The organism is Dolichospermum sp. UHCC 0406 (genome assembly GCF_009712025.1).
In the GTDB taxonomy this organism is placed as follows: Bacteria; Cyanobacteriota; Cyanobacteriia; order Cyanobacteriales; family Nostocaceae; genus Dolichospermum; species Dolichospermum lemmermannii.
This window is the reverse complement of the sequence record NZ_VILA01000010.1, coordinates 224920-282590: the sequence shown is the minus strand read 5'-3', so window position 1 is coordinate 282590 and position 57671 is coordinate 224920. Positions and strand designations below refer to the sequence as shown.

The 57671-nt window shown below is 37.4% G+C and carries 59 protein-coding genes, 1 other RNA gene and 3 pseudogenes (2 of these 63 only partly in view); 18 read left to right on the top strand and 45 right to left on the bottom strand.

Annotation, left to right across the window (positions count from 1 at the left end; translation table 11 throughout):
• A protein-coding gene (hypB, locus tag FJR09_RS10130; protein WP_168650984.1) for a hydrogenase nickel incorporation protein HypB crosses the window boundary here: on the top strand, nt 1-590 show its 3' portion. 235 nt of this gene lie to the left of the window's left edge; only the last 590 of its 825 coding nucleotides appear in the window; its start codon lies off the left edge, out of view; it ends in the stop codon at nt 588-590.
• 167 nt (nt 591-757) lie between these two features.
• Here hypB and FJR09_RS10125 read toward each other — a convergent pair whose 3' ends face one another.
• The 7 genes from FJR09_RS10125 to FJR09_RS10095 form a co-directional block, all read right to left on the bottom strand.
• On the bottom strand, nt 758-1366 hold the full coding sequence (locus FJR09_RS10125) for a class I SAM-dependent methyltransferase (protein ID WP_168653089.1): 609 nt from the start codon (nt 1364-1366) through the stop codon (nt 758-760).
• A gap of 106 nt (nt 1367-1472) precedes the next feature.
• On the bottom strand, nt 1473-1844 hold the full coding sequence (locus FJR09_RS10120; protein WP_168653088.1) for a hypothetical protein: 372 nt from the start codon (nt 1842-1844) through the stop codon (nt 1473-1475).
• The gene (locus FJR09_RS10115; RefSeq protein ID WP_168653087.1) at nt 1837-2835 is read right to left on the bottom strand and encodes an LLM class flavin-dependent oxidoreductase; all 999 of its coding nucleotides are present in this window, start codon (nt 2833-2835) and stop codon (nt 1837-1839) included. The genes FJR09_RS10120 and FJR09_RS10115 overlap by 8 nt, the downstream gene beginning before the upstream one ends.
• 18 nt (nt 2836-2853) lie before the next feature.
• A complete protein-coding gene (locus FJR09_RS10110; RefSeq protein ID WP_015079391.1) occupies nt 2854-3189 on the bottom strand; it encodes a hypothetical protein in 336 nt (111 codons plus the stop codon).
• A gap of 136 nt (nt 3190-3325) precedes the next feature.
• Nucleotides 3326-3637, bottom strand: a complete 312-nt coding sequence (locus FJR09_RS10105) for a hypothetical protein (protein WP_015079390.1) — start codon at nt 3635-3637, stop codon at nt 3326-3328.
• A gap of 2 nt (nt 3638-3639) precedes the next feature.
• Nucleotides 3640-3903 (bottom strand): hypothetical protein, encoded by a 264-nt coding sequence (locus FJR09_RS10100; protein WP_015079389.1) that lies wholly within the window; start codon nt 3901-3903, stop codon nt 3640-3642.
• Nucleotides 3904-3940: 37 nt separating this feature from the next.
• Complete coding sequence (locus tag FJR09_RS10095) at nt 3941-4369, bottom strand: hypothetical protein (protein ID WP_015079388.1); 429 nt, start codon at nt 4367-4369, stop codon at nt 3941-3943.
• 756 nt (nt 4370-5125) lie between these two features.
• On the opposite strand from FJR09_RS10095, the gene cysK reads away from it, so the two are divergent.
• Nucleotides 5126-6067 (top strand): cysteine synthase A, encoded by a 942-nt coding sequence (gene cysK, locus FJR09_RS10090; RefSeq protein WP_168653086.1) that lies wholly within the window; start codon nt 5126-5128, stop codon nt 6065-6067.
• Nucleotides 6068-6242: 175 nt separating this feature from the next.
• On the opposite strand, the gene FJR09_RS10085 is transcribed toward cysK, so the two are convergent.
• The 8 genes from FJR09_RS10085 to FJR09_RS10050 form a co-directional block, all read right to left on the bottom strand.
• Nucleotides 6243-6548 carry a hypothetical protein gene (locus FJR09_RS10085; protein ID WP_168653085.1) on the bottom strand — a complete coding sequence of 102 codons (306 nt, stop codon included), beginning with the start codon at nt 6546-6548 and terminating at the stop codon, nt 6243-6245.
• Between the two features lie 83 nt (nt 6549-6631).
• Entirely contained in the window at nt 6632-9871 is a 3240-nt protein-coding gene (locus FJR09_RS10080; RefSeq protein WP_168653084.1) for a type ISP restriction/modification enzyme, read from the bottom strand.
• A gap of 267 nt (nt 9872-10138) precedes the next feature.
• A complete protein-coding gene (locus FJR09_RS10075) occupies nt 10139-10363 on the bottom strand; it encodes a hypothetical protein (protein WP_015079383.1) in 225 nt (74 codons plus the stop codon).
• Between the two features lie 8 nt (nt 10364-10371).
• On the bottom strand, nt 10372-10635 hold the full coding sequence (locus FJR09_RS10070) for a hypothetical protein (protein WP_015079382.1): 264 nt from the start codon (nt 10633-10635) through the stop codon (nt 10372-10374).
• Nucleotides 10636-10656: 21 nt separating this feature from the next.
• Nucleotides 10657-11637: a hypothetical protein gene (locus FJR09_RS10065; protein WP_015079381.1), complete on the bottom strand. Its 981-nt coding sequence runs from the start codon at nt 11635-11637 to the stop codon at nt 10657-10659.
• Between the two features lie 590 nt (nt 11638-12227).
• Nucleotides 12228-13796, bottom strand: a complete 1569-nt coding sequence (locus tag FJR09_RS10060; protein ID WP_254433080.1) for an archaeosortase/exosortase family protein — start codon at nt 13794-13796, stop codon at nt 12228-12230.
• Between the two features lie 34 nt (nt 13797-13830).
• Nucleotides 13831-14610, bottom strand: coding sequence for an HpsJ family protein (locus tag FJR09_RS10055; protein ID WP_168650990.1), 780 nt, complete (start codon nt 14608-14610; stop codon nt 13831-13833).
• Between the two features lie 477 nt (nt 14611-15087).
• On the bottom strand, nt 15088-15693 hold the full coding sequence (locus tag FJR09_RS10050; protein ID WP_015079378.1) for a molybdenum cofactor guanylyltransferase: 606 nt from the start codon (nt 15691-15693) through the stop codon (nt 15088-15090).
• 97 nt (nt 15694-15790) lie between these two features.
• Between FJR09_RS10050 and FJR09_RS10045 the strand changes: the two genes are divergently transcribed.
• From FJR09_RS10045 to FJR09_RS10030, 4 genes and pseudogenes are all read left to right on the top strand, one after another.
• Complete coding sequence (locus FJR09_RS10045) at nt 15791-16252, top strand: nitrate reductase associated protein (protein WP_015079377.1); 462 nt, start codon at nt 15791-15793, stop codon at nt 16250-16252.
• A 51-nt stretch (nt 16253-16303) separates the two neighbouring features.
• Nucleotides 16304-16507, top strand: a complete 204-nt coding sequence (locus FJR09_RS10040) for an RNA-binding S4 domain-containing protein (RefSeq protein WP_015079376.1) — start codon at nt 16304-16306, stop codon at nt 16505-16507.
• A gap of 233 nt (nt 16508-16740) precedes the next feature.
• On the top strand, nt 16741-17703 hold the full coding sequence (locus FJR09_RS10035) for a hydrogenase small subunit (protein ID WP_168632519.1): 963 nt from the start codon (nt 16741-16743) through the stop codon (nt 17701-17703).
• A gap of 247 nt (nt 17704-17950) precedes the next feature.
• Nucleotides 17951-18460 (top strand): annotated as a pseudogene (locus tag FJR09_RS10030) (nickel-dependent hydrogenase large subunit); the annotation flags it as partial.
• A gap of 876 nt (nt 18461-19336) precedes the next feature.
• Here FJR09_RS10030 and FJR09_RS10025 read toward each other — a convergent pair.
• The 7 genes from FJR09_RS10025 to FJR09_RS09995 form a co-directional block, all read right to left on the bottom strand.
• The gene (locus FJR09_RS10025; RefSeq protein ID WP_168650996.1) at nt 19337-20500 is read right to left on the bottom strand and encodes a DUF262 domain-containing protein; all 1164 of its coding nucleotides are present in this window, start codon (nt 20498-20500) and stop codon (nt 19337-19339) included.
• 913 nt (nt 20501-21413) lie between these two features.
• Nucleotides 21414-21695: a hypothetical protein gene (locus tag FJR09_RS10020; RefSeq protein ID WP_015079373.1), complete on the bottom strand. Its 282-nt coding sequence runs from the start codon at nt 21693-21695 to the stop codon at nt 21414-21416.
• A complete protein-coding gene (locus FJR09_RS10015; RefSeq protein WP_168652483.1) occupies nt 21695-21916 on the bottom strand; it encodes a hypothetical protein in 222 nt (73 codons plus the stop codon). Before FJR09_RS10015 ends, FJR09_RS10020 begins: the two co-directional genes overlap by 1 nt.
• A gap of 781 nt (nt 21917-22697) precedes the next feature.
• A complete protein-coding gene (locus FJR09_RS10010) occupies nt 22698-23081 on the bottom strand; it encodes a DUF6516 family protein (RefSeq protein WP_015079370.1) in 384 nt (127 codons plus the stop codon).
• A complete protein-coding gene (locus FJR09_RS10005) occupies nt 23071-23361 on the bottom strand; it encodes a hypothetical protein (RefSeq protein ID WP_015079369.1) in 291 nt (96 codons plus the stop codon). The genes FJR09_RS10010 and FJR09_RS10005 overlap by 11 nt, the downstream gene beginning before the upstream one ends.
• A gap of 366 nt (nt 23362-23727) precedes the next feature.
• Nucleotides 23728-24075 (bottom strand): type II toxin-antitoxin system PemK/MazF family toxin, encoded by a 348-nt coding sequence (locus tag FJR09_RS10000; RefSeq protein WP_168651916.1) that lies wholly within the window; start codon nt 24073-24075, stop codon nt 23728-23730.
• A complete protein-coding gene (locus tag FJR09_RS09995) occupies nt 24072-24389 on the bottom strand; it encodes a hypothetical protein (RefSeq protein ID WP_015079366.1) in 318 nt (105 codons plus the stop codon). Before FJR09_RS09995 ends, FJR09_RS10000 begins: the two co-directional genes overlap by 4 nt.
• A 271-nt stretch (nt 24390-24660) precedes the next feature.
• On the opposite strand from FJR09_RS09995, the gene FJR09_RS09990 reads away from it, so the two are divergent.
• The 3 genes from FJR09_RS09990 (at nt 24661) to FJR09_RS09980 (ending at nt 26343) form a co-directional block, all read left to right on the top strand.
• Nucleotides 24661-24882, top strand: a complete 222-nt coding sequence (locus FJR09_RS09990; protein WP_015079365.1) for a hypothetical protein — start codon at nt 24661-24663, stop codon at nt 24880-24882.
• A complete protein-coding gene (locus FJR09_RS09985; protein ID WP_015079364.1) occupies nt 24875-25288 on the top strand; it encodes a hypothetical protein in 414 nt (137 codons plus the stop codon). The genes FJR09_RS09990 and FJR09_RS09985 overlap by 8 nt, the downstream gene beginning before the upstream one ends.
• A 503-nt stretch (nt 25289-25791) precedes the next feature.
• The gene (locus FJR09_RS09980) at nt 25792-26343 is read left to right on the top strand and encodes a transposase (RefSeq protein ID WP_168653387.1); all 552 of its coding nucleotides are present in this window, start codon (nt 25792-25794) and stop codon (nt 26341-26343) included.
• Between the two features lie 1719 nt (nt 26344-28062).
• Here FJR09_RS09980 and FJR09_RS09975 read toward each other — a convergent pair.
• Nucleotides 28063-28977 carry a leucine rich repeat variant-containing protein gene (locus FJR09_RS09975; RefSeq protein ID WP_015079362.1) on the bottom strand — a complete coding sequence of 305 codons (915 nt, stop codon included), beginning with the start codon at nt 28975-28977 and terminating at the stop codon, nt 28063-28065.
• A 264-nt stretch (nt 28978-29241) separates the two neighbouring features.
• Nucleotides 29242-30597, bottom strand: coding sequence for a site-specific integrase (locus FJR09_RS09970; protein WP_371260401.1), 1356 nt, complete (start codon nt 30595-30597; stop codon nt 29242-29244).
• Between the two features lie 996 nt (nt 30598-31593).
• Here FJR09_RS09970 and FJR09_RS09965 point away from each other — a divergent pair.
• Together FJR09_RS09965 and FJR09_RS09960 are read left to right on the top strand one after the other, a co-directional pair.
• Nucleotides 31594-32694, top strand: a pseudogene (locus tag FJR09_RS09965) (nickel-dependent hydrogenase large subunit); the annotation flags it as partial.
• A 207-nt stretch (nt 32695-32901) separates the two neighbouring features.
• On the top strand, nt 32902-33324 hold the full coding sequence (locus tag FJR09_RS09960) for a hypothetical protein (RefSeq protein ID WP_015079359.1): 423 nt from the start codon (nt 32902-32904) through the stop codon (nt 33322-33324).
• A 411-nt stretch (nt 33325-33735) separates the two neighbouring features.
• Here the strand turns inward: FJR09_RS09960 and FJR09_RS09955 are convergent, their stop codons facing one another.
• A complete protein-coding gene (locus FJR09_RS09955; protein ID WP_148761884.1) occupies nt 33736-34104 on the bottom strand; it encodes an SET domain-containing protein in 369 nt (122 codons plus the stop codon).
• A gap of 249 nt (nt 34105-34353) precedes the next feature.
• Here FJR09_RS09955 and FJR09_RS09950 point away from each other — a divergent pair, with 249 nt between their 5' ends.
• Complete coding sequence (locus FJR09_RS09950) at nt 34354-34827, top strand: hydrogenase maturation protease (RefSeq protein ID WP_168653283.1); 474 nt, start codon at nt 34354-34356, stop codon at nt 34825-34827.
• A 26-nt stretch (nt 34828-34853) separates the two neighbouring features.
• Here FJR09_RS09950 and FJR09_RS09945 read toward each other — a convergent pair whose 3' ends face one another.
• Nucleotides 34854-35228, bottom strand: coding sequence for a hypothetical protein (locus FJR09_RS09945; RefSeq protein WP_168653282.1), 375 nt, complete (start codon nt 35226-35228; stop codon nt 34854-34856).
• An 18-nt stretch (nt 35229-35246) separates the two neighbouring features.
• Nucleotides 35247-36200, bottom strand: a pseudogene (locus FJR09_RS09940) (SagB/ThcOx family dehydrogenase); the annotation flags it as partial.
• A gap of 115 nt (nt 36201-36315) precedes the next feature.
• Here FJR09_RS09940 and ssrA point away from each other — a divergent pair.
• Nucleotides 36316-36707, top strand: a transfer-messenger RNA (tmRNA) gene (gene ssrA / locus FJR09_RS09935).
• A gap of 128 nt (nt 36708-36835) precedes the next feature.
• On the opposite strand, the gene psb29 is transcribed toward ssrA, so the two are convergent.
• The 3 genes from psb29 to hemF form a co-directional block, all read right to left on the bottom strand.
• Nucleotides 36836-37507: a photosystem II biogenesis protein Psp29 gene (psb29, locus tag FJR09_RS09930; protein WP_015079355.1), complete on the bottom strand. Its 672-nt coding sequence runs from the start codon at nt 37505-37507 to the stop codon at nt 36836-36838.
• Between the two features lie 94 nt (nt 37508-37601).
• The gene (locus FJR09_RS09925; protein ID WP_015079354.1) at nt 37602-37973 is read right to left on the bottom strand and encodes an STAS domain-containing protein; all 372 of its coding nucleotides are present in this window, start codon (nt 37971-37973) and stop codon (nt 37602-37604) included.
• Nucleotides 37974-38173: 200 nt separating this feature from the next.
• Nucleotides 38174-39220, bottom strand: coding sequence for an oxygen-dependent coproporphyrinogen oxidase (hemF, locus tag FJR09_RS09920; protein WP_168653281.1), 1047 nt, complete (start codon nt 39218-39220; stop codon nt 38174-38176).
• Nucleotides 39221-39602: 382 nt separating this feature from the next.
• Here hemF and FJR09_RS09915 point away from each other — a divergent pair, with 382 nt between their 5' ends.
• Nucleotides 39603-40049, top strand: coding sequence for a DUF6636 domain-containing protein (locus FJR09_RS09915; protein WP_168653280.1), 447 nt, complete (start codon nt 39603-39605; stop codon nt 40047-40049).
• Here the strand turns inward: FJR09_RS09915 and FJR09_RS09910 are convergent.
• The 9 genes from FJR09_RS09910 to FJR09_RS09870 form a co-directional block, all read right to left on the bottom strand.
• A complete protein-coding gene (locus FJR09_RS09910; protein WP_041457798.1) occupies nt 40046-40789 on the bottom strand; it encodes a hypothetical protein in 744 nt (247 codons plus the stop codon). The two genes, FJR09_RS09915 and FJR09_RS09910, sit on opposite strands and share 4 nt — an antisense overlap.
• Before the next feature lie 37 nt (nt 40790-40826).
• Nucleotides 40827-41636 (bottom strand): metallophosphoesterase, encoded by an 810-nt coding sequence (locus tag FJR09_RS09905; RefSeq protein WP_015079350.1) that lies wholly within the window; start codon nt 41634-41636, stop codon nt 40827-40829.
• A complete protein-coding gene (locus FJR09_RS09900; RefSeq protein ID WP_015079349.1) occupies nt 41633-42406 on the bottom strand; it encodes a hypothetical protein in 774 nt (257 codons plus the stop codon). Before FJR09_RS09900 ends, FJR09_RS09905 begins: the two co-directional genes overlap by 4 nt.
• A 12-nt stretch (nt 42407-42418) precedes the next feature.
• Nucleotides 42419-42754 carry a phosphoribosyl-AMP cyclohydrolase gene (gene hisI / locus FJR09_RS09895; protein WP_015079348.1) on the bottom strand — a complete coding sequence of 112 codons (336 nt, stop codon included), beginning with the start codon at nt 42752-42754 and terminating at the stop codon, nt 42419-42421.
• A 103-nt stretch (nt 42755-42857) separates the two neighbouring features.
• A complete protein-coding gene (folE, locus tag FJR09_RS09890; protein WP_015079347.1) occupies nt 42858-43505 on the bottom strand; it encodes a GTP cyclohydrolase I FolE in 648 nt (215 codons plus the stop codon).
• A gap of 119 nt (nt 43506-43624) precedes the next feature.
• Complete coding sequence (locus FJR09_RS09885) at nt 43625-44683, bottom strand: GTP-binding protein (protein WP_015079346.1); 1059 nt, start codon at nt 44681-44683, stop codon at nt 43625-43627.
• Nucleotides 44684-44883: 200 nt separating this feature from the next.
• Nucleotides 44884-45894, bottom strand: coding sequence for a porphobilinogen synthase (gene hemB, locus FJR09_RS09880; protein WP_168653279.1), 1011 nt, complete (start codon nt 45892-45894; stop codon nt 44884-44886).
• Nucleotides 45895-46120: 226 nt separating this feature from the next.
• Nucleotides 46121-48355: a glycosyl hydrolase gene (locus FJR09_RS09875; RefSeq protein ID WP_015079344.1), complete on the bottom strand. Its 2235-nt coding sequence runs from the start codon at nt 48353-48355 to the stop codon at nt 46121-46123.
• Nucleotides 48356-48555: 200 nt separating this feature from the next.
• Nucleotides 48556-48786: a NifU family protein gene (locus FJR09_RS09870; RefSeq protein ID WP_015079343.1), complete on the bottom strand. Its 231-nt coding sequence runs from the start codon at nt 48784-48786 to the stop codon at nt 48556-48558.
• 316 nt (nt 48787-49102) lie between these two features.
• Between FJR09_RS09870 and FJR09_RS09865 the strand changes: the two genes are divergently transcribed.
• Nucleotides 49103-49261: a hypothetical protein gene (locus FJR09_RS09865; protein ID WP_162471192.1), complete on the top strand. Its 159-nt coding sequence runs from the start codon at nt 49103-49105 to the stop codon at nt 49259-49261.
• Here FJR09_RS09865 and FJR09_RS09860 read toward each other — a convergent pair.
• The 3 genes from FJR09_RS09860 to cofH all read right to left on the bottom strand — a co-directional run bounded on the left by FJR09_RS09860 (nt 49246) and on the right by cofH (nt 51726).
• Complete coding sequence (locus FJR09_RS09860; protein WP_015079342.1) at nt 49246-49896, bottom strand: DUF3386 domain-containing protein; 651 nt, start codon at nt 49894-49896, stop codon at nt 49246-49248. The genes FJR09_RS09865 and FJR09_RS09860 overlap by 16 nt on opposite strands.
• Nucleotides 49897-50064: 168 nt before the next feature.
• The gene (gene psb27 / locus FJR09_RS09855; RefSeq protein WP_015079341.1) at nt 50065-50472 is read right to left on the bottom strand and encodes a photosystem II protein Psb27; all 408 of its coding nucleotides are present in this window, start codon (nt 50470-50472) and stop codon (nt 50065-50067) included.
• Nucleotides 50473-50583: 111 nt separating this feature from the next.
• Nucleotides 50584-51726 (bottom strand): 7,8-didemethyl-8-hydroxy-5-deazariboflavin synthase subunit CofH, encoded by a 1143-nt coding sequence (gene cofH, locus FJR09_RS09850; protein ID WP_168653168.1) that lies wholly within the window; start codon nt 51724-51726, stop codon nt 50584-50586.
• 398 nt (nt 51727-52124) lie between these two features.
• Here cofH and FJR09_RS09845 point away from each other — a divergent pair, with 398 nt between their 5' ends.
• Entirely contained in the window at nt 52125-52538 is a 414-nt protein-coding gene (locus FJR09_RS09845) for a hypothetical protein (protein ID WP_015079339.1), read from the top strand.
• Between the two features lie 170 nt (nt 52539-52708).
• Nucleotides 52709-53467, top strand: a complete 759-nt coding sequence (locus FJR09_RS09840) for a hypothetical protein (protein ID WP_015079338.1) — start codon at nt 52709-52711, stop codon at nt 53465-53467.
• A 43-nt stretch (nt 53468-53510) separates the two neighbouring features.
• On the opposite strand, the gene FJR09_RS09835 is transcribed toward FJR09_RS09840, so the two are convergent.
• Nucleotides 53511-54110, bottom strand: coding sequence for a hypothetical protein (locus tag FJR09_RS09835; protein WP_015079337.1), 600 nt, complete (start codon nt 54108-54110; stop codon nt 53511-53513).
• A gap of 572 nt (nt 54111-54682) precedes the next feature.
• Between FJR09_RS09835 and FJR09_RS09830 the strand changes: the two genes are divergently transcribed.
• Nucleotides 54683-55918: a glycosyltransferase family 2 protein gene (locus FJR09_RS09830; protein ID WP_015079335.1), complete on the top strand. Its 1236-nt coding sequence runs from the start codon at nt 54683-54685 to the stop codon at nt 55916-55918.
• 30 nt (nt 55919-55948) lie between these two features.
• Here the strand turns inward: FJR09_RS09830 and FJR09_RS09825 are convergent, their stop codons facing one another.
• Together FJR09_RS09825 and FJR09_RS09820 are read right to left on the bottom strand one after the other, a co-directional pair.
• Nucleotides 55949-56233 carry a peptidase gene (locus tag FJR09_RS09825; RefSeq protein ID WP_168653336.1) on the bottom strand — a complete coding sequence of 95 codons (285 nt, stop codon included), beginning with the start codon at nt 56231-56233 and terminating at the stop codon, nt 55949-55951.
• A gap of 125 nt (nt 56234-56358) precedes the next feature.
• Nucleotides 56359-57671: the 3' portion of a cation-translocating P-type ATPase gene (locus FJR09_RS09820; protein WP_168653337.1), read on the bottom strand. 1279 nt of this gene lie beyond the right edge of the window; the window shows 1313 of its 2592 coding nt (coding positions 1280-2592); its start codon lies beyond the right edge, outside the window — the gene reads right to left on this strand; the stop codon is at nt 56359-56361.

The window sequence follows — 57671 nt, the reverse complement described above, 5'->3', positions numbered from 1 at the left end:
GAAATATTCTGGCTTTGAATTTAATGAGTTCTCCAGGTGCGGGAAAAACCACATTATTAACTCGGACTATTAATGATTTAAAAGATAAATTAACCATTAGCGTCATTGAAGGTGATCAAGAAACTACTAATGATGCGGAAAAGATTAAAGCAACTGGTTGTAAAGTTGTGCAAATCAACACGGGTACAGGCTGTCATTTAGACGCATCAATGATAGAAAGGGGTTTGCAAGAACTAAATCCACCGTTAAATTCTGTGGTGATGATTGAAAATGTCGGAAATTTGGTTTGTCCGGCTTTATTTGATTTAGGAGAAGCCGCTAAGGTGGTAATTTTATCGGTGACAGAAGGGGAAGATAAACCTATTAAATATCCTCATATTTTCCGCAATAGTGAAATCATGATTTTGACAAAAATTGATTTATTACCTTATATCAATTTTGATGTTCAACGCTGTATTGAATATGCAAAACAGGTAAATCCCAAAATCCAAATTTTCCAAGTTTCTGCTACTACTGGGGAAGGGTTGGAAGATTGGTATGGGTGGTTAAGTCAAAAGGTGAATAATTCAGCTAATTTAATTTCTCTATAAATCAATATGCTTTGTGTTGAGTCTAATATTTTTTTTACCATAGCGAAGCGTGGCGTTAGCCATACCACAGAGGCACAGAGGACACAGAGAGAATAGAAAATGCTTAATTCATATTTATTTTTCATTGTTTTGTAGGGTGGGCATTGCCCACTCTACTAAAATTGGCTTTATTTCTGAAAAACCGTTAATAATACAAATCCTAATAAGTCATAATGACCTACACAATTTAAACAGGCATTATTCCCCATTTCTTCTCTTTGTTTCTGACTATAAAACCTAATTCCTGTGGGAGAATGGGGCGTAATTTGACATGGTGATGAGTTATTAAAAGTAATGTCCACTAAATAGAACTTACCACGAGGAGAAAGTATCCTTGCTACCTCATTTAAAACCTGTTCTGGTTGAGGATAATGCAAAAAGCTGATAGTATTAAAAACTGCATCAAATTGTCCCTCAGCAAAGGGGAGATTTTCCGCATTACCTTCAAGATAAATTAATCGGGGACGATAACGGTTATTTTGTCTAGCTACCCGTAACATTTGGGGAGATAAATCTAAACCTGTTCCTGTGATTTCTGGAAACTGAGTTGCTAATCTATTTAATAAACGTCCAGTTCCACAACCTAAATCAAGTACATTGGCATTTGGTGATAATTCAACTTTTGTCAGTAATCTTTGATGGATTGCTTGGTAAATAAAAGAAGGAAATGCCCAATCATAACTATTTGCCCAACGGTCAAATAATTCTTTTTTATTATTGACAAAGTTACTAATCATGGCTGCTATATTTTTGTGTTAATTTTATTATAACAAGATAGATGATAGATCCCCGACTTCTTTAAGAAGTCGGGGATCTGATAGTGATTAAAATATAATTTAGGACTTACAACCAATCTCGATAGGCTGAAATTTCGGTTACTCCAATTTCAAAAGGTGATCCTTTTCCAAAAGGAGGATAAACGCGAATTTTGGCATTTTTAGTAAATCTTTCCAGTCTATTTCCCAATTGGGGAATATTGCTGACTATATGCCAATAAGCCACTATATCGGGACAGTCTACAATTAACATCAAAGTAGTCTTATCTGTGGTCATGTACCACTGACAATTAGATAGTAATACTTGGGTAATGCGATCGCACGCATAGAAGAAGCATCTACCAATAGATTGCTCCAACTCCAAATGCAGTATTCCATCCTCTTTTGTTACCTTTGTAGGAGGTAAATCATCGGGAGGAAGCAAAGAAAGTTTAGACATAATTCCGCACCTCTTGATTGTAGCGTTGCAAACTTTCTCGATTTTTTTGCAAAGAAAAAGATGAGGGTTTTAACGCTAATGTGCTGAGATCTAATTCGTCCTGAAATTTCTTGATTTTGTCACGACAACCGTTAACATCACCGATAATTGAATTCTCGATCAAATAGTCTTCATCAAAACAGATATTTGTCCGATCAAATGCTGGTTGTTGAGGACTTTTCTGCATTACTTGAGTCGAGTTAGCTGTCATTTCTTTGCTGAAATGGCGAATAAAAGGCAATGCTTCATTTACCGCTTCATCATGAGTTTTACCCACAAAAAAGAACCGCGCTAACAGGAACTTATCAGCACCACTGGAATTAAATTCCCGATATTTATTGACTGTCTTCTTGAGTCTTTCTAAAGAAAAAGGTGGACCACCCATGATTCCAAAGGAATTTTTAGCAGCAAATTCAATTGCATCATTGTCACCACTAGCAACATATATGGGAATTGGTTTTTGCAATGGTTGGGGATGAATTGTGAGATTTTCGCATTGATAATATTGGCCATTAAATGATACGTTAGTCTCATATAAAAGCTTTTGAATCAATGCTACTGACTCTAACATTCTGGTGCGAGATTCCTGAGTTGTCACCCCAAAATGTTTATTTTGCTGCGGAAATGGACCACCTTTAGCTACCCCAAAAGCCAGCCTACCACTACAAAGATTGTCCAACGTAGCAATATCTTCAGCCACGCGAATTGGCTGATGAAATGGCAATAATACAGCGGCAGTTCCTAGACGAATTTGCGAAGTCACACCTGCCAAATGTGCCAATAACAGCAAAATTGAAGAACTGAGATTGAACTCATTAAAATGATGTTCTGTTACCCAAGCTTCTTCAAAACCTAAAGTTTCAGCCTCTTTGACCAATAAAACTTGCTCAAAGATAGTGCGTCTAGCATCTAGGTGATGATTTTCGTAATTGCAGAAAAGTCCTGTTTTCATTGTTGACCAAATATCAGATTAGGCTGCCATTAATTGCAACTCCAACCATAATCGAGGTTCAGACTGTTTTAACTTCGACATAGGGTCACGTAGCAATCGTTTAGCATTGAAACAAACTACTTGAATTAACCCCATATTTTCGGCTAATTCTCTGAGGATTTCTTTTTTGGCTTGAATACAGGGCATCATGTCTTCTCGACAATAAATTCCTATATATCGAAACCGTTTTGCAGGTCGTCCCCAAAAGCAAGTGATAACTTTCACGTGGCAGCCTTCTAAAAGTTCTCCCACGGAGGGATAATAGTCATTTACGACTCTAATAAATTCTTGGGCTAGGATGTCTTCAGTAATCATTTGACTGATTCTTCTGTAGCTTCCATAACTCTATTTAGTATAACATATAATTGTCATTTAAATCTGACAAAATTAATAATAAAATACCAGATCCCCGACTTCTTTAAGAAGTCGGGGATCTAAATATCTCAAGTTTTTATCGAGAATTACGTTCTGCTACTAAAACATCAGCAATAATATCTGGTAGACTTTTCAAATCGGTATATCCTTCTGAACCAGAAATTGGGGAAATAAAAGTATAGTTAGGGTCACAAACTCCTGTGTCATAAACCTGCATAAACCATCTATCAGGTAATCCCTCTACACCCAATTCTACAATGTACCAACTCTCACCCATTAATCGAGAATTAATCACTGTAAACCAATCTCTATAATCATCAGCAATATTCCAATCTGCCAAAAGAAATTCTAATGATATTTTTCCAGCATCAGTTGAAGTCAATAGCATCATTACTCCTGAGTGACAACTTGATTAGAAACTTCAGGGTATAAACCTAATTCCTTTGCTAATTGTTTAGCAACAAAAAATAGAAATTGCGCTCCATCTTGATTACCTTGATGGGCAAACATTGTGGCTACTTGTAACATTGCTTGCACTAAACCAGAGTCAATTAATTCCGGTTGTGCTTCCAAAACTTCTGGTTCTTGACCATTAGGACATTGGAGAAGTTCATCAATTAAATTAAAATACTGTGTTTGGCGTTCGTCTGTCATGATAATTTAGTTTATGGTGAATGATTAACTTGAAAAATTACTGTTCGATGCTTTGTTGCCACATTCTTTCCAACATGGCAATGTGTTCTTTTAATACAGCAGCACGATAGACAAGATATCTGTCATAAGCAATAATTCCTATACCAGTACAAATCGGTGTGATTAAAAATATCCATTGCAAAATTGTTGCTAATTTATATTTTCTTGCAGCAATTTTTAATTGATGTAGAAAGTTATTGTTAGATAATTTAACCTTGACTAAAGATGGCTGAGTATTGATAATTTTTTGTTGGGGAACTAATTGAGGAGATGCTATATTTATTTTCGGCAATTCACAGGATAAATTCTGTGTTTTAACGAACTCTCTATGTTGTCCCCAAACTATAGCAAATACTACTACCCCTGGAGAAATTAATGCTAAAGTTACCAAACTTACGGTAAGCACATTTAAAAGTTTGACTTTCATATTTATTCTCCATTGCCAGGTATAGATTACCTAGATAGAAATAAAATTCCTATTAGATTGATTTTTGCACCTTTTTGTTATTCAAAATATGCTGATCAAAATCTCCTCAAAAATAAAATTATGTCCTTTCTGTATGGAGTAATACAGATAGTATTTAGATGAATCTTGAGAGATATAGGAGTTAAGAAGTCCCCCCTGATTCGTCAGACTTTCATCTTAGGAACTTCGGGGGGTAGAGGGGAATCTCTGCGTAAATCCTATATCGTTTATATCAGTTGCCTTTCTGGTCCTAGCTTTAAGGGATGCCAATTAATATTATTAAGATAATTACGACAATACTCACAGCCTGTAATCCTGACTGTGCAAGCATTTAAAAAAATATTTGGTGTAGAGGTGCTAGTATTTATTGAGTGGGGTACTAGCATTTTTGAGGGAAGGGACGGGGGATTTTGTACTCAAACTCAAACTAAGATGGGCTATTGGTTTGAGATATTTTGAAAGGAAGATTCACAAGTACAAACTGTACTCAAATCACAACATCTCATGACAAGGCTAGACCTAAGATATCTTGAATAGCTCAGAAACAAAATTAAGATATTCTAAGGAAAGTATTATCTTATTATTTTCAACAATTGGGAAGATTTGCTTATAGCAATAGACAGAGATGATGCTAAAATGGCTATGGCTGATATCAAAACTCAATCAGATAAATACTTAACCAAAATAGATTAATATATAAATTTTAGAGGTTAATAAATGCGAATTGCTAAAGACGTAACAGAACTTATTGGCAAAACTCCATTAATTCAGTTGAATAAAATTCCCCAAGCCGAGGGAGTCGTAGCTAGGATAATTGTCAAATTAGAAAGCATGAATCCTGCGGCCTCTGTAAAAGACAGAATTGGCGTAAGTATGATCCTTTCCGCTGAAGCTGAAGGTTTAATTTCACCGGACAAAACCATTTTAGTCGAACCAACTTCCGGTAATACAGGTATTGCTTTAGCCATGGTAGCAGCCGCGCGGGGCTACAAATTGATTTTAACCATGCCCGAAACCATGAGTCAAGAAAGACGCGCCATGCTGCGGGCTTACGGTGCGAGTTTGGAATTAACACCTGGTACTCAAGGAATGCGGGGAGCAATTAACAAAGCAGAGGAAATTGTGGCGAATACTCCCAACGCTTTTATGTTACAACAATTTGCTAACCCCGCGAATCCGAAAATACACCGAGAAACCACCGCTGAGGAAATTTGGGCGGATACTGACGGAGAAGTTGATATTTTAATTGCTGGGGTAGGAACGGGCGGTACAATTACTGGTATTGCTGAAGTAATTAAACAACGCAAACCCAGTTTTCAAGTAATTGCGGTTGAACCTAGTAATAGTCCAATTCTATCTGGTGGTAAAGCAGGTTCTCACAAAATTCAAGGTATTGGCGCGGGATTTATTCCTGATGTTTTGCGTCAAGATTTAATTGATGAAATAGTGCAAATTGACGACGCAGCAGCAATGGACTATGGACGGAGATTAGCCAGAGAAGAAGGTTTATTATCAGGAATATCTTCGGGTGCGGCTTTAGCTGCTGCTATTGAAGTAGGTAAACGTCCAGAAAATGCGGATAAATTAATAGTCATGATTCAACCTTCCTTTGGTGAACGCTATTTAAGTACCGCCATGTTTCAAGATTTAATGAGTTAAACATTTCGTAGGTTGGGTTGACGCAAGGAAACCCAACAAAATCCTTAATAATTTTTGTCTGATAGCGTAGCGTGGCGTAGCCATATCAGGATTTATAGGATTTAAGGATTTACAGGATGTTTATTTATTTGATAAAATAACTTATAATTCTCTATTTTTTTGATATTAAATTATATTAATCATTTATAACATATTCAATTGCTTCTAACTTTTGTAGAGAATTAGTTAATTTTTGTTTAATTTTTATCTCTCCAGCCCAACTTACATATTCTTCGTCACCACCTGTAAGGTCTTCTGCTGTCCAATTGGCGAAAAAAAACTCTGATGAAACTTGATATTTTGCTTCAAATTCCATTAGTAATTTATTGGTTTTTTCTATTGAACGTTTTAAGTTTTTAATCTCGGAATCAATGGCTGACTGAACCAGGTTTTGTACGATTTCAACGTCAGGAGAATCGGATTTAATTTGTAGCTGTAACATAAGTTTTACCTCAAATAGAAGGACTATAGTAATTTTACTGCTTGGGTTTTTACAAGACAATACATATTAATTATAACATTTTTTTACTCTATGGGGAAACCTGGAATAATTTTATCAATTTCTTGCATTAATCGTAAAGTATCTGTTAAAGAAATGACAATTTTTTGATAATGGTTAATTTCCTCAACAGATAATTTTCTATTGGCATTTTTTCGGTCTTTTAACCATTTATCTAATACTTGATATCCTCCTATTTTAAATTCCCAAATATGTGGAGGAATATTGGTAAAATAGCTTTCTTTATTGATATAAACTCTTTGTAATTCGGAATTATAGGTAACTTCAGTAACTTGATTATCTCCTATTGTTTGATAGGTTGTAATTAAATTATTGAGTTTATCAGATTTCATTAAATGCAAATTGACTAATTCTTCTCCTTTGATAGCTAATTCATGAAAGAGTTTTTGATTACTGGTTAAGGGAAGACGCGGAAAATCTATCTTTAGAAATTCAGCGTATCTAGTGCGATAAGTAGGACTGTGAAATATAGCATAAGCATAGTAAAATATTTTTTCTGGAGTTGGTATTTTACCGAGTTTTTCTTTGATAGCTTCTAGGAATTTTGGGGATAAGTTAGGAGTTCTTTCTATGAAAAGATTTGTTTGTTTATTTTCTGTATTTGGGTATGTGTAGAGAGGAAAAACACTTGGTCTTCCTCTATTACTAAAAAAACTACGATTATCAACTATTTGATTACAGACCATAAAATGTGTATATTGATTATCTCCTGAAGCTACTTGTCGCATTGCTAATAGTCCCAGGTTATCTTGAGTTAAATTTGTTAAAACCTTTTCTTGCATTCTTCTAAGAATACTATGATAGTATGTAAATCTTATATCAAATGGTCTATAATATATCGGTTGAATTAGATGTTCTTGTATACCATCTTTGATAATCAATAATCGAGATTTAAAGAAATTCCAGTTAGGAGAATCTGCAATTTTATAAATATCAGCTATATTTTTCTCAGAAATATCAGGATTGGATAATTGTTCAATAAATTTTTGAATTCCATTTTTACCAAAAGAAATTAAAACATCATCTTTTCCTGTTTCTATTACATTAGAATATACTAAAAATATATCCTGAAGATTCCATGAATTTTTATATTCTTTTTCTATATCCAAAGAATAATTTATAGCTGTAAAAAAGTAATTAGGTTCAGTTGGTTGTAACTCTATCCAATTAACATTATCTAAACTTGCAGATTCTAAAAACTTATATTTATCCTCACGACTTCCCCACAGATCATAATATAACACCTTAGCCATTTCCTTCATTCCATCTCTGGATTTATAAGCCGTAGAAAAATAATCAGGTTCGCTTTTTTCGCGCACAGCAATTAAAATCGCTACACCTTGTTGAATATCAAAAACATTTTGATCAACATTTCCCTCTGGTGTGGTTTCTTTTAATAAAGAATTACCATGTAAATCCATGATATATAAAGTATCAAAATACCTTAATAGTTCTTCCCTCATACCTCGATGAATTAAACCATTGAGATAGGAATGATTAGTAATAAAACCAATAATACCATAACCTTTAGGTGTTTTTTGAATTTGATATTGAGCAAAACGAATAAATTTAATATAATCATCATCTAAAGGTTGAATATTCTTTTCTTTTTCTAATCTGACTCTACCTTTATATAATTCTAAAAGTTCCCCAATATGGGTTAATTCCGTAATGGTTTTCCCCGCTTTTCCTGTTTTATAAATCCGATTCCAAGCTGAACCAGTATATTCAACATCTGCTAAATATCTTTCATCTTGATTTAAAACTCTTTTGCGTTTACTAGCATTTTGAGAACTGACAGAATAAGGAGGATTTCCTAATACCACCATTACCGGAATTTCCGTTTTTACTTTTCCTGCTTGACTGGATTCTTCCGCAATAATTTGAGTAATACCAGGAATTAAATCACCTTCTTTGATTCCTGCTTCTAACGCATTGGTTAAATAAACTTTTAATCTTTCTTCTGGTACAAATTTATAACCTAAATCTCCTAATAATAAACCTAATTTTAAATGCGCGATAGTATAAGGAGTCATTAATAATTCAAATCCAAATAGACGGTTTAAAAGTCTTGCACCTCTTAAAAAATTATTCCATTGACGGATATCAAATTTAGCAACATTATCACGAATTTGTTTAATAACTGCATATAAAAATGTTCCTGTTCCAGTTGCGGGGTCAAGAATTGTGACTTTGCGATTTCCTAAACCATATTCTAAATCAAAGACTTTATCTAAAATATCATCAACAGAACGAACAATAAAATTAACTACAGGTTCAGGAGTATAATAAACTCCTCTACTTTTCCTTAATGAAGATTCATAAGCAGCTAAAAATGTTTCATAAAAGTGAATAACTGGGTCTTCCGTGCGGGTTTCCTGACCAAAATTTTCTAAAATATTGGTCATGTCTATTGTGTTAAATAAGTCTATTAAATTCTCAATTGATTTGTGAATTTTACTAACGCTATCAGTTCCTAAAACCAAATCAAATAACCCTTTCAAAAAAGGGATTCTATCAGTAATATAAATACTTGCGGTTGTGCGATTAAATGCAAATTGTCCAGGGTTTTGTGCATGACCAATTTTCGCAGTAAATAGCCCATAAGCAATAGTTTGGGCATACATATCTGCAAATTTATCATTATCTATATCTAAAAGTAGTAATTTCTTAAATGTTGATTTTAATTGATTTAATTCTTCTGTAGTTGTTTCTATTTCTAAAGATGATTGAATTGCGTTTCTAATGGTTTTAGTATAAGCTGCCATTTCTTTAGCCAAATCATAATAGTTATTAATATCTTTGGCTTTTTGATTCAGAAATGATTGGAGTAATTCTGTAATAGGTTGTAAATCATTAACCAGAATAATTTCACCTTGTTCTAAATTAGCTAATTTAGCAGTTTTTTCACATTCTCCGTCGACATACCAATGAAATTCTAGATAATTAGTTAAAATCAAGTTATAACCAATATTTGATTCTAAATAACGTTTAAGTTGTGGAGTTTTTCCAATTTTACTTAAGTCAATATTAATATCCTTAGCTTCTATATATCCCAAAATTCGATCATTTTTTCTGATAGTTAAATCAGGGATTCCTGCTTGGTTGCCTTTTTCTTCAATTCTGGCATTAACACCAATCATTAAATCCTCAATTAGACGTTTTAGACTGGGGTAATGACTACGTTCTCCACCGCGTTGGCTATTTTCTTGCAAGTCTTGGATATAGTTATTGAAATCAGACATAATCCCTGGAATATTAATAAATAATTTTCCTTTGAGGATAGCACATATTTTTTAAGATTTATCAAATTGTAGTAAAAGATTACATTTAGTAATAGTCCCCGAATTCTTTAATAAACTATCATTTTTTAGTGAGATAAATATTAAAAACCCAAAAAATCTATGCCGCAAAACTTGTAGAGACATTTAATAAAACATCTCCACATTTATGAACCTCTCAAACTCTTATTCCTCCGTGTCCTCTGTGTCCTCTGTGGTTAGTTTCTTCATTCATTTCATTCTAAAATCTTGCAACAAAAAAGGCATAATTGCACCTGTCGTCAAACTAGCCACAGTAACGGGAATACAAAGAGGAATTGACGCTTGTGCTAATAATACTAATATAACCGTACCAATACCACTAGCAATAATAATTTGACGCAGAAAATATATAGGGTCACGGAATAGTTTACCCTTGAAAAATAACTGCATAGAAAACCAAGTTAATGCTAACATATATGCTCCTAATGATTGGCTAATAAATTCAGGACAAATAACCCTAAAATTACCGCAGGAATTACCCCTGCTGGTGCAAATAAACTACCAATTATGGCTGCAAATTGGTATCCGATATCTTTACCCGCAAGGATAATTCCGCCAATTGCACCACCAATCATTGATAAAATCACAGCAATGATTAACCAAGTAAATCCTGTAGTGAGATTTAATTCTGTATTTAAACTATGCAGAAATTTGAGAAATACTGGATCATTTACTAATTCAAACATAGATATTCTCCTATTTAGGGTTTAATTTAATGAGAATGCTTGAATTTCCGCAGTTAAATCTTGGAGGGCTTTGGCTACTATTTCGGCTTGTTCTAATTGCTGATGTTCTGTAAATATTCGCCAAGCTTCTTGATAGTATTCTTCTGCTTTTAAGAGATTTTGGGGATTCCCTAATTCTGGTTTTTCGGGGTCGTCAGGTAAGTTGAAGAGAAGGTTAGCTTTGTTAGAAATTGTATTCGCATATTCTAACGGTGTATCTTGCAAATTACGCACTTTTAAAGCTTCATTGTAAGCTAAAACAGCCCGTAAATTATTTTCGATAGGATGAGAACTTACTAAATATTGTAAAGCATTTCCTAAATTATTTTGCAACATTGCATATTCTCTAGGATGGTCAATTAAGTTAATATGTTTGAGGGCAATTTCAAAAGACTGAACCGCTAAACCTTGACGCAAAGATTCCTGTGCCGACGACATGGGCATGGAAAGATAAGCGATCGCTATGTTATTATGTAAAATCGCATATTCCTGGGGGTAATCTTCCCAAGTAAACACCCGCAAAGCCTCATGATAAGCATGAATACTCTCAGTTATCTGGGCTAAATTATAGGGAACTAAAGATTGGAAAACTAACCCCAAATTCATCTGCACTGCGGCTACTTCCTCCGCCGTTGCCAATTGTTGTAAAATCGGCAAAGCTTCCTGATAATCTGCCCGTGCTTGTTGCAAAAATTGAGAACCCCCATCAGGAATCATCTGTAATGACCCTGCCATGCCCACCTTAGCCCGTGCTTTCAGTAAAACATAGTCATCCCCACACATTTGATAAGCGCGGTCAAATAGCCCAATTGCATTGTGTAAATCTTGGGCTGTTTTCGGCTTTTTCTGAAAACCTTGTGCTATTTCTATCAGCATTTGGATTTTTTCGGCTGTTGTTGCTGACTCTGAAGATATGGACGCAATAGCAGCTTTCACAAATGAATCTGTAATACTAGAAGTCATAAATTTGCCTGGGGAATGGAGTTATGATCACCCATATATTAGGGTTATTAACTAAGCCGATTTACGCAGTTTTCGAGTTGATACAGATTCCCCAATTTCGTTCTAGATATAACCCCCCACCCTGAACTTTAGTATGGCTTACGCCACGCTTCGCTATCAGGGCTAATAACTAAATTCCGTTAAAACGGACTAGAATTTTCTTTTAGTCGTCTTTAGACAACTTTCGCTATGAGACTCCGAATGAATTCGGAGGCGAGCTAATTTGGCTATTAGACTTGTGAATACGGCTTACGCCAGGCTACGCTCTCATTTGGAGGTGAACTACATGAGAAGGCAATAACATTAATACTCTCCAATATAAAACAATTGGGTTATAAAAATCTAGAGTGAATTTACCAATAAAAGGAGTTTCCTTTCTATCCTCAACTTCGTGATTTATCTAACAGTTGTCAAAATTGGCATAAAATTAAAACCAGAATAAAAAACCCACTCATATATGGGTAATAGACATCTCCCGTAAAGATTGTAGAGACGTTCCATGGAACGTCTCTACAGGTCACGCATATTTAATTTTTGGAGATGTCTAATTACTAGAGTTTCAACTTAGGAAAATTATCCTGCCAATAAGATAATAAAGCCTGCCAAGCAGTTTCTAATTCAACATCACTAGTATCAGCCTTAGTTAACGAAAGTTGCCCCCAGATACAGCGACGGTCACGGAGAGTTTGTTTACCGTTAAATAGATTCAACCATTGAGAGGGATTTAGGTAAGGACGATAAAAATGGGCAGCGAATTGAGATACTGTCACTGTACTTTTTCCCAGAGAATTAATGCAGGCTGTCAAATAGCGGTTTTGTTGATCAAAAAACTCTAAATGATCACCTTTGAGGTTCACTTTTTCAACGGGCTTTATCAGCTTAGGTAAATTAGGTAGATAACTAAATTGCTGATAGTAGTCCTTGACATCACCTAAGCTAGAAGGGACATAGTAAAAGTTAGCAGTTAAGCCCTGACCGGCTTTTTGGTAATGATAAATTTGTCCTGACAAGATATCCTTCGTCTTATCGGTTTCGATATCTGTGTTTAGTAGAGGACGATTATTCTCCTGGGCTAGTTGCTTTGACGATAAAGATAGAGGTTCACTAGCCGTGAATTGCCAACCAGGGAGAGGAATTTGTGACGGAAAACGATAGACGGCGGTTTGACTCAAGCCCGCGCTGGGATGGATACAAAAATTAAATAAAATGATGATCAAACCGATACCTGTTAGTACAATTAACCAGGATACTGGCTGAGACTTTTGAGGGGGGGCTTTTGTCAGTGACGATGGAATTTGACTGGGTGATAGGAAAAGAATCACCGCCCCAAAGGATAGGAACGAAAGTAAAGCAAAAATATCACCACCTTGAGAACCATGCCAATAACTAAATGCAGGTTTATCTGTCACCACTAGCGCTATAACAACCAATCGGATCACGGACAAAATAACACTAATAAGCACTGAAAGAATAAAAGGCAAATAAATATTTTTCAGATAAGAGGGAAAAAGAATGGCCAGCACGAAAGAAAATTTTAATAGGATGATTAGAAGTGGTATCGCCGTGCATTCTGATAAAATATCAATTACCCCATTATTAACAGAAACAAGAGAGCCTTGAGTAGCGGAATTAAAGCCCAAGTACCATAAAAGATAAGAAGTAAGTTTGGCGGAGATTACCGTAATCCGAATCAGCATTCCCAATAATTTGACAAAGACGAAAATTAAGGGAAATATCGCAATTACTGCTAATTCTCGCTTAAATTGTTTAATTCCTGGAAATCCTGATGCTAATAAAGCCAACCCAATAGCACTAACCAAAGGGAGACAGTACCAAAAAATAGAGATTTCTTGAACTGAAAATTTCGCATTGATGTAGGGAATAATAATTAAACAACAACCAACAAAATTAGCAGGAAACTGGCTCGCAAAAACAAGGTTATTCCGTCTCTCGTAAATGTGGAATATGACACTTGCATATAACAATAGTTGGAAAAACGAGTCATTAAGATTTTGTTCAACTCGCCAGTGGAGTGTTAGGTGAGTTGAAGTTACTAACCCAAAAATAAATAGAATGAGGAAAGTATAATTCAGAAAATTAACTTCCCTAAACTTTTCCATTTTACCTGTCATTGCTAATATCGTTTTCAACATTCTAAATACAAGCCCGTCCTATTTGAAGCCAAACAATCACAAAGGTAACACCAATAATTAGGAGAGCAATAACTGTTCTCAAGCTACTTTTCCATCTATTCTTCCACTGCTCTTGCTGGTTTTTGGCTGCTTCTTGGGAGACTCTCTTTTTTGCACTGGCTAAGTTTTTTTGAATTGTATTTTTAAGCTGAGGAGTTGGTAAATTTAAGTCATCTGGACTCATGTTGATATTTTTAGCGAACAGCTTGATCTGTTCTGCGCTAACCTCTGAAGCAAGACGCTTTTCGATTTGGGTTATTTGTTCAACACTGTTATTTTTCTGTTGGGTGATTTGATCATTGACCACTTTTAGGACTCGTTGCGTATCTAATAAAGTCAGGGGAATTAAGGCAAAAAAGGCGATTCCCATGAGCAGAATCACCCAGCGGATAAATCTCAAAAAAACAATTTCTAGGAAGCGGATATCATTTTTATTTTCACGAAAGTAACGAGTAAAAATAAACCCTAAGCCAATCAAAAAAATCCAACTATGCTCAGTGAAGAGACTAATGGCATTGAGTTCCCATTCAGGGTTTTGGAGTTGAGGTGGGACAATCACATAGATAAAATCTATGAATGACATCATCACAATTCCATAGCCAATAATCGGTAATAGACCAGTCAAGTCACTAGTATTTGATAAAAGACCTTCCCAGTTAACTCGACCGAAAAATGCCCTGAAGTTCTTGACAGAAGAGAAAATAAAGTAATTAATACCTTTTTTGATACCTCTAAAATTCATTGATGCTAGTCTTCCTTTTCAATGCAAAGTTTATAATTACAGCAGCTATCAGCGGTAAAGCCCTCTAAGTGCAAGGCTTTGTGATTAAGATTTGTACCTCATTTACCTGCAATTTACTGGAATTTATCCTTATGACGGCTGAGATTTGAATTTTTACAAGATTACGAAAAATCCAGATGTGTAGGGGTTTAGCATTGCTAAATCCCTACCTGTATAGAAGCCAAGGATTCAGCCATCTTGAGTATAATCAAGGAGATTACATAAAGGTAATAGACTATAGCCATGCAGTAAAATTACTTGACCAATCCTACTATATAATGTTACTATTTTCAATAATAATTTTTTTTGACTGTAGCTTTCATTCAAGCTTGCTGCTCTCAAATTTACCTTGTTTTTCAGAGTATTATTATGAATTTGCAGAAAATTGCCCTTTTAACCGGACTCACTGTTGCCAGTGTACTAGGCAGTGGTGCTTTATTATTCGGGGATATTCTTGTTAAAATTAAATAACATTTGTGAATCTTCCAAAGGTAATACTTCTACAGAATAAGATTTTAACCACTGTTGAAAAGAACGTCCACCTTGTTCAACATACTGACTTAATTCCGGTAAACAACGACGGCGATAAAAACCACATAAAGGTTGCCAGATTTGATTATTTTGGACCAAAGCCGCCATTTTATTTTCGGGAATTGTATCTAATTTAGATATCCAATCTTGTAATATTTCTAGCCGCAAATTTGGTAAATCACAAGCCAATAAAAGTACCCAATTTGTTTCTACTGCTGCTAAACCTTGCATAAAACCTACAAGGGGTCCATGGGTGCGGGGTTCATTTCCAGTTTCCCCAGATAAAGGAACTTCTCGAATAAATTGACTTTTAGATGTGAGTAATTCTTGATAACGTTCTGGCCAGGGAGTTACTATATAAACTTTATCAGTGCAAGCTTCAGCAATAGTACAAATTAATTGCAACATGGGTACACCTCGAATAGGAATTAAGGCTTTATCTCTACCCATGCGAGTGCTTTTACCACCTGCTAAAACAATAGTAGTAACATCACGCTTTAAATCAATATTCATAATATTTGGATTCTATTTAATAAAAATTAACTGTATTTTCTCATAAATCGGTTACAATAATTATATAAATCTATAATTTATAAATATTATCAATTTTATGACAATTTTTTTTGAATTTGAAGCAGATTTTGTTAATTCCTGGCGTTGTATTCCTATGCAAGTGCGCTATAAATTAGACACTTGCGGTATTAAGCTAAAATTAGCAGAATGGAATCAGATGAATCAAGAATCACGTCAAAATTTAGCGATATTACCTTGCGATACAGATGGTCAAATTCATGATTACAGACATTATATTCAAGAGTTGGTATTGCAACTCACTGGTAAACCAGTAGCCGAATTACCCATTGAAACTCATCCAGCATGGATGGATAATACCGCTATTCCCAGCAGTATTCAGGAAAAAGCCCAGGAAATAGGTGTGATTATCACAACTGAGGCATGGGCAAGCTTAACTATTTTACAGCGTTTTGCCTTGATTAAACTGAGTCGTCCTAGCCATGAAAATAAAAACTTCTTACCGGCTTTGCAAGAATTTAAATTGTTGCCAAAATCCTAAATTCTGATATATTGCTATAAATAATACTTTTTAAGTAGTGGGTAAAAGCAAATGATTAAACTCGACCAGTTTTTAAAGTTTTCCGGTATCACCTCTACCGGAGGTCAAGCTAAATGGATGATTGTTGATGGTGAGGTTAAAGTTAATGGTGTAGTGGAAACGCGCAGAGGACGAAAATTAGGAGATGATGATCAAGTAACAGTAGCAGGAAAAACTTTAAAAGTTGGGGAAATACTATCAGATACCGTTGATTAATTTCGATATCTATGATTTTGCCCTCACTACTTTTCCGACCATAACATCCAATTATGCTAATTCTTAATTTTTATTTCCAAAAAATTAATTGCTTTAAATAACACCTTGATTTAAAATAATAAATATTGATCAATAGGTCATTCTCTACAAGTAAATCCTCTCAAAAGGGGAATTATACCCCTACAGAACTTCTTTAATTGTGCATTGTCAACATATATAAAAAGACATAGCTAATGACTAATGTACTCTGGTTACAAGGTGGTGCTTGTTCGGGTGACACCATGTCGTTTCTGAATGCCGAAGAACCAACAGCTTGTGATTTAATTGCTGATTTTGGGATGAAAATACTTTGGCATCCTTCCTTGGGTGTAGAATTAGGTGAAAACGTCAAAACCCTTTTATGGGACTGTATTTCTGGTAAAATTCCTGTAGATATTTTGGTATTTGAAGGTAGCGTAGTTAACGCCCCTAATGGTACAGGAGAATGGAACCGATTTGCCGACCGTCCCATGAAAGATTGGTTAAACGATTTAGCCAAAGTTGCGAAATTTATTGTCGCTGTGGGAGACTGTGCAAGTTGGGGAGGAATTCCCGCTATGTCACCCAACCCCAGCGACTCCAAAGGACTGCAATTTCTCAAACGGGAAGAAGGCGGTTTTTTAGGTTCAGATTTTGTCAGTCAAGCCGGCTTACCGATAATTAATATTCCTGGTTGTCCCGCACACCCCGACTGGATAACGCAGATATTAGTAGCGATCGCCACTGGACGAATTGATGATATAGTTCTTGATGAACTGCACCGTCCCCAAACCTTCTTCAACACCTACGCCGAAACCGGTTGTACCCGCAACATTCACTTTGCATACAAAGCCACAACCACCGAATTTGGACAACGCAAAGGTTGTCTATTTTACGACTTAGGTTGTCGTGGTCCCATGACTCATGCCTCCTGTAACCGCATTCTCTGGAATCGCGTCTCCTCCAAAACCCGCGCCGGAATGCCCTGTTTAGGCTGCACAGAACCCGAATTTCCCTTTTTCGACCTCAAACCCGGAACAGTCTTTAAAACCCAAACCGTCATGGGAGTACCCAAAGAAATACCCCCTGGAGTCAACCACAAAGATTACGCCGTCCTCACCGTTGTTGCCAAAAACACAGCCCCAAAATGGGCAGACGAAGACTTTTTTACAGTTTAGTCATTGGTCAGTAAGTAGGTTAGCATTGAAAATCGTCCTTATGGCAAGGTAAGAGGCAATAGGCAATAGTGAAGAGGGTTTGGGGGATTTTACTTTTCTTTACACAGATTGGTTCTATTGTGTTCACCCACTTAGTCATTAGTCAGTGGTTAAGAGAATTATTGCCACAATTATATTCTTTGCGCCTTTGCCCCTTTGCGTCTTTGCGCGAAACAAAAATTCTAATGACAACTAACAAAGGACAAATATGCCAATTCAAACCTTAGATATTTCACCTGTCGGTAGAGTCGAGGGTGATTTAGATGTGCGTGTCGAAATCGAAAATGGATATGTCACAAACGCTTGGACTCACGCCGAACTTTTTCGCGGCTTTGAAATAATTTTACGCGGAAAAGACCCTCAAGCCGGCTTAATTGTTACTCCTAGAATTTGTGGAATTTGTGGCGGTTCTCACCTCAGTTCTGCTTCTTGGGCGTTGGATACAGCTTGGGGAACAGAAGTTCCTAGAAATGCAATTTTAGCGAGAAACTTAGGTCAAATTGTTGAAACAATCCAAAGTATTCCCCGCTACTTTTATGGCTTATTTGCCATTGATTTAACTAATAAAAATTATCGCCGTAGTCATTTTTATGATGAGGCTTGTCGGCGTTTTGCTGCCTTCACAGGTAAATCCTATGAAATCGGCATTACAATTTCCAGTAAGCCTGTAGAAATCTACGCTTTATTAGGTGGACAATGGCCGCACAGCAGTTATATGGCAATAAATTAGGGAATTGCTTATATAGTCAGGATTATTCAGATTAGATTTAATTATTCCCTGGTTTTTCCTTAAATGAGGCCATAAATCCACCCCATCCATATCATAAGTCCATTTATTTTAGTTATTTGGTGTTTTCAGACGTTACCTAATTTTTCCCTTAATCGCTGTTCAGGAAGTTAAAGGCAAATAGTTAAGTATAATTTTTTCTTTTTATTGAAATATAAACCCGGTTTTTTCTCAATATAAATACGTAATTTTTAGTATAAAAGTTAGAATATTTACAGCTTGTCTTGAGTATATAAGTATTGATTTATTTGGATATTGAGCGATTCCTACGGAGCGCTTCGCTATCGCATTTCCCCAATATCAGCGAACTGACAAGTCAGCGCTTACGCTATCGCAGTTAATAGTAGTTAAGGAAACATAAGAAAATGGATATTGAGCGAATTGCTTGCAGCAGGGATCGCGCGATCGCACTAGAAATATGGAAAGGAACTCTTTTAATTTAAAAAGATTACTAGTCATTTGTTAAACTATTTTGCCGTAACTTTAAGAATGTTTGATGTTCAAGACCGTACAACATCTTCAATCGGATTTCGTACATTAAATCTGTCAGCAATTTCTTGAATCTGGTATAGACTGTCTGATCAATCCTATCCTCTGAAACTAAATCACCTCCATGAGCTACAGAATTGCGTAATCTTAGGAATAAATCATCGCTATTGATTGGGTTGAGAAAATATCTTTATGTCTTGAAGATAAAGAGTATCTTTTCGTGAAAATTGCTCTCTCAATTTCAAAAAGAACAGATACTCGCTCCTCAATAATTTCTTGCAATGCTATATCAAAATCATCCATAATTGATTGCTAAGTTTATTGAAAAATCTCATCTGCTCTTTTAAGACGAGTTCTAATCCGGCTTCTGCTATTAGAACTACTACCAGAATATCTCTTGAAATCTTGATCATTTTTTAATTCTCTTATTTTTGATTTTAAAAGTTCAATGTCTACAGCATATTTATCAATATTTTGAGCAACTCCGATTAATATACCTTCAAAATAAGCTGGAACAAATAAGTTACCCTCGTTTCTGAATATCTTATTATCTCCTATTTGGTTAATTAATTCTAAGACTCTTATGATAAGAAATTCATAATTATTGTAGTCAAAATCAGCATTTTTGACGGTTTCCTCCATAAATTTATTTAAGAATTTCTCCATGTTTTCATTTACGTTTTCAGCATTTTGATAGAAAGCGAAAAACCTAAGAACTAGTTCTTGATCATATAATTCATTAAGTTTGCCACGACTTAATTGGGTAAGTGTTTTGAAAACCTCGTTTTGACTAATTTTTAGTAAAAGCTCATTAAGCCGAGGATCTACTCCTCGATAAATTGCATTTCTTATTTCCTGTGGAGTTAATTTTGAACCTCCAGAGTTGAGTCGTTTGAACAACTCATATTTCATAGAAGTGCTGCTTTCCCCTCTCAAAATTTCGACTCTACAAACAGCCCTTTTTAGATTTATTTTTAAATTAGTTGGAAGAGTATCAACATTAAAACCTTGTAAGCTGTTAACTAATCCTCCTTCTTGCAAAATCCATTTATTTATAGTTTTTCCCTCTTCAGTTTCTTCCCCGTTTTCTTCTTCAATTTCTTCTCTCTCTTCCACTGATGAGTTAACATCCTCTTCTGGATGATTGATTTCCCATCCATCACCTTTTAGCTCACCAAAGAAACTTATAAAAGTAGAAACACGTTGCAATCCATCAACTAACTCCCATACACCATTTTTATCTTCAGCTACGAATATTGGAGGAATTGGAATCGAGAGTAGAATGGATTCTATAAGTGCAGTTTTTTGTGTTTCTGACCATCGAAACAACCTTTGATACTCTGGTCTAATTATTAATTCATCATTTTTGTATAGGTTGATCAACTCTCCAAAAGAAATGTCGAGCCTATCTGACGAAAGTCTTCTTCTCTCATCTGAAACTGCTTGTTCGAGCAAGGCTATTTTTTCTTCAAGGTTTTCCATATGACTCAGGCTAAGTATGATTTTCCAAGTATAACTAGCGGGTAATGAAATGAATGCTCAACTACCTTTCACACTTCTTTTTCATGTCGCTATTGTATTGTAATACATAATTTTTCCGTATAACATCCATATTTAGTGTATTAAACGGAATTTTCTATAAAACTCCCAATGGAACAATAGACATCTCCAAAAAGCTAGTATAGCAATCCTAAATTGATATGTGAGAGTTCAATAAGCCTCAAGAGCGATCGCAGTTAATCCAGTTAAAGAAGTACAAGACAATGGATTTTGAGCGATTCCTACGGAGCGCTTCGCTATCGCACTAACCCAACATTAGTGAACTGACAAGTCAGCGCTTACGCTATCGCAATTAATCACAGTTAAGGAAGCACAAGACAATGGATTTTGAGCGATTCCTAGGTCGCGCTTCGCTATCGCATTAACCCAATATTAGCGAACTGACAAGTCAGCGCTTACGCTATCGCAGTCAATCCCCGTTAAGAGGATGTTTGAAAAGTGGTATTCCGTAATTTTCATCACATTGCTACCCCCCTTAGTCCCCCCTATGCTTTGGGGGGAAACAATAAAAATCCAGTTCCCTCCCCTTGTAAAGGGGAGGGTTAGGGTGGGGTAAAAAATATTTGATACATCAACCATAACTTTCCAAACACCCTCTAAGGAAGCACAAGATAATGGATTTTGAGCGATTCCTACGGAGCGCTTCGCTATCGCACTAACCCAATATTAGCGAACTGACAAGTCAGCGCTTACGCTATCGCAATTAATCACAGTTAAGGAAGCACAAGACAATGGATTTTGAGCGATATTGCTTTTCTCAAAGATGTTCAACGGTGAAGTTATAAGGTGCTTTACATTCTATTAACGCACCCTACAAAATCGGCTGGCCTGCTGGTTAAAGCTTACCAATGAGCTTGTCATATTCTGCGTGAGTTCCGATAGCGAAGCGCTCCGTAGGAATCCAAAACCAAGAAATACCGCTTTCTACCTCAACTCCTAAAGCCCGATAGTCTAATCCTGCTCGAACTGACCAGTATTTTTTACCAATCTTCTTGAAGTGTAATGATGGATGAAATGGATCAGCTTTCAAAAGTTCGTAACACTGATCTGCTGTTTCCTGAACTTGAGGGGATAACTCGTCATAGCATTTCCAAAATCTTCGCGTTGTGTAGTGCATCAGAGTTCTCGGCAATGTCCCGCTTTAAACTCAGCGATTCCTACGGAGCGCTTCGCTATCGCTTCTTCTGCTAAAGCCTCCAATTTGCCGTCTGCGATGTCTTGTTCTAGTTGCTCGTCCCAATGTTGGTAGTCTACGTCTAAGATCCATTGCCTAAGTCGCTGAAATTGTTCTGGTGTAAGCGTTAAAATAGCTGCTTCAATTTGTTCAATGGTTGACATATCTGATTATAGTTTTTTGACTTCAATCACATTATAGCTTTGCATAGAGGAGCAATTCTAATTTTTACCCTGCCACTGAATATAAAACACACTCTGCACACATCTTTATTATTGATTTGTTTGGATATTGAGCGATTCCTACGGAGCGCTTCGCTATCGCATTAATTCAATATTAGCGATCGCATTTAATAATATTTAAGGAAGTACAAAAAAAGGAAGTAGAGCGATCGCACTCAAACCACAACTAGCGATCGCAGCACAAGACAATGGATTTTGAGCGAACTGCTTGCAGCAGCGCTTCGCTATCGCTTACCCATGAGATCACAGTTAATCCCAGTTAAGGAAGCACAAGACAATAGATTTTGAGCGATTCCTACGGAGCGCTTCGCTATCGCACTAACCCAACATGAACGATCGCAGTTAATCACAGTTAAGGAAGCACAATAAAATGAATTTTGAGCGATAGCGAAGCGCGACCTAGGAATCGCTTACCCATGAGATCGCAGTTAATCCCAGTTAAGGAAACGTAAGAGCGATCGCATTAACTCAATATTAGCGAACTGACAAGTCAGCGCTTACGCTATCGCACTTAATCACAGTTAAGGAAGCACAAGACAATGGATTTTAAGCGATTCCTAGGTCGCGCTTCGCTATCGCATTTCCCCAATATTAGCGAACTGACAAGTCAGCGCTTCGCTATCGCAGTTAATCCCAGTTAAGGAAGCACAAGGAAATGGATATTGAGCGATTCCTATGTCGCGCTTCACTATTCACTATCGCACTATCCTAATATTTTTTTAACCTCATTGAGTACCTCATTTAAAAAAGGAGCATCTGATTTAATCACATTATCCTCACTTCCATCATGTTTATGATGAGGAAAAGTAGGGAGATTTAATTTTCGATGATGTTCAGTATTGTCATAACGAAAAATTAGTTTATTTTCTGAATCCATATATTGATAACTATACATTTTTCGATCTATGGAGATTTCAACATAGACAAATTCTCGTAAATGCAGCAAAGAATTATCTTCAAAATCAATTTTTCCTTTGATCAATCCTTCATATATTCCTCTTTTTTCACTTTCAATCTTGAATATTTTGACAATTTCTGAAGATTCAATTAAAAGCTGAATCTGTTGAAAATAATTTTCAATTAACAAAATCAATCTCCTCTATAGACTCTTTCATTTGTTGTAAATGTGTCAACATTCGAGATTCGCCAATCCATTCATCAAAATCAAAATTATGGGATAATTCATCATTATTAAAACGGGTTATAAATTCCTTTGTTGATAATTGATACTTGGTTTCCAATTCTATAATTCGTTCTTCTGTTCTTTTTATTCCTGCTATTACACTTTGTAATCTTTCTGATAAAGCACTTTCAATAATTCGTCTGAGGGAATCTGGATCTTTTGATCTTAGTTTGAGTTCAGCCATTATTTTTTCTCTTCTGATACTGTGCAGTCTAAAAGATGTTCTTGGGGTGAGTAGTTGTTATTCCTTTTTTTATTCTATCACTTGATAATCAAGACGGTAAATACAAGATCGGCGATCTGCTTGCAGCAGCGCTTCGCGATCGCTTACCCATGAGATCACAATTAATCGCAGTTAAGGAAGCACAAGGAAATGGATTTTGAGCGATAGCGAAGCGCTCCGTAGGAATCGCTTACCCATGAGATCGCAATTAATCGAAGTTAAGGAAGCACAAGACAATGGATTTTGAGCGATCGCTTTGATCGCTTTTCTCAAAGATGTTTAACAGCCCCGTTAGACTGTACCTCACAGACTGCTGTTGAAACGAGACTAAAGTCCCAAACAATAGCGAACTACGGTTTCTATGTCCTGCATTTTAGCATCTGAGAGTTTGCCAGAAGGCTGGCTAGGAAAACGCTTTAAATCAAGTGAACGAATTTGAAAGCAAAGAAATACTGTCTCGATTAATAATCTAGTTTCTTCAGGTAGACACCTCACATTTGTTGGATAGTTTTTGGTGATATTTGTTCCTTTTGTACCAACAACTACTGTAACAACTAATGGTAATTGATTAATAGCATCTACAGAAAGCACTAAAACAGGACGCTCTCCTGCTTGTTCTCTACCTTGAACTGGATTAAGATTGACGAAGTAAATTTCAGATCGCTGAACGCTCATAACCTTTCTATTCCATCCAGTTCAGAGATTTCAAACTCAGCATTAATTAGACCTATCTCTCTTTGGATCTCTGGATCATTTGCCATATCAGTTAAGCTTGTCTCAATCAAAGTCCGCATTTTTAATGTATTAATTAGTTTAGGGTCGTTTAGGCTTATTGGTTGGAATATCTCCTGATCACCGTCTACCTGATCAATCAACTCAGGCAATAAGACAATAACCTTAACACGACTGCCGTAAGGAAATGTTAATGCTTGGTCTAAATTAATCTGCCCATTTGTGTTTACTGTCCCTACTAACTCAACAGCTTTCATAAAGCCTCCTTTGTTTTTTACATCAGTTAATCAAGTCCCCATATTTCTATTTAAGTTAAATTTCCTCCTGGTTGATCAAGAAAATGGATTTTGAGCGATTCCTGCGGGGCGCTTCGCTATCGCACTAACCCAATATTAGCGAACTGACAAGTCAGCGCTTACGCTATCGCAGTTAATCCCAGTTAAGGAAGCACAAGAAAATTTGCCCCTAAGAGAGTGTTACAATGAGACAGAGTGCAAAAAACTAGAATCTGTATCTGTCGTTGAACTTATGCTAACAACCACTCAGTTCGCTCCCATACTTAGGCAATTATCTCACTCCGATAAGCTTTTATTACTTAATTTCCTTGTAGCTGAGTTGCTCCGGGAGTCTGGTATTGTACCGATGTCTATTCAAGATGATGTCCATAGACAAGGTTTACATGACTCTTTTGAGGCTGCTGCCATTTTAGCTCAAGCATTAAAAGAGACACAAGAATTGACTCATGGTTAATAAAGTAAGATTTGCCTTCACTGAGGTAGATCCCAGTCTTGGAGCATTAAGTACACTTCCTTATTTACCACTGACATTAACGTATCAAAATCAATCTTTGAATGTTTCGGGACTGTTGGATACTGGTTCTAGTGTTAATGTCTTGCCTTATGAAATGGGATTAGCATTAGGCGCAGTCTGGGAAAATCAAAGGTTGTCTTTGCCATTAGGCGGTAATTTAGCTAGATTTGAAGCTCGTGCATTAGTTGTGAAAGCCACTGTTGAACAATTTCCTGCTGTGGATTTGGCTTTTGCTTGGACACAAGATAAGTATGCACCGTTAATACTAGGACACATGAACTTTTTTCTTGCGTTTGATGTGTGTTTTTACAGATCTGACTTGGTATTCGAGATTAGTCAAAGGTAGTTTTATTAAGAATTGTTTCAATATCTTTCTCAGGCTCATCACAATCTTGAATTAACTTGAGAACTACTTTAGCACAAGCGAACTGCTTGCAGCAGCGCTTCGCTATCGCTTACCCATGAGATCGCAATTAATCGCAGTTAAGGAAGCACAAAAAAATGGATTTTAAGCGATAGCGAAGCGCGACCTAGGAATCGCACTAACCCAACATGAACGATCGCAGTTAATCACAGTTAAGGAAACACAATAAAATGAATTTTGAGCGATAGCGAAGCGCGACCTAGGAATCGCTTACCCATAAGATCGCAGTTAATCGCAGTTAAGAAAGCACAAGACAATGAATTTTGAGCGATAGCGAAGCGCTCCGTAGGAATCGCACTTACCCATAAGATCGCAGTTAATCACAGTTAAGGAAGTACAAGAAAATGGATTTTGAGCGAACTGCTTGCAATATGACAATACAATAAATAAAAAATAAATTTAATTTCACCCATACTAACTCCATAATGCCTAATTATAGAAGACCTAATGTTTCTGGAGGTACATATTTCATCACACAAGTCACTTATCAAAGAGAATCTTGGCTCTGTACTGATATAGGGAGAAAATCTCTTCGAGAAGCAATAGAAAAAGTAAGGGAAAAATATCCTTTTTGTATTGATGCTTTTGTTTTATTACCTGATCATTTTCATTGTTTGTGGACTTTACCCCCTGATGATAAAGATTTGTCGGTGAGATTGCGCTTAATTAAAACTTATGTTACCAAACATTATGGACAAGCATTAGGGGTTAATCGGGAGGTTTCTCAATCACGACAAAAGCGAGGAGAAAGTAATCTTTGGCAACGTCGGTTTTGGGAGCATTTAATTCGGGATGAACGGGATTTTGCGCTCCATTGTGATTATATTCATGATAATCCGGCTCGACATGGATTGTGTGAAAATCCCCAAGATTGGCAGTATTCCAGTATTCATCGGTTTATCGCTGAGGGAATTTATCCAACCGATTGGGGTAAAGATAGCAGAAAGGAAAAACCTCAAGGATATTGGGACGATTAGTAGGGTGCGTTAGCGACAGCGTAACGCACCGAAAATCAGTAAATAATCATAAATATGGTGCGTTACACTCCGTTAACGCACCCTACAAGATCGACGATCGCACTTCACTTTCTGGTAATTGCTTGATTACTGATTCAACTTCTAGCCGAGTAGTCATACAAGATTTTACATTTAAAGAGTTTCTCTTTTCTATATTATCACCAACTTTGACATTGAAACGCCATTAGATGGTAGCTATTTGACTGATAGCAAAGCACGACCTAGTAATCGCATTAACTCAATATTAGCGAACTGACAAGTCAGTGCTTACGCTATCGCAGTTAATCACAGTTAAAGAATCACAAGACAATGGATTTTGAGCGATCGCTTACCCATGAGATCGCAATTAATCACAGTTAAAGAATCACAAGACAATAGATTTTGAGCGATCGCACTAACCAAATATTAGCGATCGCAGTTAAGGAAGCACAAGGAAATGGATTTTGAGCGATTCCTGCGGAGCGCTTCGCTATCGCATTTCCCCAACATTAGCAATCGCAGTTAATCACAGTTAAGGAAGCACAAGGAAATGGGAAATGGATATTGAGCGATCGCACTAACCCAATATTAGCGATCGCACTTAATCACAGTTAAGAAAGCACAAGATAATGGATTTTGAGCGATTCCTGCGGAGCGCTTCGCTATCGCATTTCCCCAATATTAGCGATCGCAATTAATAGTAGTTAAGAAAGCACAAGAAAATGGCAATTGAGCGATCGCTTACCCATAAGATCGCATTAATCGCAGTTAAAGAAACACAAGATAATAGATTTTAAGCGATCGCATTTCCCCAATATTAGTGATCGCAGTTAATCCAGTTAAAGAAGTACAAGACAATGGATTTTGAGCGATTCCTACGGAGCGCTTCGCTATCGCACTAACCCAACATTAGTGATCGCAGTTAATCCCAGTTAACGAAGCACAAAAAAATGGAAATTGAGCGATCGCATTAACCCAACATTAGCGATCGCAGTTAATCGCAGTTAAGGAAGCACAAGATAATGGAAATTGAGCGATTCCTACGGAGCGCTTCGCTATCGCATTAACCCAATATTAGCGAACTGACAAGTCAGCGCTTACGCTATCGCAGTCAATCCCCGTTAAGAGGATGTTTGAAAAGTGGTATTCCGTAATTTTCATCACATTGCTACCCCCCTTAGTCCCCCCTTGTAAAGGGGGGAAACAATAAAAATCCAGTTCCCTCCCCTTTACAAGGGGAGGGTTAGGGTGGGGTAAAAAATATTTGATACATCAACCATAACTTTCCAAACACCCTCTAAAGAAGTACAAGACAATGGATTTTGAGCGATTCCTACGGAGCGCTTCGCTATCGCACTAACCCAACATTAGTGATCGCAGTTAATCCCAGTTAACGAAGCACAAAAAAATGGAAATTGAGCGATCGCATTAACCAAATATTAGCGATCGCAGTTAATCCCAGTTAAGAAAACACAAAACAATGGATTTTGAGCGATAGCGAAGCGCTCCGTAGGAATCGCACTAACTCAATATTAGCGATCGCATTTCCCCAATATTAGCGATCGCACTATCGCAGTTAAGGAAGCACAAAAAAATGGATTTTAAGCGATAGCGAAGCGCTCCGTAGGAATCGCTTACCCATGAGATCGCACTTAATCGCAGTTAAAGAATCACAAAACAATGGATTTTGAGCGATCGCACTTAGTTTGAATTCCAGTTAGGATTTCGTGCGACACAATTTTGAAGTGCTTCTGCTAACATAGGTCCAGTCGGATAACAATTAAGAATTCTTAAAATATGAAGAGGAGTATTAGGATTTTTGGCAATTGCTAGGATAAAGTTTTCGTATTCTTGAAACCAAATATCAGGGTCGAAGAAACCTGTAGCTTGGAAGTTGACTTTAGCTAAATCAGAAATCATAGTACCTCTATTCTTAAAGGAGTTGCCAATCGCTTGACAGTTGGAAAAGAGTCTTTCAAGTGTGCTAGCCGAAGTATGAAAATTACCAGCTACCGCAGTGCGAACTGTATGAAGTCGATCTTGAGATAGGATTTCTAAAATATCAGCAGATGTACTTGGATTTTCTGCTACATAACGGCGAGTAAATTCGCATTTATCCGACGCGAAAAGCCTTAAGAGATCAACGGGTGTACTGAGATTGCTCGCCACACTAGAGCGAACAGATTCGTCTTGGGCAAGAGTTCTTAGAAGAGCAATGGGTAAATTAGGATTTTGTGCCACACACCTCCGAACACTACATTCAATATCTTGAGCGAGTAACTCTAGTATTCTATTAGGTGTATTTGGATTCAGACCAACATTACCGCGAACATAAGATGTTCTGGAAGATCCAACAAATGCATGGTCATGAGCCAGCATCTCAAGCGTGTCAGCAGGTGTACTGGGATTTCTTGCTACAAAGAAACGAATATACTCGTCACGGTCGCATGCAAGAAGTTGTAGGATATCGATCGGTGTATTTGGGTTATTTGCTAGAGTACGGTGAACTTCTCTAGCAGCTACAGTACGGTGAACTTCTATAGCAGATCGATATAATTCTCGTAACCGTTCAGGAGATGTCGTGAGTTCGCGGGCTTCTGTCTCATTGTTATTCATTTACTTTATCCACTGATATTTTATCCCACCATAAACAGATCGGTCTATCAATAATTTCAACGCAACTGACCCATAAATGTCAACAGACAGGCTTTCACCTAACGTTATCACAGACAACCTGAGCGGCATAACGGCTGAATTGAGCGATAAAACATCACCCCCAACTCAAAACTAAAATATCATAATATTGTCCGCTCCAATGATTTGTTATGCAGCGATCGCTTCACAATTACTTATACTTTGTAAAACACCAATAATTTGAGCTTATTTCTTGCTGATATCCAGAATTTTTCTTAACCTTTCATTCTCCATCCTTAACGCCAATATTTCATTCTTCTGCAACTCAATTAACGACCTTTGACTAATTACCTCACCAAAGGCTTTTTTCCGGTTTTCAATCCCAAACCATCTTTGATAGGTTTTTGTATGTTCATCAACAGTATGACCTAAATTATCTGCTGCGGCTTTAATTGGTATTCCCTGAAGATGCGCTCGAATCGCGCAACCATGCCGTAAATCATAAGGTTGAAACTCAATTCCCACCTTTCTAAACCATCTCGATATATCTCTTCGCATCCAATTAATATTTTGTACAGATGCAATTTTTGCCACCTTTTGTTCTAAAATATTTAATGGTTTGGGATTATGTAAATCAAATAATTCTATCCATTCAGGAACAAAAGGAATAACTTCTCGATATCCAGTTTTAGTATTTTTATTCACCTTCCAAGTATGATCTATATTTTGCGGAGACATCCACCAATTAATATCTGGTTGGACAAATAGTTCCCTTGGTCTTAATCCATAAGTCGCCAACATTCCATATACCCAACGCCACATTTCCCAGGTGTCTATCTCATCACTAATATTTGTATTTTTGCGGCTGAGGGCGAATTTTTCAAAAAGGTCAAAAGCAGATATGATTTTTTCATCTTCAGGAATTTCTCGATAAGCAGGAGTGACATGATCTCGTTTAACATCAAGTTGAAATCCTAAATTAAAGGTTTTAATCAAAACAGAACTTACCGCAATCAGTTCATTTTTTTTATTACCCTGAAATGAATTAATAACTTCCTCAAAATTTTCTTTTGTCGCTAAATGGGTAAGAGTCAAATTTCTTTTAATCACAGATATATAGTTAGCAAAAGTATTTTGACTAGTGATAGTTTTCTGACGGGTTTGATAATATTTTTCGTCAAATGTATCTAATAATTCCCCAATTGTTTTGATTTCTTGCTTTTCTCTCGATTTAATTCCTAAATACTTCTCATTCCACTCAAAAGTATGACGAGCAATTAATTTACCCAATTCATAACTTTCTTCAATTGCTGTTTTTAATCCCTCTAAATTTGCGGGTATTCCTAGAGATAAATCATACTGCTTTTTTGTCTTACCTAAACTGTAATCTCCTGGTTTTAAAGGTAAGGTAGCTCGTAATTGGAGAGAATTGCCAGTTTGTTTAATACTAACTCTTATTCTCTCTCTTTTTAAATTATTATTAGCTGCAATTAACTTCTGTTCAAAAACTGCTTGATACTGTAATTCCGTTGCTTTTATTTTCGCCATTGTTCCTCTATAGCTGCCATCTGTGGTGTTCTGCGGCTCAAAATCTGCAAACATATCTGCAAACCAGTCCCTTGAGTCTGCATTTGCATCCTCATGTAGAGATGGGGGATAGGTTTCCGATATTACAGTACAGCTATTTTCAAGTAAATAGACCACAAACCGACCTCTCTCCAAACCTCTCTCCTGCAAGGAGAGAGGCTTTGATTTACCCCCCCTTCCAGAGCAACAAAGGTTTTTCTTTTTCCCTCTCCTCTTAGGAGAGGGTTAGGGAGAGGTAGGGAAGGGGCTGGGGGTTAGGTCTAATAATAGTAGTTCAAATACAAGAAAACTGCTGTAAGTGTTAGGGATAAAAATTACCTTGACTCATAGAACCTCGCGGTAAGTGGGAAACTCAGCGGCTTTAGCCCTGAGAGGAAAACGGCACGTGCGATTAAAATCGCTGTGGTTTTTGTGGTACAATTAAATTACGAGTAGAAATAACTATCTACGTGTTGAAGCATCCTAGTATCGGAGAAATCCCGGCTCCCCTGAAACAACGGTTAGGTTTAAGTCCTAACGACAGTATGACGAGCAAGGAGCAAACAAAGGCAGGTTGCGGAGCGTACCGCGTTTTGGCTTAGTGATGGACTCCGAAAGTATTAGAAACAAAAAAGTAGATAGAAACCTAAGCTTGACTTAGAGTGACTAAGTAGACGAAGTTTGACGGTCGTAGCGAAAGTTTTACTCTGTCCGCAGAATCTCAGTGTCTTTAGAGGGTGTTTGAAAAGTCCCTCATGGTGTATCAAATATTTTCAGATCCCCCTAAATCCCCCTTAAAAAGGGGGACTTTGACTCTAGTTCCCCCCTTGCTAAGGGGGGTTAGGGGGGATCTGTAAGTGCCTAAAATCACAACCTAAAACTTTTCAAACAACCTCTTAGACATGAGAGTGTCAATCCCTAAATATTCCCTTATTTATAAAAGCTGAAATGGTGAAAATAAAATGTTCTGATTGAGCAAAATTACTTTAAAAATAAGTTACTCAGGAACATTTACAGCATATCACCTGTTGTCATAGCAGTTATATGGTGCCTGGTGGTGTGATGTGCGCCCCCACTTTAACTGATATTACCCGCGCCTGGGCAATTTTGGAATATTTCCGCACCAATTGGTTAGAACCAGTTTGGTTAGGTTGTTCTTTAGAAAGATATGAAGAAATTCAATCCTATGAAGACTTTCAAAAGTGGTTAAATGAAGATGTTAAACATCGAGAATCTGACTTGGGTTTATATTGGCGCATGGGGTTAGATATCGGTTTAGATCGATATGGTGCTGGTGTGGGTAAATATGTGACTTGGGGTTATATTCCCCATGAAGATAAATATAATCATCCCACCATTGAAGGACGTAACGCTGCTGTGATTATGAAAAGCGGTGTTTATGATAGCTTCACGGATACTCATGCCTTGATGAATCAAGCATTTGCCCGTGAGAATTTAACCCATTCTTGGTATGATGAGGGTACAGAAGATTGGCATCCAAGCGATCGCACAACAAAGCCAATTAATCACAATCAAAAAGACTTTAATGGGGCATATTCTTGGTCAAGTGCAGTCCTCCACCAAGACTTAGGACGTTTAGAAGCAGGACCCCTCGCCCGTCAATTAGTTGCAGGGGGAAATCATGGGGAATCTTGGCAACATTATGACCCTTTTATTCTCGACACATTCAAGCAAATGGGTGGTGCAAGTGTTCATCTTCGGCAATTAGGAAGAGTCCATGAAATAGTGAAACTATATCGTCAAGCTGAACGGTGTTTAAGAGAGTTCAAATTAAACGATCCTTGGTATATTAAACCAGAAGAAAAAGATGGTAAAGGTTGGGGTGCAACGGAAGCCGCTAGAGGTGCATTATGTCACTGGGTAGAAATCGAAAAAGGTAAAATTAAGAATTATCAAGTTATCGCTCCCGGTACTTGGAATATCGGACCCCGTGACGGTGAAGGACAACTCGGACCAATCGAAAAAGCATTAATTGGAACACCAATTCAAGACCCTAAAGACCCCGTAGAAGTGGGTCATGTCGCCCGTTCTTTTGATTCATGTTTAGTGTGTACTGTTCACGCCCATGACGCGAAAACTGGGGAAGAATTAGCTCGTTTTAGAACAGCTTAATTTATGTTACTTAAGATCCCCGATTTCTTCAAGAAGTCGGGGATCTATTTTTCGATAAGTCAGGGTTCTATATAATTGTTATGTGCAGTACAAAAGTTCCCAAATCAGTGGGTTAGTCTGAATTTTAAGGAATAATTGATAATTCCTAATTATCAGATGAAGAATTATCAATTAGGAATTACTAAATACTAAAAATGGTAACTAATTGTGTCTAATTTAGAACTACATCAATATCTTCCTCAACTTCCTGAAGCTGCATTGCAAGAATTTATAGAATGGTGTATGTTGGATCAGTCAACAGCCGCAGGATTAGAATTTAAACCCGATCAAAGTAAGTTAAAGAATTTAGCACCAGCGGATTATTCTAAGCAATTAGTTGACCAATTTATGAAGGTAAGACCTGACCCCATTAGAGCAGGTTTGGTGGCTGTAATTGCAGGGAAACAAGCCGATAAACACGAATTAACAGGTTTAGCTGCTGTGGTTGATTTTGTTTCTCTTTATGTTAAGTATTTAATTCCTAAAGATGGTAGTAATCCAGAAGAAGCTGATGCAATTTTAGCTAAAGCATCACAACATCAATATGAGCAACTTGTGGAAATTGCTAAAAAACATGGTGTGAGTGTATAGATTTGTAGGGTGGGTAATTCCCACCCAGAAAAACGCGGAAGTTAAAGTGATTTTTAGGTAAGTGAATTATAAACTTTTGTCTGAATCAGGATTTACAGGATTTAAGGATTTACAGGATGTTTATTGTTAATATTAGAAATGGGAATTTATGTACTTAACATGAATAAATCGTCAATAAATAATCCTGTTAATCCTTTAATCTTGAGCATCCTGATTCTGACAATATGAGACTGGGAATTCATTCCCAGCGGTTGCTAAAGATGAAATTTTGGGAAAGCATCATAAAAATATAGTCGGCTTGAGCCGACTTTCGCTATGAGACTGGGAATTCATTCCCTGGCGGTTGCTAAAGATGAAATTTTGGGGAAACATCATAAAAATAAATGTTGGGTTTCCTTACCTCAACCCAACCTACTCTTCTACATCAAACCAAACAGGGGAAATATCATCAACCTGCCCATTATAATTAATCGTAATTTCCTGCCCTTCCCGAATATATTGATGAGCAACAATATCAATTACATTTTTAGCAAAATTCTTAATATAAACCGCATTGGGATGATAAGAATGATTAAAAAGAGAAGCAAAACCTAAACCTATTGCCCCGCTTTCTCCATGCCAACCAAAATAATAATTTAATAACACCGTTTTAGTAATTAACTTAACTTGCTGTTTAGGAATCACAATCACAGCGGCTCTTTCAATTAAATCTCCTTTAGCAAAATCTTGCTGGGCAAATATACCTCTACCTTTAGTCTCTGTATCACGAAATACTAGCATATTGCAATTATATCTGATGGGTAAGAATGATTTTTGACTAACCACTACAGATAAACGCAGAGAAAATAAACATCAGATCCCCGACTTCTGAGCATTGCTTGATAGTTTATGGAGACGATTACACAAGAAGTCGGGGATCTTGTGCGCTATAGCTACTATAAAGTCAATGATCAAAGATGTAGTCAAAATTTCCGTAAATTTTAATTTTTTGTGCAAAGTTGATAATATTCATGTTATTATAAATATCCCATGCTAACTATCATTGGTTGTGGCAATCTGAATCGGAATGATGATGCTGTCGGCGTAATTATCGCCCAACGTTTACAGCAATATCTCGCCCAAAATCCTCACTCCAACATCCGCATTTTCGATAGTGGAACTGCGGGCATGGAAGTGATGTTTCAAGCGAGAGGTAGCGAAAAATTAATTATTCTTGATGCTAGTTGCACAGGTTCAGAACCAGGTGCTATATTTAAAGTCCCAGGGAAAGAACTAGAAGCACTGCCCGAACCTAGTTACAACTTACATGATTTTCGTTGGGATCATGCCTTGGCTGCTGGGAGAAAAATCTTTTTAGATGATTTTCCCCAAGAGGTGACAGTCTATTTAATTGAAGCTGCAAATCTGGATTTTGGACTGGAATTAAGTCCTGTTGTTCAACGTTCTGCTGATTTAGTTTTTGCCGAACTAATCATAATTATCCAACAGAATGTGATAGCTTAATCAACAATCTCAAATCCCCAATTGCATCAGATCCAATCACGATAAACTGGCAACTCATCTACTCTCATTTCAAAGGGTACAGTTTGACTATCGGGAGGACAAACCCGGATTTTGGCACTGCTAACAATGCCATAAAGAACATTTGCCATAGGGACAATTTGTTGCAAAATTTGCCAGTTAGTAACTTGGTCAGGGCATTCAATTACTAAAGTCAAAATACTCGCGTGAGTTGTGGCATACCAACGACAATTAGACAACAAACTATGAATAATGCGATCGCATCCTTCATAAAAGTATTTGCTAATTGAATGCTCCAATTGTTGTCGAAGCATAATATCTGCTGATGTTGGCTGTATAGGGTGCTTATCATCAGCATGGAATTGATGTTCTGTTCTCGCCATTTCCAGTTATTTTCCTATTTATTTACCAATTGCCATTGCATACAATACGTCCTTATTGGTTTCTAGCAAGGCTTGGGTTTCATCATCATAGAAAGCACCAATACCACTACAATCTATTCCCCAATAGTTGCTAAATAAATACACTCTCTGTCCGACAAATCCGGCTAATTGCATAGCCGTTTGATAACTCAAATAGTCGGACACCTATTCCAAACGTTCTCCAAAAACCGTTCTCGGTCAGAATTAAATTGAGGATGTTCTAGCTGCTGCTGGTGACTAGGCTGTAAAGACGTTGTTTGATAGGCATCTTCAACACATTGATTAACTTGAAAATAGTCAGTACCACAGACAAAAGGAATAGGTAGCCTTAAGCGTCTGACTGGTTTTTCTTGCGCTTCTGGTGATATCACACAACTAGTAATAAACTCCTTATTCTCAAATCCCAAATCTGCATTGAGAATAAGTTTATCAAAATCAAAGCCTAGTTGTATGTTGTTTTCATGAAGATATGCAAAAAGCAGCGATAGCACCTAAATGGTGTCCGCTATCCAACAAACAATATCTCAAACTCCTGTCTTGATATTTCCAGCTAGACCTATGATAAACACAACTAACTAAAAAGATGAATCCGTTAATACATTTATTTGGTATAACATAATTATCCAATCCATCATCGCCTAATTCATAAATTAAGGTCAGACAATTATTCTCAACTTCTATATGGTAGATGCCATTTATTATGCCTTCTAACCCACGTATTTGTACATAAATTCCTGTCGGGTATAAAGCCCCCGCAGACGGATTTACCCGCAATTTATAGGGACTATATTGATATATCTTTTCTCAAGTAATAGCACTGGTTAACCACAAAAAAGTATGAATAGGATTATTGCGATTTAATTGCAGCCGGCGATAAAAATGAGGATAAACTTTAAAAGAAGTTGGTTGTGTAGCGGCATCTACATAATTAGGATAGACTAAAATTCATACCCTTAATCAGCAACGCCAGTTTTCAGCAACAGGAATGGTAATCAACTTATTTGTCAAATTGCAAAATTCTGTACTATAATAAAAGTGTGAAGTACATGGGGCTTTAACGGTTTCGACAGGTTGGCGAAAGCTACTCTGTGATTCAGGTCGAGAGCGAGTCATCTCTCGCAAATCAAAGACTCAAAAAAAAAGTAAATGCGAACAATATCGTAAAATTTGCTCGTCGGGAAGCTCTAGTAGCTGCCTAAGAAACCTCTAATAGGTTCGAGCGTCTTTAATTTGACTCCGTTAAGGATTAAAGACCTAACCCCCAACGGATGCTCCAACAAGCGTTCTCTGGTTGGCTTGAAGGCTAAGATTAAATCAGAGCATCCTACGTTCGGGATAATGAACGATTCCCGCCTTGAGGGTCAGAGAGGCTAAACCTGTGAACGAGTGGAGGGTTAATACCCAATTTGGACATGGGTTCGACTCCCATAAGCTCCATTTTCAATTTTCAATAATTTTTAAGCCCGCTAAACACTTTGATGTTAGGCGGGCTTTTTGCTATTTGGGGGATTTCTCAACATGGATATCCCGTTCCCAAATTATTTATTAGTACGGGATAGCGCTGATAGTTAGGCTTGCTTTAAAGCATCGCGTTTTTTCCGATCTGCTGTCAAAATATCTGCCATGACTATGAGTGCTTGCGCCATTTTTTCCAGGTTAGAACTGTATAGTTCTAAATCTTTGATGAGTTTATCTTCAGAGATATGTAACCCGTTAGAGATTGCTTTTAGTGCTTCAGCCCTTTGCTCATCTTTTTTGACAAGTTCAGGATCTGACTGGACTAATAATGCAAATAAACCAACGCCAAATAAACGACTATATTTAAAGTTGGAATTTGCGGCCACCGCTTCTAGTTGCTTTTGCAAATCTGCATCTTGATTGAGGGGACTTGCTTGACTTAAACTAGCAATCAAATCCTTAGCTGGTAAACTGGCAGCTAAAGCTTGCAATCTGGAGGCATCTTGTCGGTAGCTCTGGGGGTCTTGTTCCACAGCCTGACAGATTGCTCGGAAAATTGACTCTTTGTCCTGTTCTGGTTGGTAGCCATCCATGAAGCGGTCAAAAGTTGTGACAACGCCCAAGGCATAAATCGCATCGTAGCTAAAATCAACATTGACTGATAGTAGGTGCATTTCTACCATCAACTCTTCCACTACCCGGCGGTAAATAGTATTAATCGGCCTGGTATGAAGAGTGTAAAAGGTTCTTTTTGTATCAGATACTGTACGGACGTTATTCACAAAGAAAATTTTAGTAAAGACGTATTCCTGTTATCTAGTATGAACTAATCAGAGCTAATTAGCGAAAGTCAGATCAAAAAGGAGTTGATAAATCCTATGGACCAGTGAAAATCTGGTGCCGAGTCTCTAAAACCTGTTTTTCCGTCTCAAAGATTTCAAATACAGTATCCATCATTGTGACTTCAAACACCAGCTTGGCTTCTGGATGAACATTACAAATCCGAAAACTACCATTAACCCTATCAGCTTCACGCATCCCAGCTAATAAAGAAGTCAGCCCAGAACTATCAATAAAATTTACTTGGCCGAGATTGACAACAACATGAGGACTGTGTTTAGAAATACATTCCTGTAGCTTGAGACGAAATTGCCAAGCAGTAGTAATATCTAAGCGACCAGCGGGTGTCAATACCATAACGGTATGACCGTCTTCAGTTGTAAAGGTTTTTTGATCTATATTAATCACTGAACCGATACTTTTTTGCTAAGATTTGCTAATCAACACACTCACAAAGTCAGGAACTATCAATCCATATACAGAGGATGATACCTCATCCTTAGTGTAACTTAAATTCATAGTATTTGACGAAAATAACTGAGGATTGGGGATGGGGGATGGGGAAGAAAAATATTCTCCTCTGCACCTCTGCTCCCCTGTACCTCTGCTTATGCTTGACTTGGTTTCCAGTTTATCCAATCTTGCGGTTTTAGAAAAGTCTCATACAACTCAGCTTCAGGAGAATTAGGTTCTGGTTTGTAGCCATATTCCCAACGAACTAAAGGTGGTAGAGACATGAGAATTGATTCTGTGCGGCCGTTGGTTTGCAGTCCAAAAATTGTCCCTCGGTCATAAACCAAGTTAAATTCTACATATCTACCACGACGGTATAATTGGAAATTACGTTGGCGATCGCCGTATTCCATCCCCTGTCGGCGTTCCGCAATTGGCGCATAAGCAGGTAAAAATGCCCCAGCACAGTCTTGAACTAAAGCAAATATATCTTCCCAACTCCGTGACGGTAATTGACCTACCTGATTACTATAAATAGCTGCGTCCCCATGAGGATCCGGGCCGCGATAGATAGAACCTTGACCATCTTGGTAATCTAAAAATAAACCACCAATTCCTCGTGTTTCATCCCGATGTTTCAGATAAAAATATTCATCGCACCACCGCTTAAACACAGGATAATACTCAGGATGGTGTTGATCACAAGCTTGTTTAAAAGTGTTATGAAAATGTTTTGCATCTTCAGCAAAGGGGTAATAAGGTGTTAAATCCGCACCTCCACCAAACCACCAAACTGGACCTGCTTCAAAATAGCGGTAATTTAAATGGACTGTAGGTACATAAGGATTTCGTGGGTGCAACACCAAAGAAGTACCCGTTGCATAAAATCCATGTCCTGCTGCTTCTGGACGTTGGGCTAAAATTGAAGGAGGTAAATGAGAACCCCAAACTTCAGAAAAATTTACCCCTGCTTGTTCAAAGATCGCCCCATCCCGCAGGACACGCGATCGCCCACCACCCCCTTCTGGACGCTGCCAACTATCTTCCTGAAACGTCCCCAGACCATCTAATTTCTCTAAACCTTGGGTAATTTCATCCTGCAGATTCTGCATAAACTGACTGACTCTAGCCTGGGCATTCACACCAGGGAGAACATCAGATGAATCTTTTGTGATAGTGGGGGTTTGCGCGTTGGTTAACATAGATTCCCGAACCTAAAATTACAATTTCTAAACAATTACAAATTTTTGTTGTCAAAACTTCTCAGCAGCGAAAGTCACAAATCCGGCTTAATCTGCCAAAGAAGTTTGCTATGATCCGTCAAAACACCTTTAAATATCCATTGGCACGGAATTTACTCCAACTTACACATATCATATCTAAAGACCCGTTTTCACAGTTATAGAAATAATCTTATTATTCTCAATACCTTCGCCATTTTTTGCTTTGTTGGATTAAGCGACAGCGCAACAAATACGCATTTGTGGGGTTATGGCTTTGCCACACTATGGCTAACGCCTCCGTACCATTTGCCGTGCGAATGTAACCGTTTCCCAACCCAACCTTTTCAGATATGATCCAATTATGTATAAACAATTGATCAAACCAATTATCTTTGTAGTTACCAGCATAGTAACTGTATTGCCACAGGTAAGTATTGCTGCACCAAAAGGGTTTCAATCCCCCAGTGGTAATATGTTTTGCGAGCTAAGTGAAGGAGAAACAAATAGTTTACGCTGTGAAATCAATACTTCGCTAAAACCCAAACCGCCTCAACCTTACCCTGGATATTGCGGGTTTGATTGGGGAATGGGTTTTTTGTTACCTGCTGATGCTAGACCAGAAATTTTATGTATCAGTGATACCATTGCTGATAAAAATAAAACCGTTTTGGCCTATGGAAAAACTTGGAACAATGGTGGTTTTAAATGTGTTTCCCAAAAAACTGGTTTAACTTGTACTAATAGTAATGGGATTGGCTTTTTTCTCAGTCGGGAAAAATGGCGAGTATTAGGTCTTTCTAGACCTTAGTTACAAATCTGCCGCTTTTGAAAACCCTTAGCTTGTCCGTAATACACGGTTTTAAACTTCACCTGATTTGTCCCAGGATTGTAGAGAGTATATGTTGCTTCTCCTGGAGTCCGTCCTACATTTCCCACACCAATCACTTGACGAGGGTTAATATTGACAGTTTGTGGAGACAATTGATGATCAAGAGTAGTGATTTCACTGCTAATAGAACCAGCTTGTAACTGATACTGAAAAGTTAACCCAGAACGACCACAAAATAGGTTATTTGCTTGCATTCTTGATAATCTATCTAGCATTTGAATAGGGAGAGTATCGGGAGTAAGTTCATCATTTACACCTGCTGTCGAACCGTGTATTAATAAACAATCTAATTCAAAAAAACCAAAATCCAAGTTTCTCAACCATTGTACTGTCTGACGGGAAACACAATCCCACAACATCTGCACAGTATCACCACCATATTTTGCCAGTAATTCCGGTGCGTCTCCAGTCGGACCTAAACCATGTAAAATCAAACACTGTTCTTCCCACCATCCCTTACAAACCATTGGTTCTAATTCACCCCGTCGCGGTGATTTTACCCTTTCCACTAACTGTTCACATTCTCGCCTTGGACCGACTAAATCACCGATAATATATAATACCTCTATGTAACGGCTTTGCAGCTTAATATCAGCTATCACAGCTTCATAGGCTGGCAAATTTCCTTCAATTCCACTCAATATTGCCCACATAGTCAATTTTGGATTTTAGATTTTAGATTTTGGATTAGTTCTTTTATCTGGTACAAACATGAGTTGGATCTTCTGCCCGTTCAGCATACTCTAAGCCATGCGCTAAACGCCAAGCAAAGATTTCTGGTAATCCCTTTTCGATAATTGCTGCACAGGTTTTTTGATAATCATAGGTAACTTCCCGCAAAGTTACCCCTTGAGTATCAGTTTCATAAATTACATAAGTTGCATTTGGTCGTCCATGTCGAGGTTCTCCAACAGAACCAACATTAACAATCTTTTTCAGCGCAGATGAAAAGTTAATTTTCCGTGATTCTGCTGGATTATTAACCTGAACTTGTAACTCACCAGCATTAAGATTACGAGTATAGGGAACGTGAGTATGTCCACAAAATAGCACATCTGCACCTGTGGAAAGTACCCTTTCTAAAGCGACAAAAGCATCCAATTCAGGTAATAAATATTCATGGTTGCTATGGGGACTACCGTGAACAAAGGCTAAGTTTTGCCATTGGAGACTATGGGGTAAATTGGCCAAAAATTCCCGGTTTTCCGGGTGGATTTCCTGATTTGTCCATTGGTGAGCCTTTAGTCCTCTTTTTTCTGCCAATATTGAAGGATAACTACAATCACAAGCATTCAATCCTTCCACAATATCTTTATCCCAACAACCAGCGCAGGTAGGAATATCCAAGGAGCGAATTTGGTTAATTACCGCATTAGGGTGGGGTCCATATCCCACTAAATCACCAACACAAAATATTTTTTCAGCTTTTTGATTGTCAATATCTAATAATACAGCATCTAAGGCTTCGTAATTACCATGAATACATGACATGACAGCTATTTTCATACTTGTTGACCTTCTAATAAAATTTGTTGTACTTGTTGTTGATATTGAAAAATCATGGACTCAGATAAACAGCAATCTGATAATGTTGCTTTTAAAGCGGTTTCATTTAAGTTTTTTCCGGCTATTTCTATGCCACTAAATCGCTGAGGTCTACCTTCTAAATACCTTGGTACGTTTAATTCTAAAAAGTCTGTTTGGGGAACACCAGAGACAAAATCACAGGAAAGAGAACGTCCATCATTAACATCGAAAATTGCCTTAGCACGGGTAACAATCCCATAAGCGCCGTGAGTTATTTCATACCAAAATTCATCTAAACTATTTTCATCAATTACTTGCCCCGTAGTTTCTACCCGCCATAAATTTTCTACAATTATAGTTGGAACTGGTGCGCCATAGATAATTTCATCTGCCCAACTATCATATTCAGAGTTTTTTAACTCCTCTGGAATAATTGCTATAGCGTGGTAAGTGAGATGATCTAATATTTTTGATATCCTATTTAACTCTAGATAAGAACCTAATTCAACATAAACACTATCTGCTGTGGGAATGTGATATAGAAATTCAATTTCTTGACCATCACCAAATATTTTCAGATCAGGAAATTCAGTAGCTATTTTAGTTTGATCAATGGGAATATTCCCCGTTCCTGGAGAAAAATAAATTACTTTTTCAATAGATTTAATATCTCGAATTTGTTGACAGATCCAGGTAGTTTTTCCAGATCCAAATAATCCAGCGACAACGGTAATAATTGGTAAAGTCATAATCAATATAAATTATAATTTATGAGGTAAAATTCCCACAGAATTAAAAAAACAACTTCTGACTCCAGTATGACAGGCAATATCACCAACTTGCTCAATTTTGATGAGAATTGTATCACCATCACAATCATAAAAAAGCTCTTTTACCTTTTGAATATGTGTAGATGTTGCCCCCTTATGCCACAACTGAGAACGGGAACGACTCCAATAATAAACTTCACCTGTAGCCAGGGTTTTTTGAATTGATTCTGCATTCATCCAAGCCATCATTAAAACAGTACCATCGAGATAATCTTGAGCTATAGCTGGAATTAACCCTTGCTCATTAAATTTCAAATTTCCAATCATGATAACTTATCCCTTTTTATCTGCGTTTATCTGCGTTTATCTGCGTTCAAATATCAATATAATGTAGAGATAAAAAATCTCTTATCTCTACATCACACAAAGCCTATTTAAAATTAGCACTGTGGCGAATTAAATTCATAAATTCTTCACGAGTGCGTGCGTCTTCAGAAAACACACCACGCATAGCACTGGTAACAGTCCAAGAACCTGGTTTTTGCACTCCTCTCATCACCATACACATATGAGTTGCTTCAATTACCACTGCAACCCCTTGAGGTTTGAGTAAACCTTGCAGTGCATTAGCAATTTGTAAAGTCAGCCGTTCTTGCACTTGTAAACGTCGAGCATACATTTCACAAATGCGGGCAATTTTTGATAATCCTATGACTTTACCATTAGGAATATAAGCGATATGAGCGCGGCCAATGATTGGTAATATGTGGTGTTCACAGGAACTGAAAAGATCAATATCCCGGACTAAAACCATTTCATTTGCATCTTCTGTAAATACTGCTCCATTTAGCAGTTCATCTATAGATTGATCATATCCACTTGTAAGAAATTTTAACGCTTTAACAACTCTTTTGGGAGTATCTTTTAATCCCTCACGGTCTGGATTTTCTCCCAATCCAATCAACAAAGTGCGTACAGCTTGTCTCATATCAGCTTCTGTTACAGTTGGTAATTCTTGCTGATATAAGGATGAAATGTCAGCAGTAGAATTTAGCTCTGGACGAATAGATAAAGTCATTTTTTTAGGTTAATTGGGATGATTTATGAGCAAAGTTAATAGTTTCATAAACTATATCTATAAATAGCTATTAACTAAATTTGATTTGATGAATTTGAGAATTAATGAAGACTTTTAAACTAAAATAACAAACATTCGTTAAGTTTTGTATGAATCTCACTAGCCTCCAATTTTCTACCAATAAAAACTACCTGATTTTTAGGTTGATTAGGCCATTCGTCAGCGTGCAAAGTGTAACGAGGTCCACTGAGTTGAAAGATATGACGCAACTCACTATCACTAAACCATAAAATTCCTTTAGCACGAAATACATTTTTCGGTATTTCTTCAGTCAAAAAATGCTCAAATTTATGGACATTAAATGGTTTATTACTTTGGAAAGAAATTGAAACAAACCCATCATTATCTAAATGATCGGAGTGATGATGATGTTCATGTTTATGGTCATGTTTATGGTCATGTTCATGTTCATGTTCATGTTCATGTTCATGGTTATGACGATCTTCATCATCAGTGACAATATACTTATGTATTGGTGTTAAACTCACATCTAAAATCAATGGTAAAGCAACTTCACCATATTGAGTATGTAAAATTTTCGCTCCGCTTTTGACATCATGGATAAAATCTTCTAATTCTTGTATTTTTTCTGGCTTCACAAGGTCTATTTTATTGAGGAGAATAATATCTCCATAGGTAATCTGTCTTAAAGCTGCTTCACTATCGAAATGTTTTTCATCAAAGGCTTCAGCATCTACCACTGTAATAATTGAATCTAGGTTAGTTAAATCCCTCAATTCTGTTCCCAGAAAAGTTAAAATGATTGGTAAAGGATCAGCAACACCTGTAGTTTCAATAACTAGATAATCAATGGGATCTTCTCTTTCTAGAACTCGATAAACTGCATCAACTAAACCATCATTAATTGTACAACATATACAGCCATTACTAAGTTCCATCATAGCTTCATCTACAGAAATTAGTAATTGACTATCAATGTTAATATCACCAAACTCATTGACGAGGACAGCGACTTTTAAATCTTGTTTGTTTTGAAGAATCTGATTTAAAAGCGTAGTTTTACCACTTCCTAAAAACCCTGTAATTATACTTACTGGCATTCCGCGTTTGGGTATTTCAGGAATTGCATTTTTTGCGTTTAAACTGATTGTATTCATCTGAAAATCTGGGTTTTACTTGACAAAAAAAGTACGGTAAAAGTGAATTTTTAAGACAAGTTTTTCCTTGTCATACTGAATAAACTGACCATAGCTAACAAAAATGATAACCGTTATCAAGTTAACACAAAAAAAGTCTGAATGTAAATGATTTTGTCATTTATTTGCCAAAAAATCTTTGCCACTTCCTGAATAGAACCTTAACTCAACATCAAAGCCACTTCTTTGGCAAAATAAGTTAAAATTAAATCAGCACCAGCCCGCTTCATACTGGTTAAAGTCTCTAAAATCACCTTTTTTTCATCAATCCAACCATATTGAGCAGCCGCTTTAATCATGGCGTATTCACCACTCACGTTATAAGCTGCGACTGGTAAATTTGTAGCTGCTTTTACCTGACAGATTATATCTAGATAGGCTAATGCGGGTTTGACCATAATGATGTCTGCACCTTCAGCAATATCCAATTCAATTTCCTTTAAAGCTTCTTTCGCGTTAGCTGCGTCCATTTGATAGGTTTTTTTATCGCCAAATTTGGGAGCAGAATCCAAAGCATCCCGGAATGGTCCATAATAGGCAGAGGCATATTTTGCGGAGTATGCCAAAATCCCTACATTGATATAACCTTCAGCATCTAAAGCCGTGCGAATTGCCCCAATTCTACCATCCATCATATCAGAAGGGGCAACAAAATCAGTTCCCGCTTCCGCTTGGGAAAGTGCCATTTTGACTAACACTTCTAAAGTTTGATCATTGAGAATTTTGCCATTTTCATCAACCAAACCATCATGACCATGAGTAGTAAAAGGGTCAAGGGCTACATCAGTAATAATCAAGATTTCCGGGACTGCTTTTTTAATAGCTTTAACAGTTTCCTGGATTAATCCCTCTGGATTGTAGCTTTCTGTACCTGTGTCGTCCTTTTGATCTTCTGGGATAACCGGGAAAAGCGCAACAGCATTAATACCCAACCGTGACACTTCCGCAATTTCTTCCAGGAGTAAATCTAGAGAATAGCGATAACATCCTGGCATAGAAGCGATTTCTACTTTTTCTTCTTCCCCCTCCATAACAAACATGGGATAAATCAGATCATCCACACTTAAAGTAGTTTCCCGTACCATTTTCCGTAAAGTTTCAGTCCGACGGAGACGACGAGGACGCTGAGAAAGATGCAAGAGGTTATCCGTAGACGAGTTTTCAGACGACATAATATAACTCACCAAAAATGATAATCATTATTATAAATCATCTTGTACAAAACCCAAAAACTGCCCGAAAATGGCCAAGAAAAAATCCGCATGAAGACGGCTGAACAAAGATTCTAGTCCAACTTTCACCAAAAATACAAAATATAACTCTTCCTTTGCGCCTTTGCGCCTTTGTGTGAGATAAAAAATTTAGACTCCCGATCAAAAAAACCGGGAATCATCTTCACTAAGGAACATCAATCGGAATCAAACCATTTTCCGGCACATAACCAGAAAAACAACCATCATCAGAAGACACCAAAATCAACCGCAGAGGATAATCTGGAGGGACTTGCAAATCAGCCCAGGGTACTGCTATTTCTAAACAAGAACCTAACGCAACTTGGGCGCGAGTAGCACGAGGATACCATAAATGATCGTCTCCTGCTGCTCGAAACTGCACAGATTGACTGAGTAAATTCACTTCTAAATGATGGTGAAATAGATAATTTAAAGGTGCGCTGTCCGGTACTTCTGCTAGAGGTATGGAACTATTCACCATTGTTCTATCTGGATAATACCAAAGTAGGTGTAAATCTGGTGGTAAATCCTGACCAGGAACAGCGCCAGTTTTAAAATCTACTCGCACATAAAAATTCAAATGGTCTACCCCATACCATAAACGTTGAATAGTGCTGCTATTGTGCATTGTTCCCCTTGCACCACCAACTTCAATGCGTCCGGCTTTATCCCAATCCTGTTCATCACCTTTACCATCTATGATCGGATGAATAAAGCCTTGTGGTTTATGGTCTGCACGGGCTTCATGGATTTCCAGCGGAGTGTGCAGATATGGGGGTATGGGTTCATTTAAGGCTTTGTAAATGCCATAGAGATGTTCCCGAAATAATTGGTCAAAAATGGCATCTTGATTGGAAGAATGTCCTTCTCCAAACCACCAAAACCAGTCTGAACCTTCAGCAGCGTATAATGCTTCCCAAGCTGCGGGATTGTTTTCTTCTGTGGCTTCGGGATGATTTGCTAAGACTTGTCTAGCTGCGGTGAGATAGTCCCAGGCGCGGTTTTTAACTGGATCGCCGATCCATGTGGTAAAATTGCCATCTACCCAAGAACCACTATGGAGTTGTGCAGCGGGAATAGTTGCGGTGGGTGGGTGTTTTTCAATGAATTCGGAAACAGTGACAAGTTTGATATTGGATTGATTACTCAAACTTTCGTATAATGTTTCTAGGAATTCTTTCCCATCTTGGGGATAAAATTCCCAACAATTTTCCCCATCTAGGGCAATTGTAACTAACCAAGGTTGATCGTCGTTACTTTCTTTTTGTTGTTTAGCAATAGCTTGCAAATGTCCCACTAAATCTGCTGCGGCTTTTTTTGCTGGCATAGACCCGTAGGTAAAGCCAATTAAATCTGATAGTCTATGATCACGGAAAACAATCGCCACTTCACCTGCTGGAGTTTGCAGACGATAGGGACGATAAAGTAATTCTGGTTCTTGGACATTTCCCGCAGCGTCACGATGAAAAAAGTGTTTTAATGACCAACCTAAAACGGCTTCATCTGAACAAATCCATTTAAAGCCTTGTTTAATAATATACGGTAAGATTTCTGGACTAACGGACTGTTCGGAAGGCCATAAACCTCTAGGATCTTGTCCAAACCTATCTATATATAAATCCCAGGATTTTTGTAAATGTCGAGGAATATCTTCCACCCACTGAAACCGCTGTTTAGGTAATGTCATTTGTGGCACAGCTACCCGTCCGGCGTTAGTATCAGCCAATAAAGGTAAAATCGGGTGAGTGTAGGGAGTCGTGGTAACTTCTAGTTGTCCACTGTCCTGCATTTTCCGATGTTGGGGAATAATCTGGCTGAGAATTTGCCGTTGTTTGGAATAAATGCGCTGGCGATCGCCTAAACTAAAATTACGTCCTTGTGCTAACCATGCAGCAATTTCTGGATCATTCCAGAATAAAGGATCAATCCAAGCTAAATTATGCCAAGCTAATAAATCACCATAATCTGACAACTGCCAATTTGCTAAACACCAACTTTGTCCTTGTTCCTGTCTTTGATAATATAATTCGGCATAACGAGGATGAGGATCAATCAAAGTATGATGGTTAGCATCAAAGAAATGTTGAACAATAAACTCCTTTTGTTCACGAGTCAACTTTTCTACCGGCGTTAAACTAGCAGTTAAATAAGGGTCAAAAGCCGTACCTGCAACATAATCTTCTATTTGCAAGATTAATGAAGGCACTAAATTCACAGTTTGGTGCAACTTAGGATACTTCTCTAACAATAATACTAAATCCAAATAATCCTTAGTTCCATGTAACCGTACCCAAGGCAAGCGATATTGCTGACTAGTCACCAAAGAACTACCATTTTCAGGAGACTTGTACAACGGTTGATGTTGATGCCAGATAACCGCAACGTGCAAAGGATGAGACATAGAGTTTTTTAAAGAATAGGGAACAGGGAAGAGGTAGGGAAGGTATAGGAAGGTAGGGGAGGTAGGGGAGGTAGGGGAGGTAGGGGAGGTAGGGGAGGTAGGGGAGATAGGGGAGGTAGGGAGAATATTTATCTTTCCTATTGCTCAGTCCCCAGTCCCAATTACCCAGTCCCCAATCCCCAGTCCCCATTACCAGTGATTTAGATGATTTGTTCTATCTCAGAAATTTCGGGAATCATTTCTTTGAGACGGCGTTCAATTCCCATTCTCAGAGTCATAGTAGAACTAGGACAAGAACCACAAGCACCCTGTAATCGGAGCTTAACAATTGGTCCATCCAATTCTACAATTTCCACGTTACCACCATCAGAAATGAGATAAGGGCGCATCTCGTCTAATACGGTTTCTACATTTTCTAGCGTTAGTTCCATTCTTTTAGACCTGCTTAGTAAATAAATTGGTAATTATCCAAGTTGCTAATTATCTAGTTTAGGCTGGAAATGGATAATTGGTTAGTTGTTAGTAGGGGCGAAGCATTTGGAAGATAAATTATCGGTCATTGCCAAAAATAGTTCTCCAAATGCTTCGCCCGTACAGTTGTTAGCATTTGGAAGATAAATTATCGGTCATTGCCAAAAATAGTTCTCCAAATGCTTCGCCCGTACAGTTGTTAGCATTTGGAAGATAAATTATCGGTCATTGCCAAAAATAGTTCTCCAAATGCTTCGCCCGTACAGTTGTTAGCATTTGGAAGATAAATTATCGGTCATTGCCAAAAATAGTTCTCCAAATGCTTCGCCCGTACAGTTGTCAGTTGCAAAAGAATATTTTTCTCCCCTGCCTCTTGCCTCTTGCCTCTTGCCTCTTGCCTCTTGCCTCTTGCCTCTTGCCTATTCCAGTAGCTGAATATGGGAATAAACAAACTCAGTAATTGATTGAGGAGTTGTAGTTTTTCCATCTTCATATTCTGCGACCACCTGCTTCGTTAAAATGTAATGATTACCAAATTTTTGATATGTATCTGTAAATTTGAGAATGCTATTAATATCACCTGTATGCGAGTTACGAAAAACCACATCATAAGCAGAAGGGATATAACCGGAGTCTGTATCTAGGAATTCCCCAGAATTAATCTCCAAAGCCATCCGACTCATTACCCGAACTTCCTGATATATTTTTTGGTTACGGATTTGATAGTGAGAATCAGTATTTTCACTTTTTACAAAAACCGTAACTGCATCTTTTTCGGCTATTTCACCCAAACTAAACTCATGTTGACGGTAAAAACTTTGAAAATCGCTTCTTTGACAGCGGGTAATTATTTCCTGTAACTGAATATCAATTCCGGCTTCTATTTGTTTATCTGCAACTCCTGTAATTTCTACATTCAAGTTACGATTAATCTGAATTTTACCAGTATAAACTTCATCTTCCTGTAACAGTTGCACATCGGCAGCATAACCAGGAAAGTGTTCATCCCAAGTGTAACGACTTTCATAAGCAGTTTGAAATAAAATTTCTGCTGTTGACTGAATTGCCATATCACCACTTTGACTGCGCTTTTCTAACAGTTTAATTCAAGATAACTAAAGTTGGGGATCTTTGGGTTTGAGAGATCCCCTGATTCGCATTCTGACTTTGTTAATTCCTGCTTTCAAGGAAGTTTGTATTTAATTGTAGTTATTAAAAAACAATCCTTGAAAAATAGATTAAGCACCACGTCGTAACGATGCTTCTACTTGTTTAAATTCTGCATCTAGACGTTTTTTCAGCTTTTCAGGAACGGGACGATTAGGATAAGAACTGTAGTGTCCTGCAAGGGAATTTAGGGCTGTTCGCATAGTTGTAAAAGAGCCAAGAGTTGCAACAGAAGTATTCCGCTGGTAGCGAGCCGAAAAGTCATTGATTTTTAGACGGGCTTCTGCTTGAAGGGCGGCTTTATCGGGAGAATCTTGTGGTAATTCTAGGGCTTGTTTCAAAGTATTGACTACAGCTAAGGTATCTTGACGATAATCCCCAGTTAAACTATCTGGACTACCACCACCACAGCCAACCAAACCGACAACTAACACTAAAACTAGAGAAAGCAGACGCGACCAATAGCTTTTCATAAGCATTAAGTAAAAAAACAAGTAAATCAAAATCCATCCTATCTTGGATTGGTATATGGGGGATAGGAGTTAAAACTTAAAACTTCAAGAAAACTCCTACCCATTACCAATCACCCATTACCAATCACCCATTACCCGATACAAAGTATCCCGTTGTTGGTAAGGTCTTTCTAAAGATGCGATCGCCCTTTGTAAAGTTTCCACTTCCATACAAGTCCCACCCACAGCCCCGGCCATGGTGGTAATGTGTTCTTCCATTAACGTGCCACCGATATCATTACAACCCCAATTTAAGGCTTCTGTAGCACCATCTAGCCCTAATTTTACCCAGCTTGGTTGATGATTAGGGATATAATTTCCGAGATAAATTCTGGCTACAGCCGTTAATAACAGGGAATCAGCTAAAACAGGTTGGTCTCTTCCTACCTTTTTGCGGAGGGATTTGGGGGCTTCTTGTCCAACGAAGGGTAAGACAATAAATTCGGTAATTCTTGCAGGATAACCTTTTTCTATGGCTGTTTGTTGGAGCGATCGCAATTTTTCTAAATGGCCAATTTGCTGTTCTGGAGTTTCAATATGTCCAGATAACATTGTGCTGGTAGTAGGTACACCTAATTGATGGGCTGTACTGACAATTTCTAGCCAAGTCTCTGTATTAATCTTTTCTGGACACAATACCCGTCTCACGTCATCATCTAACACTTCTGCGGCTGTTCCGGGCATAGAACCGACACCAGCATCTCGCAAAGCTGTAATCACATCTGTATAAGAAATTCCATCTAATCTGGCAATAAATTGGACTTCTTGGGGCGAAAAAGCGTGTAAATGTAAGTGAGGAAATTCGTCCTTAATGGTTTTTACCAGTTTGAGATAATAGGGTAAAGACTTACCATTAATTTGCGCTTGTGGGTGTAATCCCCCTTGCATACATATTTCCGTTGCTCCTCGACGCACTGCATCTGTAGCTTTTTCCAAAATCTGCGCCGAATTTAACCAGTAAGCATCTGGATCACCGTCATCCCGGCGGAAAGCACAAAAACTACAATGTTGTTCACAAATGTTAGTAAAATTAATATTTCGGTTAATAACGTAAGTAACTGTATTTCCGACTTGTTTTTGTCGTAATTGGTCTGCTGTAGCCTGAATTTGTGTAATTGCTTCTGGAGTGGTCTGTTTTAATAAAAAAACCGCATCATCCGGGGTTATATCTTTATCTGTTAAAGCAGACTCAAGAATAGAATCAACAGTTATATTAGTCATTGGTGATCAATCAAATATAAAAGACTTATTTAAGTTTTATAATAAATTGAAATTTGCAACCTTTAAATATTATTTGGGTGCGGCTCTTTTAGGAAGACGGGAGAGGAGGTCAAACAACCATTGGTATTGGTGCTGGAGTAGTACAGCAACGAGCTTGAGAGACACCTTTAAGCAAAAGAATGCCACCTTGATATACAGCTAAACGCTTCAGAATCTCTGAGCTTTATATTGTCAATAAGCTGGATATTTATCACAAGTGGGGAATTTAGCGATCGCTCTTTGCGTTGGTGTAGTGTCAAATAATACATTCGTTAATTCAATACAAAATTACTAGTTGACAAGAAGGTTTTAATAAACTAAAAGAATTAATATTGACTATTAAACCTTGAAATATACTTATGTCGCTTGAACCTTTAACTTCATTAACTGCACTTGCAATTGCTAAACTTGCATTAGGTGAATTTGTAAAATCTGGAGCAGGAGAAATAGCAAAACAATCAATCGGCAGTGTTATTGATTTGGTCAAAAATCTACGCAATAAGATTGAGAGTAAATTAAAAGGGAATGAACGAGCAGAGAAAGCATTAGCAGAAGTAAAGGAGCATGGAACTACACAAGCACTAGATAAGTTTGCAAAGCATTTAGATTTAGAAATGAATGAAGATGATGACTTCGCTACTGAAATACGCCAAATAGCTCAACAAGTTACGAATATTTATACGCAGAATAAATCTACTTCAAGCTATATCAATAACGGAAGAGATCAATTCAATATTGAAAATATGCAAGGTAATCAGAAATTAGGAGGTTAATAAATTACTTAATTACATATAGAACTTTACACGTCTATCTGGCACAGCTTACGTATTAATTTTTCAGTTGATATACTAACTTTTCTGCAAAGTGCTGTATTTAAAATTAAAGTTTCTAATTTAGGAAACAATAAAAAATATAATATTCTAATTCGCATAAAGGATAAGTTATGAATCCTCAGTATGAAAATAATGGAAGAGATCAATTCAATATTGAAAATATGCAAGGTAATTTCTGCATTACACCACAAGAGAAAATTCTAACAATTAATGAAAATTTTAATGAAATCCGAGAGTTTTTAAAAAACTTTGTGTTATGGCTAAATGGTAGTTTAGAACTTGAAGAATATTTTGTTAATAGGATAAAATATTTCTGGGATAGCTTTGATTTTATTCATAAAAGTTACAAGGACAGAATAACTAAATACTTGGAGATTTTAAATAATGCTTCAGTTACAAAAATATCTGTACGTGAAGCACTGCTTCAGCAGATAAACTATGATTTCCGTAATACTTTTGAAACAAGAACTAATTTAGTAGCTGAAATAAATGCACATTATGGTTCTTCACTTAAACCGGGCAAGCTTCCCAAAGGTTTATCATCGGAGTTAGTATTTATGTTTCTATTATCTATAAAAGAGTATTTTGAGCTAAATTTATATATTGATGGTTATGAACGAAAAGATAATATACAAGCTATGTTTGTTGATGTGGCATCTAATAATTTTTTTATACAGGGGGGTTCAATGGATAATAATTTAGAAGCAAAATACTTTAGTATAAAGCAAGCAAAAAAAGCATTAAATTTAATTGATAGACAAGTTTTAAATAATTATAAAAAAGTGGTTACTAACTATAGCAATTTAAAAGAATTTTTGATAAGAGATAATCGCTCACCACACCTACCGAAAGGGAAGGGATTTATGTAACTAACCCATATATGCTGTTAAAAATAATTAGTTTAAATAACTTTTAACCCTCAACCCCTTGACATAAAATACCTAAAATCTTGTTTAACTCCTTAATATAATAATTATTCAAATCAATAAATATATCAGTCCCTTCCAACTTCAAGAACTTCCAAATATCTCCTGTTGTCACAGCCCCATAAATAGTTTTAATTTCATTACCTTCCTGTTCATTAAACAATTGTGCTGCTAACATTGCTGCTGCACATTGACCCAAACCACCTTTAATATTTTCATTTTTAGCTTCTACAATAATTAGTACAGGAGCATTAATTGTTAACTGTTCTCTAGAACGACTGATAACAAAATCACAATAACCATTTAAACCTCTCTCAACATCAACATTAAAATCCGTACCAGAAAATAAACTAATTTGATAATTAGCTTTACGTCTAACTTCTAATAAAATTGGCGTAATAATCATTTCTGAGCGGGCTTTTTCCGTATTTATTGCTAACGCGAGTTCTGTAGTTTCTTCTAAAGTGTTAATTAACTTTTCGCTGATTTCTATAGGTTCTACAGTCGCAAATAAATCAGCTTCTTCATCAATTGTAATGTTAAAATTTTTCTTAAACTTAGTTAAGCTAAAATCACTATAAGCCATTGCTCTTACCTTATTATTTTCAACAGTTTATCTAAAATTTAAAACTTCTTTAGTTATAGCAGTATACTTTTCACGGAATAGGTGCATCTTTACCCTTGGAGGATGTTTGAAAAGTTTTTAATGTACAAACAAACCCCTCTCCAAACCTCTCCCCTAAGCGGGGAGAGGCTTTGAAACCCCCCTTCCCTCGTAGGGAAGGGGGGCTGGGGGGTTAGGTTTTTGGAGATTATCGGTTTCATCTAATACTTTTCAAACAACCTCTAACTGTTACTTTACCATTACGTACTCCCGAAGTTTTAGCTACGCTAGAATTATTTATGACAACATCAACCGGATTTTGTATTTTTAAACTAGCTTGATTAAATTTGGGTACGGCTCTTTTAGGAAGACCGGAGAGGAGGTCAAACAACCATTGGTATTGGTAGTGGAGTAGTAGAGCAACGAGCTTGAGAGACACCTTTGAGCAAAGGAAATATTGACTAATTGTTTTGATCATACTAAGTGTATGATACTCTATGGAAAATCAACCTTTATACAGACAATTTGGCAATTTAAGATTTATCACGTACCTTATGAAGACAAGCTCATCCAATTCTTTATTAACAGTTCCTATTGGTGCATTGAGGATTTCTGAATTTACACCCCAGGAAATAGCTGAAAACAATCCCATTCTCCTCTCTTTAGTAATTCCTACTTATAAAGAACGTGACAATATCGAAAATGTAGTCAATATATTAAGTGGCTTATTGGATAAAGCTATTCCTGGTAATTATGAACTCATTATAGTAGATGATGATAGCCCTGACCGAACTTGGGAAATAGCACAATCTCTCATATCAGATTATCCCCAATTACGGGTCATGCGTCGTCAAGAAGAACGGGGACTATCTTCAGCCGTAATTCGTGGCTGGCAAGCGGCCACAGGGCGGGTATTAGGCGTGATTGATGGCGATTTGCAGCATCCTCCAGAAGTATTAACACAACTATTACAGAAAATCGAAGAAGGGGCTGATTTAGCCTTAGCTAGTCGTCATGTAGACGGTGGTGGTGTGAGTAGCTGGAGTGTAATTAGACGCTTTTTATCGCGGGGGGCGCAGGTATTAGGATTAGTGATTTTACCGGGAGTTTTAGGGAGAGTTAGTGACCCAATGAGTGGTTATTTTATGGTACGACGAAGTGCGATCGCCAATACCACACTTAACCCCATAGGGTACAAAATTCTTTTAGAAGTCATTGGTCGGGGACAGGTAGGAGAAATTGCCGAAGCTGGTTATGTGTTCCGCGAACGAACAGAAGGAGAAAGCAAAGTGACGTGGAAACAATATGTAGACTATATTCAACACTTAATCAGATTACGGTTATCTACTGGAAGAATAGGAAAAATTCGTCAAAAAGTTAACTTCCCTATGGGACGATTTCTCAGATTTGGTGCAGTGGGACTTAGTGGCGTATTTGTAGATTTAACCATATTTCATATCATGCGTACCGTGATTAACATGGGTTTAACTCGCAGTACAATTTTTTCGGCCGAAGTAGCAATTCTCAATAATTTTCTTTGGAATGATTTGTGGACATTTGGGGATATTTCCCGAAAACAGACAGGAAAACGCCAGCGTTTCAAAAGATTCTTAAAATTCAATATGGTCTGTTTAGCTGGGATAATCATCCAAACCTTAGTAGTCAATTTCCTATTTAATAACTTAGGTATGAATCAGTATATAGCCAAATTAATAGCGATCGCAGTTGCCACAATTTGGAACTTTTGGGTTAACCTAAAACTAAGCTGGCGAGTCACAGAAGTCAAATAAATCCATTAATTCATCCGCGTTTATCCGCGTTTATCTGCGTTTAATTGTATTAGTTATTTGATTAAACAAACCAGACATACTCATACCCGTCACCAACAAACCGATTAATCCGAAACCATTCAAAATCGGATAAATTGCCTGTAAATGAAAAATTTCCCCAGTATGAATTTCCAACATCAATCGAGAAGAAAGTCCAATATTAATCGGCCATTCCTTAACAACAGTAGCTAACATTCCCGTCAACACAGTTAATAAAAGTGGGACACAAACAATAATGCCAATAATCCGATGATATTTACGAAATGCTTTTTTCACAGTAATCCTCCAAAATAGAATAAAATTATTAAACGCAGATGAACGCAGATAAACGCAGATGAATTAAGAGATTATTATTACCTTTGCGCCTTTGCTCCTTTGCCTCTTTGCGCGAAACATCTTAATTATCTACGTCGCCAAACCTTCAATCCTTCAAACCACAAAATACTAAAAACCCCAGAAGTGAGACTAACTAACAAATCATCAAAATGCAGAAAAGAGAACCGGAATAAATGGCGTAACACAGGAACATAAAGCACCAGTCCCATAAACACCACACCACCACTTAATACCCACCAAAGTGCTGCATTAGGAGTGCGTAACATTTCAGGAATAGTCCGCGACCAAGAACGATTACTCAAAATCATACTCAAATTCGAGACAATTAAAGTAGTAAAAGCCAAAGCGCGAGCATCAAATTCTCCATGTCCAGAGTAAAAAGCCACACCAAATACAACCACCAGCACCACCAGCACACCTACCCCTTGCAGCAGTGCTAATTTCAAAGTCCGACGGCTGAATAATGACTCTCTAGGGTTGCGGGGTGGACGGTTCATGATATTGCTTTCTTCTGGTTCAGCCTCAAATACTACAGTACAAGCCGGGTCAATAATTAAATGTAAAAAAGCAATGTGAATCGGCAGTAGCACCAGCGGCCAGTGAAATATTACCGGAATCAAGGACATTCCCGCAATCGGAATGTGAACCGCCAAAGTATAAGCCATCCCTTTTTTGAGGTTATCAAATACTCGTCGTCCCAGCCTCACAGATTGGACAATGGCAGAAAAATCATCATCTAACAAAACTAAATCCGCAGCTTCACGGGCAACATCTGTACCCCTTTCCCCCATAGCAATACCGATATTTGCGGCTTTCAAAGCTGGGGCATCATTGACACCATCTCCAGTCATAGCCACGATTTCACCGCAGCGTTTGAGGGCGTTCACAATCAGTAATTTTTGTTCGGGAACAACCCGCGCGAAGATATTCACGGTTTGAATGCGAGACAGTAATTCACCTTCTGGCATTGTTTCCAGTTCTGCCCCGGTAATTACTTCTGTGGCGGGTTTTAGACCGATTTGGCGGGCAATATTTTGGGCTGTGGCAGGATAATCACCTGTAATCATTACTACCCGAATACCAGCAGTGTAACATTCGGCAATAGCTGGGGCAACAGTTGGGCGCACGGGGTCAGCCATGCCTAGCATTCCTAAAAAGGCAAATTCAAAGTCATGTTGGGCTTCAGGAAGAGATTTGAGGGTTTTATTTTTTTGATGTTGGCCAATGACTTTGGCTACACCTAAAACACGCAAACCAGCAGCAGCCATTTTATTAATTTGTTGTTCTAAATTTTGTCTTTGTTGGGTGTTAAAATGACAAAGATCAGCGATCGCTTCTGGCGCTCCTTTGGTAGCAACTACTAACTTATCTTCTGGAG

Bases quoted from the DNA above. Each gene is read 5' to 3' on its own strand.
- FJR09_RS10065 (WP_015079381.1), bottom strand. From the start codon at position 11,637: ATGACTTCTAGTATTACAGATTCATTTGTGAAAGCTGCTATTGCGTCC.
- FJR09_RS10045 (WP_015079377.1), top strand. From the start codon at position 15,791: ATGACAATTTTTTTTGAATTTGAAGCAGATTTTGTTAATTCCTGGCGT.
- FJR09_RS09870 (WP_015079343.1), bottom strand. From the start codon at position 48,786: ATGGAACTAACGCTAGAAAATGTAGAAACCGTATTAGACGAGATGCGC.
- FJR09_RS10000 (WP_168651916.1), bottom strand. From the start codon at position 24,075: ATGAGCGTTCAGCGATCTGAAATTTACTTCGTCAATCTTAATCCAGTT.
- FJR09_RS10040 (WP_015079376.1), top strand. From the start codon at position 16,304: ATGATTAAACTCGACCAGTTTTTAAAGTTTTCCGGTATCACCTCTACC.
- FJR09_RS09905 (WP_015079350.1), bottom strand. From the start codon at position 41,636: ATGAAAATAGCTGTCATGTCATGTATTCATGGTAATTACGAAGCCTTA.
- FJR09_RS09830 (WP_015079335.1), top strand. From the start codon at position 54,683: ATGAAGACAAGCTCATCCAATTCTTTATTAACAGTTCCTATTGGTGCA.
- FJR09_RS10120 (WP_168653088.1), bottom strand. From the start codon at position 1,844: ATGTCTAAACTTTCTTTGCTTCCTCCCGATGATTTACCTCCTACAAAG.
- FJR09_RS09885 (WP_015079346.1), bottom strand. From the start codon at position 44,683: ATGAATACAATCAGTTTAAACGCAAAAAATGCAATTCCTGAAATACCC.
- hemB (WP_168653279.1), bottom strand. From the start codon at position 45,894: ATGTCGTCTGAAAACTCGTCTACGGATAACCTCTTGCATCTTTCTCAG.
- FJR09_RS10035 (WP_168632519.1), top strand. From the start codon at position 16,741: ATGACTAATGTACTCTGGTTACAAGGTGGTGCTTGTTCGGGTGACACC.
- FJR09_RS10095 (WP_015079388.1), bottom strand. From the start codon at position 4,369: ATGAAAGTCAAACTTTTAAATGTGCTTACCGTAAGTTTGGTAACTTTA.
- FJR09_RS10055 (WP_168650990.1), bottom strand. From the start codon at position 14,610: ATGAATTTTAGAGGTATCAAAAAAGGTATTAATTACTTTATTTTCTCT.
- FJR09_RS10075 (WP_015079383.1), bottom strand. From the start codon at position 10,363: ATGTTAGCATTAACTTGGTTTTCTATGCAGTTATTTTTCAAGGGTAAA.
- FJR09_RS09970 (WP_371260401.1), bottom strand. From the start codon at position 30,597: ATGTTTGCAGATTTTGAGCCGCAGAACACCACAGATGGCAGCTATAGA.
- cofH (WP_168653168.1), bottom strand. From the start codon at position 51,726: ATGACTAATATAACTGTTGATTCTATTCTTGAGTCTGCTTTAACAGAT.
- cysK (WP_168653086.1), top strand. From the start codon at position 5,126: ATGCGAATTGCTAAAGACGTAACAGAACTTATTGGCAAAACTCCATTA.
- FJR09_RS10050 (WP_015079378.1), bottom strand. From the start codon at position 15,693: ATGAATATTGATTTAAAGCGTGATGTTACTACTATTGTTTTAGCAGGT.
- FJR09_RS10125 (WP_168653089.1), bottom strand. From the start codon at position 1,366: ATGATTAGTAACTTTGTCAATAATAAAAAAGAATTATTTGACCGTTGG.
- FJR09_RS09955 (WP_148761884.1), bottom strand. From the start codon at position 34,104: ATGCTAGTATTTCGTGATACAGAGACTAAAGGTAGAGGTATATTTGCC.
- FJR09_RS09950 (WP_168653283.1), top strand. From the start codon at position 34,354: ATGCTAACTATCATTGGTTGTGGCAATCTGAATCGGAATGATGATGCT.
- hemF (WP_168653281.1), bottom strand. From the start codon at position 39,220: ATGTTAACCAACGCGCAAACCCCCACTATCACAAAAGATTCATCTGAT.
- FJR09_RS09875 (WP_015079344.1), bottom strand. From the start codon at position 48,355: ATGTCTCATCCTTTGCACGTTGCGGTTATCTGGCATCAACATCAACCG.
- hisI (WP_015079348.1), bottom strand. From the start codon at position 42,754: ATGATTGGAAATTTGAAATTTAATGAGCAAGGGTTAATTCCAGCTATA.
- FJR09_RS10080 (WP_168653084.1), bottom strand. From the start codon at position 9,871: ATGTCTGATTTCAATAACTATATCCAAGACTTGCAAGAAAATAGCCAA.
- FJR09_RS10110 (WP_015079391.1), bottom strand. From the start codon at position 3,189: ATGATTACTGAAGACATCCTAGCCCAAGAATTTATTAGAGTCGTAAAT.
- FJR09_RS09840 (WP_015079338.1), top strand. From the start codon at position 52,709: ATGAATCCTCAGTATGAAAATAATGGAAGAGATCAATTCAATATTGAA.
- FJR09_RS09980 (WP_168653387.1), top strand. From the start codon at position 25,792: ATGCCTAATTATAGAAGACCTAATGTTTCTGGAGGTACATATTTCATC.
- FJR09_RS09995 (WP_015079366.1), bottom strand. From the start codon at position 24,389: ATGAAAGCTGTTGAGTTAGTAGGGACAGTAAACACAAATGGGCAGATT.
- FJR09_RS10105 (WP_015079390.1), bottom strand. From the start codon at position 3,637: ATGCTATTGACTTCAACTGATGCTGGAAAAATATCATTAGAATTTCTT.
- FJR09_RS09915 (WP_168653280.1), top strand. From the start codon at position 39,603: ATGTATAAACAATTGATCAAACCAATTATCTTTGTAGTTACCAGCATA.
- FJR09_RS10025 (WP_168650996.1), bottom strand. From the start codon at position 20,500: ATGGAAAACCTTGAAGAAAAAATAGCCTTGCTCGAACAAGCAGTTTCA.
- FJR09_RS09900 (WP_015079349.1), bottom strand. From the start codon at position 42,406: ATGACTTTACCAATTATTACCGTTGTCGCTGGATTATTTGGATCTGGA.
- FJR09_RS09860 (WP_015079342.1), bottom strand. From the start codon at position 49,896: ATGGCAATTCAGTCAACAGCAGAAATTTTATTTCAAACTGCTTATGAA.
- psb27 (WP_015079341.1), bottom strand. From the start codon at position 50,472: ATGCTTATGAAAAGCTATTGGTCGCGTCTGCTTTCTCTAGTTTTAGTG.
- FJR09_RS09985 (WP_015079364.1), top strand. From the start codon at position 24,875: ATGGTTAATAAAGTAAGATTTGCCTTCACTGAGGTAGATCCCAGTCTT.
- FJR09_RS09990 (WP_015079365.1), top strand. From the start codon at position 24,661: ATGCTAACAACCACTCAGTTCGCTCCCATACTTAGGCAATTATCTCAC.
- FJR09_RS09945 (WP_168653282.1), bottom strand. From the start codon at position 35,228: ATGGCGAGAACAGAACATCAATTCCATGCTGATGATAAGCACCCTATA.
- folE (WP_015079347.1), bottom strand. From the start codon at position 43,505: ATGACTTTATCTATTCGTCCAGAGCTAAATTCTACTGCTGACATTTCA.
- FJR09_RS09835 (WP_015079337.1), bottom strand. From the start codon at position 54,110: ATGGCTTATAGTGATTTTAGCTTAACTAAGTTTAAGAAAAATTTTAAC.
- FJR09_RS10070 (WP_015079382.1), bottom strand. From the start codon at position 10,635: ATGTTTGAATTAGTAAATGATCCAGTATTTCTCAAATTTCTGCATAGT.
- FJR09_RS10020 (WP_015079373.1), bottom strand. From the start codon at position 21,695: ATGCACTACACAACGCGAAGATTTTGGAAATGCTATGACGAGTTATCC.
- FJR09_RS10015 (WP_168652483.1), bottom strand. From the start codon at position 21,916: ATGTCAACCATTGAACAAATTGAAGCAGCTATTTTAACGCTTACACCA.
- FJR09_RS09845 (WP_015079339.1), top strand. From the start codon at position 52,125: ATGTCGCTTGAACCTTTAACTTCATTAACTGCACTTGCAATTGCTAAA.
- FJR09_RS09975 (WP_015079362.1), bottom strand. From the start codon at position 28,977: ATGAATAACAATGAGACAGAAGCCCGCGAACTCACGACATCTCCTGAA.
- FJR09_RS10115 (WP_168653087.1), bottom strand. From the start codon at position 2,835: ATGAAAACAGGACTTTTCTGCAATTACGAAAATCATCACCTAGATGCT.
- FJR09_RS10085 (WP_168653085.1), bottom strand. From the start codon at position 6,548: ATGTTACAGCTACAAATTAAATCCGATTCTCCTGACGTTGAAATCGTA.
- FJR09_RS10005 (WP_015079369.1), bottom strand. From the start codon at position 23,361: ATGGCTGAACTCAAACTAAGATCAAAAGATCCAGATTCCCTCAGACGA.
- FJR09_RS10060 (WP_254433080.1), bottom strand. From the start codon at position 13,796: ATGGAAAAGTTTAGGGAAGTTAATTTTCTGAATTATACTTTCCTCATT.
- FJR09_RS10100 (WP_015079389.1), bottom strand. From the start codon at position 3,903: ATGACAGACGAACGCCAAACACAGTATTTTAATTTAATTGATGAACTT.